This window comes from Rossellomorea orangium (assembly GCF_019334305.1).
GTDB lineage: Bacteria > Bacillota > Bacilli > Bacillales > Bacillaceae_B > Rossellomorea.
In genome coordinates, this window is record NZ_JAHWGH010000016.1 from 10,301 (window position 1) to 55,318 (window position 45,018).

The 45,018-nt window shown below is 42.9% G+C and carries 48 protein-coding genes; 41 read left to right on the top strand and 7 right to left on the bottom strand.

The features are described from left to right. The 3 genes from KYJ26_RS14365 to sda all read right to left on the bottom strand — a co-directional run. Positions 1-333: sigma factor (locus tag KYJ26_RS14365; protein ID WP_307513949.1), on the bottom strand; the 333-nt coding region annotated here is incomplete at its 3' end. A gap of 541 nt (positions 334-874) precedes the next feature. Further along, positions 875-1,414, bottom strand: coding sequence for a CDP-diacylglycerol--serine O-phosphatidyltransferase (pssA, locus tag KYJ26_RS14370; protein WP_219168092.1), 540 nt, complete (start codon positions 1,412-1,414; stop codon positions 875-877). Between the two features lie 299 nt (positions 1,415-1,713). Then, positions 1,714-1,854, bottom strand: coding sequence for a sporulation histidine kinase inhibitor Sda (sda, locus tag KYJ26_RS14375; protein WP_206850132.1), 141 nt, complete (start codon positions 1,852-1,854; stop codon positions 1,714-1,716). A gap of 447 nt (positions 1,855-2,301) precedes the next feature. Between sda and KYJ26_RS14380 the strand changes: the two genes are divergently transcribed. Genes KYJ26_RS14380 through KYJ26_RS14415 form a run of 8 tightly spaced genes read left to right on the top strand, consistent with a single transcriptional unit; the run spans position 2,302 to position 7,301 of the window. Beyond that, complete coding sequence (locus KYJ26_RS14380; protein WP_219168093.1) at positions 2,302-2,823, top strand: YqeG family HAD IIIA-type phosphatase; 522 nt, start codon at positions 2,302-2,304, stop codon at positions 2,821-2,823. Next, on the top strand, positions 2,820-3,920 hold the full coding sequence (gene yqeH, locus KYJ26_RS14385; RefSeq protein WP_219168094.1) for a ribosome biogenesis GTPase YqeH: 1,101 nt from the start codon (positions 2,820-2,822) through the stop codon (positions 3,918-3,920). The genes KYJ26_RS14380 and yqeH overlap by 4 nt, the downstream gene beginning before the upstream one ends. A gap of 10 nt (positions 3,921-3,930) precedes the next feature. Next, positions 3,931-4,776 carry a shikimate dehydrogenase gene (gene aroE / locus KYJ26_RS14390; protein ID WP_308807564.1) on the top strand — a complete coding sequence of 282 codons (846 nt, stop codon included), beginning with the start codon at positions 3,931-3,933 and terminating at the stop codon, positions 4,774-4,776. After that, positions 4,763-5,056 (top strand): ribosome assembly RNA-binding protein YhbY, encoded by a 294-nt coding sequence (yhbY, locus tag KYJ26_RS14395; RefSeq protein WP_219168095.1) that lies wholly within the window; start codon positions 4,763-4,765, stop codon positions 5,054-5,056. Before aroE ends, yhbY begins: the two co-directional genes overlap by 14 nt. Before the next feature lie 14 nt (positions 5,057-5,070). Beyond that, positions 5,071-5,637, top strand: a complete 567-nt coding sequence (locus KYJ26_RS14400; protein ID WP_219168096.1) for a nicotinate-nucleotide adenylyltransferase — start codon at positions 5,071-5,073, stop codon at positions 5,635-5,637. After that, positions 5,630-6,196, top strand: a complete 567-nt coding sequence (yqeK, locus tag KYJ26_RS14405; RefSeq protein ID WP_219168097.1) for a bis(5'-nucleosyl)-tetraphosphatase (symmetrical) YqeK — start codon at positions 5,630-5,632, stop codon at positions 6,194-6,196. The genes KYJ26_RS14400 and yqeK overlap by 8 nt, the downstream gene beginning before the upstream one ends. Positions 6,197-6,200: 4 nt before the next feature. Continuing rightward, complete coding sequence (gene rsfS / locus KYJ26_RS14410; protein WP_098353151.1) at positions 6,201-6,554, top strand: ribosome silencing factor; 354 nt, start codon at positions 6,201-6,203, stop codon at positions 6,552-6,554. Continuing rightward, positions 6,555-7,301 carry a class I SAM-dependent DNA methyltransferase gene (locus KYJ26_RS14415; RefSeq protein ID WP_219168098.1) on the top strand — a complete coding sequence of 249 codons (747 nt, stop codon included), beginning with the start codon at positions 6,555-6,557 and terminating at the stop codon, positions 7,299-7,301. It begins immediately after the preceding gene. Between the two features lie 106 nt (positions 7,302-7,407). Here the strand turns inward: KYJ26_RS14415 and comER are convergent, their stop codons facing one another. Beyond that, the gene (gene comER, locus KYJ26_RS14420; protein WP_219168099.1) at positions 7,408-8,229 is read right to left on the bottom strand and encodes a late competence protein ComER; all 822 of its coding nucleotides are present in this window, start codon (positions 8,227-8,229) and stop codon (positions 7,408-7,410) included. Positions 8,230-8,308: 79 nt separating this feature from the next. Here comER and KYJ26_RS14425 point away from each other — a divergent pair, with 79 nt between their 5' ends. The 3 genes from KYJ26_RS14425 (at position 8,309) to KYJ26_RS14435 (ending at position 11,827) form a co-directional block, all read left to right on the top strand. Then, positions 8,309-8,914, top strand: a complete 606-nt coding sequence (locus KYJ26_RS14425; protein WP_219168100.1) for a helix-hairpin-helix domain-containing protein — start codon at positions 8,309-8,311, stop codon at positions 8,912-8,914. Between the two features lie 80 nt (positions 8,915-8,994). Then, the gene (locus KYJ26_RS14430; RefSeq protein ID WP_219168101.1) at positions 8,995-9,558 is read left to right on the top strand and encodes a ComE operon protein 2; all 564 of its coding nucleotides are present in this window, start codon (positions 8,995-8,997) and stop codon (positions 9,556-9,558) included. Positions 9,559-9,574: 16 nt separating this feature from the next. After that, a complete protein-coding gene (locus KYJ26_RS14435; RefSeq protein WP_219168102.1) occupies positions 9,575-11,827 on the top strand; it encodes a DNA internalization-related competence protein ComEC/Rec2 in 2,253 nt (750 codons plus the stop codon). Between the two features lie 151 nt (positions 11,828-11,978). Here KYJ26_RS14435 and KYJ26_RS14440 read toward each other — a convergent pair whose 3' ends face one another. After that, on the bottom strand, positions 11,979-12,113 hold the full coding sequence (locus tag KYJ26_RS14440; protein WP_034757445.1) for a YqzM family protein: 135 nt from the start codon (positions 12,111-12,113) through the stop codon (positions 11,979-11,981). A 294-nt stretch (positions 12,114-12,407) separates the two neighbouring features. Here KYJ26_RS14440 and holA point away from each other — a divergent pair, with 294 nt between their 5' ends. Continuing rightward, positions 12,408-13,436 (top strand): DNA polymerase III subunit delta, encoded by a 1,029-nt coding sequence (gene holA, locus KYJ26_RS14445; RefSeq protein ID WP_219168103.1) that lies wholly within the window; start codon positions 12,408-12,410, stop codon positions 13,434-13,436. A gap of 41 nt (positions 13,437-13,477) precedes the next feature. Here holA and rpsT read toward each other — a convergent pair whose 3' ends face one another. Continuing rightward, complete coding sequence (rpsT, locus tag KYJ26_RS14450) at positions 13,478-13,729, bottom strand: 30S ribosomal protein S20 (protein WP_034757447.1); 252 nt, start codon at positions 13,727-13,729, stop codon at positions 13,478-13,480. A 202-nt stretch (positions 13,730-13,931) separates the two neighbouring features. On the opposite strand from rpsT, the gene gpr reads away from it, so the two are divergent. From gpr to deoC, 14 genes are all read left to right on the top strand, one after another. Then, complete coding sequence (gene gpr, locus KYJ26_RS14455; RefSeq protein WP_219168104.1) at positions 13,932-15,041, top strand: GPR endopeptidase; 1,110 nt, start codon at positions 13,932-13,934, stop codon at positions 15,039-15,041. A gap of 317 nt (positions 15,042-15,358) precedes the next feature. After that, complete coding sequence (spoIIP, locus tag KYJ26_RS14460) at positions 15,359-16,567, top strand: stage II sporulation protein P (RefSeq protein ID WP_219168105.1); 1,209 nt, start codon at positions 15,359-15,361, stop codon at positions 16,565-16,567. Between the two features lie 19 nt (positions 16,568-16,586). After that, complete coding sequence (locus KYJ26_RS14465) at positions 16,587-16,922, top strand: DUF3679 domain-containing protein (RefSeq protein WP_219168106.1); 336 nt, start codon at positions 16,587-16,589, stop codon at positions 16,920-16,922. A 185-nt stretch (positions 16,923-17,107) separates the two neighbouring features. After that, entirely contained in the window at positions 17,108-18,940 is a 1,833-nt protein-coding gene (gene lepA, locus KYJ26_RS14470; protein WP_257475058.1) for a translation elongation factor 4, read from the top strand. A 91-nt stretch (positions 18,941-19,031) separates the two neighbouring features. After that, a complete protein-coding gene (gene hemW, locus KYJ26_RS14475) occupies positions 19,032-20,162 on the top strand; it encodes a radical SAM family heme chaperone HemW (RefSeq protein ID WP_219168107.1) in 1,131 nt (376 codons plus the stop codon). Positions 20,163-20,495: 333 nt separating this feature from the next. Continuing rightward, positions 20,496-21,530, top strand: coding sequence for a heat-inducible transcriptional repressor HrcA (gene hrcA / locus KYJ26_RS14480; protein WP_219168131.1), 1,035 nt, complete (start codon positions 20,496-20,498; stop codon positions 21,528-21,530). Between the two features lie 118 nt (positions 21,531-21,648). After that, positions 21,649-22,212, top strand: a complete 564-nt coding sequence (gene grpE, locus KYJ26_RS14485) for a nucleotide exchange factor GrpE (RefSeq protein WP_219168108.1) — start codon at positions 21,649-21,651, stop codon at positions 22,210-22,212. Between the two features lie 39 nt (positions 22,213-22,251). After that, positions 22,252-24,081 carry a molecular chaperone DnaK gene (dnaK, locus tag KYJ26_RS14490; protein ID WP_219168109.1) on the top strand — a complete coding sequence of 610 codons (1,830 nt, stop codon included), beginning with the start codon at positions 22,252-22,254 and terminating at the stop codon, positions 24,079-24,081. 191 nt (positions 24,082-24,272) lie between these two features. Next, positions 24,273-25,400 (top strand): molecular chaperone DnaJ, encoded by a 1,128-nt coding sequence (gene dnaJ / locus KYJ26_RS14495; RefSeq protein ID WP_219168110.1) that lies wholly within the window; start codon positions 24,273-24,275, stop codon positions 25,398-25,400. 23 nt (positions 25,401-25,423) lie between these two features. Further along, positions 25,424-26,365 (top strand): 50S ribosomal protein L11 methyltransferase, encoded by a 942-nt coding sequence (gene prmA, locus KYJ26_RS14500; RefSeq protein WP_219168111.1) that lies wholly within the window; start codon positions 25,424-25,426, stop codon positions 26,363-26,365. Between the two features lie 31 nt (positions 26,366-26,396). After that, positions 26,397-27,143: a 16S rRNA (uracil(1498)-N(3))-methyltransferase gene (locus tag KYJ26_RS14505; protein WP_219168112.1), complete on the top strand. Its 747-nt coding sequence runs from the start codon at positions 26,397-26,399 to the stop codon at positions 27,141-27,143. Between the two features lie 5 nt (positions 27,144-27,148). Beyond that, positions 27,149-28,483, top strand: a complete 1,335-nt coding sequence (gene mtaB, locus KYJ26_RS14510) for a tRNA (N(6)-L-threonylcarbamoyladenosine(37)-C(2))-methylthiotransferase MtaB (protein ID WP_219168113.1) — start codon at positions 27,149-27,151, stop codon at positions 28,481-28,483. Between the two features lie 238 nt (positions 28,484-28,721). Then, positions 28,722-30,383, top strand: coding sequence for a glycoside hydrolase family 13 protein (locus tag KYJ26_RS14515; RefSeq protein WP_219168114.1), 1,662 nt, complete (start codon positions 28,722-28,724; stop codon positions 30,381-30,383). Between the two features lie 169 nt (positions 30,384-30,552). Beyond that, positions 30,553-31,224: a deoxyribose-phosphate aldolase gene (gene deoC, locus KYJ26_RS14520; protein ID WP_219168115.1), complete on the top strand. Its 672-nt coding sequence runs from the start codon at positions 30,553-30,555 to the stop codon at positions 31,222-31,224. A 34-nt stretch (positions 31,225-31,258) separates the two neighbouring features. Here the strand turns inward: deoC and KYJ26_RS14525 are convergent, their stop codons facing one another. Continuing rightward, a complete protein-coding gene (locus tag KYJ26_RS14525; RefSeq protein WP_219168116.1) occupies positions 31,259-32,191 on the bottom strand; it encodes a Na/Pi symporter in 933 nt (310 codons plus the stop codon). Between the two features lie 336 nt (positions 32,192-32,527). Between KYJ26_RS14525 and rpsU the strand changes: the two genes are divergently transcribed. From rpsU to recO, 15 genes are all read left to right on the top strand, one after another. Continuing rightward, the gene (gene rpsU, locus KYJ26_RS14530) at positions 32,528-32,701 is read left to right on the top strand and encodes a 30S ribosomal protein S21 (protein ID WP_032087602.1); all 174 of its coding nucleotides are present in this window, start codon (positions 32,528-32,530) and stop codon (positions 32,699-32,701) included. Between the two features lie 14 nt (positions 32,702-32,715). Then, on the top strand, positions 32,716-33,162 hold the full coding sequence (locus KYJ26_RS14535) for a GatB/YqeY domain-containing protein (RefSeq protein ID WP_219168117.1): 447 nt from the start codon (positions 32,716-32,718) through the stop codon (positions 33,160-33,162). Between the two features lie 150 nt (positions 33,163-33,312). Continuing rightward, entirely contained in the window at positions 33,313-34,623 is a 1,311-nt protein-coding gene (locus KYJ26_RS14540; RefSeq protein ID WP_219168118.1) for an NfeD family protein, read from the top strand. Positions 34,624-34,650: 27 nt separating this feature from the next. Beyond that, positions 34,651-35,646, top strand: coding sequence for a flotillin-like protein FloA (floA, locus tag KYJ26_RS14545; RefSeq protein WP_219168132.1), 996 nt, complete (start codon positions 34,651-34,653; stop codon positions 35,644-35,646). A gap of 30 nt (positions 35,647-35,676) precedes the next feature. Then, positions 35,677-36,138, top strand: a complete 462-nt coding sequence (locus tag KYJ26_RS14550; protein ID WP_219168119.1) for a hypothetical protein — start codon at positions 35,677-35,679, stop codon at positions 36,136-36,138. 57 nt (positions 36,139-36,195) lie between these two features. Continuing rightward, entirely contained in the window at positions 36,196-36,480 is a 285-nt protein-coding gene (yqfC, locus tag KYJ26_RS14555) for a sporulation protein YqfC (RefSeq protein WP_219168120.1), read from the top strand. 11 nt (positions 36,481-36,491) lie between these two features. Beyond that, positions 36,492-37,679: a sporulation protein YqfD gene (gene yqfD / locus KYJ26_RS14560; protein WP_219168121.1), complete on the top strand. Its 1,188-nt coding sequence runs from the start codon at positions 36,492-36,494 to the stop codon at positions 37,677-37,679. 3 nt (positions 37,680-37,682) lie between these two features. Then, on the top strand, positions 37,683-38,642 hold the full coding sequence (locus tag KYJ26_RS14565) for a PhoH family protein (RefSeq protein WP_219168122.1): 960 nt from the start codon (positions 37,683-37,685) through the stop codon (positions 38,640-38,642). Positions 38,643-38,823: 181 nt separating this feature from the next. Further along, the gene (locus KYJ26_RS14570) at positions 38,824-40,980 is read left to right on the top strand and encodes an HD family phosphohydrolase (RefSeq protein ID WP_219168123.1); all 2,157 of its coding nucleotides are present in this window, start codon (positions 38,824-38,826) and stop codon (positions 40,978-40,980) included. 3 nt (positions 40,981-40,983) lie between these two features. Continuing rightward, positions 40,984-41,457, top strand: coding sequence for an rRNA maturation RNase YbeY (gene ybeY, locus KYJ26_RS14575; protein WP_219168124.1), 474 nt, complete (start codon positions 40,984-40,986; stop codon positions 41,455-41,457). After that, entirely contained in the window at positions 41,432-41,824 is a 393-nt protein-coding gene (locus KYJ26_RS14580; protein ID WP_219168125.1) for a diacylglycerol kinase, read from the top strand. The genes ybeY and KYJ26_RS14580 overlap by 26 nt, the downstream gene beginning before the upstream one ends. A 242-nt stretch (positions 41,825-42,066) precedes the next feature. Continuing rightward, complete coding sequence (locus KYJ26_RS14585; protein WP_219168126.1) at positions 42,067-42,465, top strand: cytidine deaminase; 399 nt, start codon at positions 42,067-42,069, stop codon at positions 42,463-42,465. Next, positions 42,458-43,378, top strand: coding sequence for a GTPase Era (gene era, locus KYJ26_RS14590; protein ID WP_219168127.1), 921 nt, complete (start codon positions 42,458-42,460; stop codon positions 43,376-43,378). Before KYJ26_RS14585 ends, era begins: the two co-directional genes overlap by 8 nt. Before the next feature lie 106 nt (positions 43,379-43,484). Continuing rightward, on the top strand, positions 43,485-43,628 hold the full coding sequence (locus KYJ26_RS14595) for a YqzL family protein (protein ID WP_082386398.1): 144 nt from the start codon (positions 43,485-43,487) through the stop codon (positions 43,626-43,628). Positions 43,629-43,673: 45 nt separating this feature from the next. Beyond that, positions 43,674-44,426: a DNA repair protein RecO gene (recO, locus tag KYJ26_RS14600; protein ID WP_219168128.1), complete on the top strand. Its 753-nt coding sequence runs from the start codon at positions 43,674-43,676 to the stop codon at positions 44,424-44,426. Positions 44,427-45,018 lie beyond the last annotated feature (592 nt).

Here is a 45,018-nt window from a genome sequence, read left to right on the forward strand (position 1 = left end):
TTCTATACATCGTGCGGCATATGTGGCAAGTTTCGTTCCTTTTCCTTCTGAATAACTTTCGATCGCTTTAATCAATCCGATGGTCCCGATGGAAATCAGATCTTCTGGATCTTCGCCTGTATTTTCAAATTTCTTGACGATATGGGCAACTAATCTGAGATTATGTTCGATGAGCATGTTGCGGGCATGTTCATCACCTTCTGCCATCAGCCGTAAATATTTTCGTTCATCAGCAGCAGATAATGGTTGGGGGAATGCATTATTCTTTACGTAAGAAACGAGAAAAATTAACTCCTTAAAGAAATAACCCAGCGCTGTTAGGACTCCAGACATATTTCCACCTCCATTAGGACTTAAGCCTATAATCATTCATATGATAAGGAGGGGATGTCCTTGCATGTCCAGGGAAAGTAATCGGGAAAATGAGCATTTTTTCCAACGTTAATTCCGTAATAAAGATGTGAACTGCCTATACGCTCTTTCCCTATATACATATACTGATAGTAAAAGTGAGTGAGGAGGTATGGTCATGCCTTACGGATATCCGTGTTACGGTCCAGTCTATCCAGGTTGCTACGGCTACGGTGGAGGAGGCTTCTACTTCGCCCTCGTCGTCGTACTACTCATCCTACTTTTCCTATTCGGTGGCTGGTGGTACTACACCAATTGCTAACAGAAAAGCGGAGGCGGCTCGAACTGGCCCGACAAGCATAAGTTGGATTGACCGGAAAGGCGTTCTTTGCCTTTTTGGTCGATTTAACTTATGACCTCGAGGGCCAAGCCGCCGCAGCTGGACAAGAGAAAAGCGGAGGCGGCTCGCACTGCCCTACAAGCACAACAAAAAAGAACCCGGAGAATCGGGTTCTTTTCAATATTACATCTTCTTCAAGGTAAACGGACTGATCATTAATATCGACAGAACGATTACCATGCATACCATCAGTACGCTTGAAACAAAGGGAATGGCGAAATAGGAGATGGTCAGTAAACAGCCGGCAGCGGTAATCGGGAGGCCGGTAAAGTAGCCGTCATTATCAGAGATATTGAAGCGTGCCAGACGATAGGCGCCGCAGGCTAAATATAAAATGGTGAAAAACATGCCGGGTAAGTCAAATTGGCTGAGAGCGGACGTATACATAAGCAACGCCGGGGCCACTCCGAAGGAAATGATGTCACTCATGGAATCAAGTTGCTTTCCTAATTCTGACTCGATGTTTAATTTCCTCGCTACCATCCCATCAAACCGGTCCGTTAAGGCGGCGATGAAAATGAGGATCAAGCTTAAATGTAATTGGTTATGAAGAATGGAAATAATGGCAAAGCCACCCAAGGATAAATTGGTCAGGGTAATCAGGTTGGCTGTTTGTGCTTTAATCTTCTTGAACGTTTGATCGAGGACGCCGGAGAGAAACAATCAGCTCTCACTCCTTTTAATAAAGTTTGTTCACTGTTGAACATGAATCATGGCTGAAGATGCTTAAAGAAATGATTGTAATGGCACACAGTGAAAAAAGATTCTTATTAATATAGTATATAATAATATTTTATTATATACTTATGAAACTGCTAAAGTTAATCGTTTTTTGAAATTAAGCAGGATTTTTTGAGGAACTCTTAGTCTTTAGGTTGGACAGCAGATGAAATATCGGGGAATACATTTAATAAAAAAGAGGACGGATTGTAAACTAATCCGTCCCGTTTCATGTTACTATTCTACGAAGTAGCTTTTATTTTATTCGTAAGGGATCGACGGTGAATTTCCATTTCGATGAGGCGAATGAATTCTGTATTGAGCTTCAGCTCGATTGCTTTGAAATAAGAATCAATTAACAGTTCGTCCGATAACTTCCTCATTAATGCCACCTCCAATAATCATCAACTTTTTGTATTTCAAAACTTAATGTAAGTACGTTTTCAAGTAATAATTAAACTTTACCAAATATATTTTTTCAGAACAAGCGTTCCGTTATCCACAGTTCACGGTGGATAAGTTGTGACTATCTTGTATATAACTGGTAAATAAGCGATGTTTGTGTTCTGTATAATGTGAATAAGGTTATCCACAATTCTGAATGAAACTGGAAATTTGTCGAAAAATATTTATTTGTTTTAAGAATATGTTTGGATTTACAGTAATATATATGATTTATTTTGAATCTGTATGTAAAATTGGTTATCATTAATCTGTTATAGGTTAAAGGTATAAGAAAGAAATCATTTTGTTATTAGAGAATGTACAACTAAAGAAAATATTGAAAGCAGTTATCTATATAATTGTAAAAGAAATTTGAGGTGTAGCGAGTGATCAAACAGTTTTTACCAAATGAGCAGGTTCAGGATATTTTCAGTATCAGCCCGGATCATCTAAAGGAAAAGGGAATCAAGGCAATTATCACAGACCTGGATAATACGTTAGTGGAATGGGACAGACCCAACGCCACCCCGAAATTAATTCAGTGGTTCAAAGAGATGCAGGAACAGGGGATTCTTGTGACCATTGTATCCAACAATAACAAGAGCCGTGTCGGGGCATTCGCTGAACCTTTAGGTGTTCCATTTATTTTTCAGGCACGAAAGCCCATGGGACGTGCATTCAAGAAAGCAATAAAGGAAATGGGCGTAAAGAAGGAAGAGGCGGTTGTCATCGGGGACCAGCTATTAACGGACGTACTGGGTGGGAATCGCAGCGGCTTTCATACAATATTGGTTGTCCCTGTGGCCCAATCGGATGGTTTCTTTACGAAATTCAATCGTCAAGTAGAACGCAGGATCATGAAGTTTTTCAAGCGTAAAGGCATGCTTGAGTGGGAGGATAAACAGTGAGTGAAGTTGTTTGTATAGGTTGTGGCGTTGAAATCCAGACGGAAAATAAAGAAGGTATGGGGTATGCACCTCCTTCGGCTCTTCAAAAGGAAGAGATCATCTGTCAACGCTGTTTCAGATTAAAGCATTATAATGAAGTTCAGGATGTTCCATTGACCGATGATGACTTCCTGAAAATATTAAACGAACTTGGTGACTCTGAAGGCTTGATTGTAAAGGTTGTAGACATCTTTGACTTTAATGGAAGCTGGCTTCCGGGACTGCACCGCTTCGTGGGATCCAACCCGATCCTTCTGATTGGAAACAAGGTCGATCTTCTGCCGAAGTCCGTCAAGCACTCTAAGCTGATTCATTGGATGAAGCATGAAGCGAGTCAGCTTGGATTAAAACCAATCGATGTTCAACTGGTTAGCGCTGCCAAAGGTCAGGGGATAGCCGAAGCAATTGAAGCGATTGAAGAATATCGGAATGGTAAAGACGTATATGTAGTAGGATGTACGAACGTAGGAAAATCCACGTTCATTAACCGCATTATCAAACATGTGTCGGGGGAGCAGGATGTCATCACGACTTCCCACTTCCCTGGAACGACTCTTGATATGATTCAGATACCATTGGATGATGAGGAATCACTGATTGATACCCCTGGGATCATCAATCATCATCAGATGGCACACTTTGTAGATAAACAGGATTTGAAAATCATCACGCCGAAAAAAGAGATCAAGCCGAGGACGTTCCAGTTGAATCCTGAGCAAACGTTGTTCTTCGGCGGGTTGGCACGATTTGATTTCTTGGCAGGGGAACGTCAGCCCTTTACCTGCTATTTCTCTAATGAGCTGTCTATCCATCGTACGAAGGTTGAAAAAGCGGATGAACTTTATAAAAACCATGCAGGTGAGTTATTGCAGCCGCCAAGAAAAGATGACATGGATTCGTTCCCTCAGCTTGTGAGACATGAATTCAAGATCAAAGAAGCGAAAACGGATATCGTTTTCTCAGGGCTCGGATGGATCACCGTGAATGATGCAGGTGCGACCATTGCGGCACATGTTCCGAAAGGCGTAAGCGTCTTTTTGAGAAAATCTTTGATCTAGGAGGGATTCTGTGGCTCTTTATGGTGTAATTGGGGACCCGATTGCTCATTCCATGTCTCCTTTAATGCATAACAGTGCATTTAAAGAAAATGGAATCGATGCAGAATATGTGAAGTTTCACGTGAAGAAGGAACAGCTCCCCGAAGCGATCCTCGGGATTAAAGCGTTAGGCATTAAAGGTGTGAATGTAACAGTTCCCCATAAGGAACAGGTCATGCCTCTATTGGATGAAATTGATCCTTTGGCGGAGGCCATCGGTGCTGTCAATACGATCGTGAATGACAATGGAAAGCTGATCGGCTATAATACGGACGGCCTTGGTTTTGTTGAGGGTTTGAAGAAGTTAGCCGGGGATTCAATTAAAAACAAATCGATTCTGATCATTGGAGCAGGCGGTGCTGCCAAGGCCATTTATTATACCCTTGCCTCATCGGGAGTGGGTAGAATAGATGTAACCAACCGGACGCCCGATAGAGCGGAGAAGATGATGGAAACATGTCCCTTCGCATTGCAATCTGTGTTCCTGACTTTGGACGATGCTGAGAACGTACTGCAAGAATATGATGTCATCATCCAGACGACGTCTATAGGTATGTATCCTCATATCGATCAAAGTCCTTTGAAAATCGGCAGGTTAAAGCAGGGAAGCATCGTCAGCGATATTATTTATAATCCATTAGAAACAGCACTATTAAAGCAAGCTAAACAAAATGGGGCCCTCACTCAAAACGGACTCGATATGTTCGTGTTTCAGGGGGCGCTCTCATTTGAGAAATGGACAGGGATCTTCCCTGCCCATACCATAATGAAAAACATCGTTTTACAACAACTAGGAGGTCAACATGTTAACAGGTAAACAAAAAAGATTTTTACGTTCTGAAGCACATCACTTAAATCCGGTTTTTCAAGTAGGAAAAGGCGGAGTCAATGATAATATGATCAAGACAATAAGCGAAGCAATCGAAGTAAGGGAACTGATGAAAATCAGCATCCTTCAAAATTGTGATATGGATAAAACTGAGGTGGCAGAACAGCTATCGAAGGGTGTCGGCGCTGAACTTGTCCAGGTCATCGGAAACACCATCATTCTTTACAAAGAATCAAAAGAAAACAAGCAATTAATCCTCCCAAGATAAGGATTGATACAATCATGAAGAAGGTTGGACTTCTGGGAGGCACATTCAACCCTCCGCATATGGGTCACCTGGTCATTGCGGAACAGGTGCTTGAGAAGGCAGACTTGGATGAAATCCGTTTTCTTCCGAATCATGTGCCCCCACATAAACAGATGGATGATACTGTATCGGTGAATCAACGACTACAGATGCTGCAGGCAGCGATAAAGGGCCATCCCCGTTTTTCCATTGAACGGATCGAACTCGAACGACAAGGCGCATCCTACACATATGACACCATCAAGCTCTTGATGGAAAGAGAAGAGGACACCGAATTTTCATTTATCATTGGAGGGGATATGATTGAGTATCTTCCAAAATGGTATAAAATCGATGAACTACAGAAGATGGTGAAGTTTATTGGGGTGAATCGTCCTATGTATACCCATGAGACTTCCTTTGATGTGCAATTGATTGAAGTCCCGGCAATAGATCTTTCTTCTTCTTACATTCGTGACACAGTAAATAAGGGACATTCCGTTCGGTATTTAGTTCCAGATGATGTGTATCGAATTATAAAGGAGGAGAAGTTGTATGAATAAAGAAAAAGCCCTGGAAATTGTAAAGGGACATCTGACCGAGCATCGCTATATTCACACATGCGGTGTCATGGAAACAAGCATCGAACTTGCGCATAGGTATGGAGCGGACAAAAAGAAAGCTGAAACAGCTGCCATATTTCATGACTATGCAAAGTTTCGGGATAAACAAGAAATGAAGGCGATCATTGAAGAAGAGAATCTATCAGGGGAGCTGTTGCTTTATAATAGCGAGCTATGGCATGCGCCTGTCGGGGCACTGCTGGTAGAACGTGAGATAGGGATAAAAGACGGGGAAATCCTGGATGCCATCCGTTTCCATACATCAGGTAAAGAGGGGATGACGATCCTTGACAAGGTGATTTATTTAGCCGATTATATCGAGCCGAATCGCGGGTTTCCAGGTGTGGAAGAAGTGAGGGAGCTTGCTAAAGAATCATTGGATGCTGCACTTATAAAGGCTCTTCAGAATACGATGACGTTTCTAATGAAAAAAAATCAAGCGATCTATCCTGATACATTTCGCTTTTATAATGAATTAATTTTAAATCAGAGGAGATGAAGGAATGGAACAGAATTTAGTAGAATTAGCGTATAAAGCCGCTGATGACAAACGTGCTGAGGATATTGTTGTATTGGATATGAAAGGTGTTTCGTTGATTGCGGACTATTTCCTGATCTGCCACGGAAACTCGGACAAGCAGGTACAGGCAATCGCCCGTGAACTGAAAGACGCAGCAGAAGAAAAAGGCTATACGGTCAAACGATTAGAAGGATTTGATCAGGCAAGATGGATTTTAGTTGACTTGGGTGACGTTGTCGCTCACGTGTTCCATAAAGAAGAAAGAGGTTACTATAACCTTGAACGCCTGTGGGGAGACGCGTCATTCGTGGAAGTCGGACAAGGTGAGAACCTCTAAATGAGTTACGAACGTTTTGCTTATGTGTACGATTATCTCATGCAGGACGTCCCATATGAAGGCTGGTTGGAGTATGTCAATCAACAGGCAGTAGAATGTTCTATTCATGGGAAAAGAATACTAGATATCGCTTGTGGAACTGGGGAATTGTCCCTGAGGCTTGTGCGGGAAGGATACGATGTAACGGGTGTCGACTTATCCAGTGATATGTTGATGGTTGCCAAGGAAAAGGCAGAGGCCCAAAACCTTCAGATTCAACTGTTCCAACAGGATATGTCAAAGCTCGATTCCCTTGATGAATATGATATTATTACGATTTTTTGTGATTCATTGAATTACCTGGAAGACGAGAGTGACGTGGAACATACGTTTAAAAGCGTCTACGCTCACTTGAAACAAGGGGGATTATTCCTTTTTGATGTCCACTCCATATTCAAGATGTCACAAATATTCACGAATCAAACCTTCACCTTAAATGATGAACACGTCTCCTATATCTGGGATTGCTTCCCGGGAGTTGTTCCCAATAGTGTGGAACATGAACTAACCTTTTTTGTGAAGGATGATGAAACCGGACAGTATGAGAGAGTGGAAGAGCTCCACAAACAGCGTACCTATCCCATTCTGATGTTAAATGAGTGGCTTTTGGAAAGCGGGTTTGAAGTAGTGAAGATCACCGCAGACTTTTCCGGTGACTCTCCAAACGAACAGAGTGAGAGAATCTTCTTTGCATGCATAAAGAAATAATAAAAGCCGGATTGCCACAAGGCGGTCCGGCTTTTATTCGTGAAAAAAATAAAAATAAAGAAGGAAAAAAACAATTCGTGTCGAAATATAACTTTAAGGAGTTTTCCTAAACCCCGAATTGTGATTTTGTCCCTTCAATATCATCCACGAATTTCTCTTGTGTGGCTTCGAATAACTTCTCGAAAACATCTCCTAATTCTCTTTCCATTACAGAAATCCCTATACCCGTCACTCCTCCTTTTACACAAACTTTCTCTTGAAGAGTCGGTAACGTATAAATGTTTTTCTTTAATAAGTCTCCAAGGCCAACCAGCATTTCAGATGCAAGGACCGTCGCGGTTTCCTGATCTATTTCCGTTACTTCCACAGCTGCATTGATGAATTGTTGAGTAACATAACTGAAAAAAGCCGGCCCGCAACTTACGATGTCAGAAGCCACCCGTGTCACATTTTCATCAATTTCAACAGGTGTGGATATATTTCGGGCAAGGGTAGTTAAATCCCGCCTCCAATGATCTGAACATTGATCACCAAATGTTAAAAGGGACACTCCGCTCAAGGCGCGATTTGTGATGCTTGGGATGAATCGGGCGCAAGAACAGCTTAATAATGACTCTAATTGACCGACACTAACCGGGCTGGTGATGGAAACAACGCATTTTCCCTTCGTGAAGCTCTGCTTATTCTCCTGAATCACATCATACACATCATGTGGTTTTACACAGATGAAGATGAGATCAGATGCAGAAATCACATCTCCATTTGAATAGCCTACATTGACTTTATTGAATTTCTTCTTTATATCCTCAGCTTTCTTAATTGAACGATTCGTAATATGAAGATGCGAAGGAGAAATCGCATTGGATTCAATGAGAGCCTCAATGATGATTTTCCCCATGTTTCCTGTTCCGATGATACCTACTTTCATGTTCAGCCCTCCTTCTATCACAGTCTCTCCTAAAACTTATGAGTCCCTTGCAATGATTATTCCACCCGAGGTGATTTCCGTGCGATCCATAATTGAAAAGTACAGAACGATTCTGGTCATGGTTTTGATTTGTAGTGTTTTCCTGATTGCCTATATATTGAAAAATGCATTCCAGCCGTCCATTGAGGAATCTTCCTTTACAGCAGCACCGGTGAAAAAAGAAGAGGAGTCTGAACCGGCGAAACCTCCGGAGAACGTATATGTAGATGTAAAAGGACAAGTCGTGAACCCTGGACTTTATGAGGTGAGGCAGGGGGACAGGTTGAAGTTTGTCATTGACAGGGCAGGCGGTTTCACGGAAGATGCCGATCGGAAAATGATAAATTTAGCTGTCAAGGTATCGGACGAAATGATGATATACGTCCCGAAAGTCGGTGAAATGGAACGCCTGGATCTTCCTATTCCTTCTTCTGGTGCTGAATCAGGGCAGGATAAACTCAATATCAACACGGCTTCCCAACAGGACTTTGAGGGCCTTCCTGGAATCGGGCCATCCAAAGCGGCCTCGTTTGTACAGTATCGCGATGAGAATGGACCGTTTACTGCAATTGAAGAGATTACAAACATATCCGGCATCGGAGAAAAGACATTCGAAAAATTAAAAGAGCATATTTTTGTTCAATGAATTGACGAAACAGAGGGAATCTTTATACACTTAAACAAGCATGAAGAATACACCGCGCAATAACAGAAGGAGGAATGGGGATGGAAAGAATAGCTTGGCATCAATATTTCATGGCTCAAAGTCAACTGCTTGCCCTCCGCAGTACGTGCACAAGACTGGCAGTGGGTGCAACCATCGTAAGGGACAAGCGGATCATTGCAGGGGGCTATAATGGCTCCATTGCCGGTGGGGATCATTGTATTGATGAAGGATGTTATGTCATCGACAATCACTGCGTAAGGACCATTCATGCAGAAATGAATGCCCTTCTGCAATGTTCAAAATTCGGTGTCGGGACGGAAAATGCGGACATATATGTCACTCACTTTCCTTGCCTTCAATGCTGTAAGGCGCTGATACAAGCGGGAATCAAGACGGTTTATTATGCAAAAGATTACAAAAATCATCCATATGCAATAGAACTGTTTGCTAAGGCAGATGTTCATGTTGAGAAGGTACCTTTTCAAGAAAGCAGTATCGACGTGAAACATAAGGAAAAAGCATCTTTGATGACCCAATTGATTCAGGAGCTCAGACAAGAGGGAGTTTCAGAGGAGAAACTTCACCACTATGAACAGGAATACATAAAGCTTTTCAATGAGTAGAGGGTTATATCTCTACATGGCTTTGGCGGCTCTATCCGGGACTTTGCTGGCACTTCAGGTTTATTGGGGTGCTGGCATCCTTGTCCTTCTCCTCTTTTCTCTATACTTCAGAAAAAGCCCCTTCACCACCATCCTGCTTGTTTTTTTCTTTATCATTTTCTCTTTCTTCAATGCCCATTTACACCAAACTCTTCAGAAAACAATACTTTCCCAACAAGCTAGTGCTCATACCATTCAATTGACTATAAAAGACATCCCGTCCATAGATGGCAATTCATTCATTTCCCTGGCGACAATAAGCGGTGAAAAAATCCTGGCACGCTATTATTTCACTTCAGAAGAAGAAAAGCGAGCGTTTAAACAATTGAAACCAGGTGCTGTATGCGAAGTGGAGGGGGAACTTACTGAACCCCTTCCAAATAAAAATCCGAACTTATTCAACTATAAAAAATTTCTTTATCATCAAGGGGTTTATTGGTTCCTGGATATAAAGGAATTCGAGGGGTGTGAAAGTAAAAGTTCTTGGAAGGATATCTTGATTACGCTGAGATTCACTGGTTTAAAAAACATTGAAGAGAGCTTTCCACCTACCACTGTCGGAGTGACTCAGGCATTATTATTCGGGGAGACAGGGATGATTGAAGAGGACACGATGAAGTCATTCAGAGAGCTCGGTGTTGTTCATCTTCTCGCCATTTCAGGTCTTCATGTGGGTATGTTATTTGCGTTTCTTCATCATTTTTTATTAAGGGCGGGTGTAACCCGGGAAGCTGCATCATGGATGGGCATTTCATTTCTCCTTTGCTACATCGTACTGACAGGCGGCTCACCTTCTGTTGTCAGGGCATCTTCTATGTTGATCGTCCTTCTGTTGGTCAGAAAAACATCCCTGAATATCAGGGTATTCGATAGTTTGGCCGTAGTATTTCTAATTCTTGTCTTATACGAACCATTCTCGGTTTTTAACGTAGGTTTTCAACTGTCGTTCGTGGTCAGTTTTTCCTTGGTTATTTCTTCTCGGACGATATTAAAGGATGCATCCTCCCTCAGGCAAATGCTCATGGTAACAATCGTCGCCCAATTATCTTCACTTCCCATCGTGATCTATCATTTCTACGAATTCTCCTTAATCGGTTTTCTGACGAATCTCTTATATGTCCCCCTTTTTTCCACTATCGTCCTTCCGATGGCCATCATCATGTATTTTCTATCGTCAATTGTAACTGCCGGATGGGTAATGGTTCCTTATGAAACCCTGTTGGAAGGAATTCAATGGCTATCTTCTGCGGTATCTTCCTTTCCTCTCAGCACTTTGGTGATGGGAAGACCTCATTTTCTTGTTTTACTCTGTTATCTTATTCTGATCTATTACGCATTTGTCGGTTTTGAAAGGAGGAAATACTTTTCGGGTGTACTGTTGATTTTATTGGGATTCCTTCATCTCCTTTGGAACAATTTTCATCCTTATGGGGAAGTCGTTTTCATTGATGTGGGACAAGGAGATGCAACCTTGATCGACCTTCCTTATAACCGTGGTACCTACTTAATCGATACAGGAGGGGAAATTCAGTTCCCTAAAGAGAAATGGGAGGAAAAAAGCAGCTCTTTCTCTGTAGGAGAGGACATTGTGGTTCCATTTTTAAAAAGCAAAGGAATCACGCGTATCGATACGTTGATTTTAACTCATGGGGATCTCGATCATGTAGGCGGGGCAGAGGCTGTGTTAAACGAAGTGGAGGTAACGGAAATCTTGATCAGTCCCGGAAGCAGGGAAAAAGTCGAAATGGAAAAGATTGTTGAAAAGGCACAGAACAAAAGGGTTTCCGTTAGAGAGGCGATGTTTCCGAGCGGTTGGCGTGGTGATGAGGAAGGATTACATATCGTTTCTCCCCTGGATGAAGCATATGAAGGGAATAATGACTCCATTGTCATCTATGGAGAAATCGGATTGAGAAAGTGGTTGTTTACAGGCGACTTGGAGGAGGAAGGGGAAAGTGGGTTAATGAAGACATTCGATCTGCCCGTCGATGTGTTAAAAGTCGGTCACCATGGCAGTAACACAAGTAGTACAGAGCCATTTCTTGAAGAAACGAATCCAGACGTCGCAGTCATCTCTGCAGGAGAAACCAATCGATTCGGCCATCCTCATCCTGACGTAGTAGAGCGATTGACAACAAGGGGAATGACCATTTATAACACAGCAATGAACGGGGCAATCACCTATCGATTTTGGGATAAAAGAGGAACGTTTTCTGCCCAACTGCCATAGGATGTAGAACAAACAAATTAAGCGCTAATGAAAAAAAGGGGCAGACCTATTCCAAAGAATCAGGGCGTTCAAACCATCTTTATGATACCGAAAGTACCATATATGGAAGTTGAAGTAACCGGTTTCTTTAAGGTCTGCCTCCTATTTTTCATTAAGATCCAATTAATTTGATCGCTGTTGCAATAATGAACATTAATGCAAAGAATCCAAAAGAAACACCGAAGGCTACACCTGAATCTACTGCATCATTTCTTTTTGATTGTACATTCTTTTCAAATTGGTTCACAATTACCCCTCCTATTTCTATTCTAGTATAGAACAACGCTACTGAAAAATCTATACTTCCCTTTACTTTTTCCTTTACTGACAAGAGTTGTCACCCATAAGTTCATGGATGTGTGGTGACACTAATCAATACAAAGGAAATACCGTTGACGGATTAGGTTCCTAGGTCTTATCCGTCAACGTTAATATAGATATAGGGGGTGTCCTATATGAGGGATGTCCCCTTTACCCCTTGCCAAAACCAAAAAGCTTTTTTACCATAGAGTAGAGAAAAGACTTAATGGAGAGTGCTGATTTGGTTATCGATACATGGAAAAAAATAGAGAAGTCTCAATTTGCCGCTATATATTTAGTTTACGGAAATGAGTCATTTATTATTAATGAAACGAAACAAAGGATTGTCTCAAGCGCCATTTCAGAGGAAGAAATGGATTTTAACTTTTCCAGCTATGACCTGGAGGAGACGCCGATAGAAGTAGCGATTGAAGATGCTGAAACCTTTCCCTTTATGGGAGAAAAAAGAGTAGTCATTCTTCAGAATCCCGTTTTTTTAACGGCTGAAAAAACAAAAGAAAAGGTAGAGCATAATATCAAGCGCTTTGAACAATACATACAATCACCTGCACCATACACGATACTTGTAATCACCGCGAATTACGAGAAATTGGACGAGCGTAAAAAAGTCACCAAGTCCTTAAAAAAACTCGCGGAAGTAGTGGAAGCCAAAAAATTGAATGAGCATGAACTGAAATCCTGGGTAAGGGAAAGGGCAGCCGGAAATAATGTTCAGATCGATGAAGATGCCGTTGAATTATTGCTCACGCTTGCAGGAACAAACCTGATGATGCTCACTCAGGAATTGGATAAGCTCTCTTTATATGCAAGTGACACGAACAGGATCGATATAGAAGTAGTAGAGCGGTTAACCGCCAGATCGCTGGAACAAAATATTTTCACCCTGGTGGATAAAGTTGTTCACAGGAGAATCGATGAGGCATTAAGGATCTATTACGATCTCCTCAAGCAAAATGAAGAGCCTTTAAAAATCCTGGCGATCCTGGCTGGTCAATTCCGCTTGATCTACGGTGTCAAGGAGCTGTCTCGAAGAGGATATGGTCAACAAAAGATTGCATCCACCTTAAAGGTGCACCCGTTCAGGGTGAAACTGGCAGCTGGACAGGCAAAGCACTTCAATGATAAACAGCTGGCCATTATTATTGATCTACTTTCACAGGGGGACTATGAAATCAAAACAGGCAAGATCAAAAAAGAACTGATGATAGAAATGTTTCTATTTAAGCTTCATGATCAAAGTTTTACGTAAAAAAAACCACCCGGCCGTTTTGGCAGGGTGGTTTTTTTCAATTAGTTCGCTTTTTTCATTAGGCGAGACTTTTGACGATCTGCAGCGTTTTTGTGGATAAGACCTTTTTGAGCTGCTTTGTCTAATTGACGTACCGCTTCAGTTACTAGATCTTTCGCGTTATCAGCGCTGTTAGTCGCAGCTGCTTCTGCTTTCTTGATAGCAGTACGCATTGTAGATTTTACTGCAGCGTTTTGAGCGTTACGCTCGTTGCTAGTTTTTACGCGTTTGATAGCTGATTTGATATTTGGCATTCCTGTCACCTCCTATAAAAGGATCGAGATTCTATGTGACTCGATTTAAATTCCTAAACAATAAGAACAAATGATATTTTATCAAACGGTCAGTGATATTGCAATACTATGAAGTGAAATTAAACAAGTGAATGAACACCTCCCAAAAAGGTAAACATAAAAAAATACTGGATAATATCCCAAGCCTGGAGGTAGAGTCGAAATGAAAAAAGAAGAAATCGATCTAAGTAAATATTCCATCCGTACCGATCTTGCCGTGGAAGCAAAAGAAATGGTGGATGCAGATAAAGCGGAAAATACGTCATCCATACAGGGTGTCATGATTAAAGAAAGAGAAGAAGACGGAGTGAAAGTTTCCCTGGTCACGGTGACACCTGAAGGGGAAGAAAAAATCGGCAAGAAACCGGGAAATTATTTGACCATCGAGGCTCACGGTATACGTGAAGAAAATACAGAGCTCCAACAACGGGTTGAAAAGGTATTCGCCAATGAACTTAGCCAATTTTTGATTAATAATAAGATCAGCAAAAATGCAAGCTGCCTGATTGTCGGGTTGGGAAACTGGAATGTGACTCCTGATTCTCTGGGACCACGGGTATGTGAAGATGTCATTGTGACAAGGCATTTATTTGAACTTCAGCCTGAATCAGTGGAAGAGGGGTATCGGCCGGTCAGTGCCCTCGTCCCAGGTGTCATGGGACTGACGGGGATCGAAACGAGCGATATCATATTCGGAGTAGTCGAAAAATCAAAGCCGGACTTTATCATAGCCATTGACGCCTTGGCCTCCCGTTCCATTGAACGCGTCAATGCGACCATCCAGATCTCAGACACAGGTATCCATCCGGGATCGGGAGTGGGGAATAAACGAAAAGGCCTCGATCAGGAAACGCTTGGTGTCCCGGTCATAGCGATCGGTGTCCCTACCGTACTGGATGCTGTAACGATCGTCAGTGATACGGTGGATTTCCTATTAAAACATTTTGGAAAAGAAATGAGAGAAGGCGATCGTCCGTCAAGATCCCTTGCTCCTGCAGGATTAAGCTTCGGTGAGAGAAGGAAATTAACAGAGGAGGACCTGCCTGAGGAAGAGCACCGACAAACCTTTATGGGCATTGTTGGGACACTGCCGGATCAGGAGAAACGGAAGCTGATCCATGAGGTCCTTGCCCCAATCGGTCATAACCTGATGGTAACACCGAAAGAAGTGGATGTATTCATGGAGGACATGGCGAATCTGATCGCGAGCGGCCTTAATGCGGCGCTGCATGATGCAGTGGATCAGGAGAATACGGGGTATCAGACGAGATAAATGAGGATTGATGATCACGCCTTGAGGGGAGTCCAGACCTTGAGGCGTTTTTGGTTTTCAGATTTAGCGTGGTAAGACGTTTCACTGATAAATATGGAATATCGCGGATATCTTCCCTGAATGTCTTATTGACTGCCCCATCCCAAAGACAGTAGAATCCCGTGTTCTAACCGGCAATCCCCACCCACCGCAAAAAATAATAGGTCCCCCCGTTTAACTTTCTCCCAATCATCTCATAATGACTACTAAATATAGTTCTACTATCTCTATCAAATTCATAGATTGTACTAGAGTAAAGAAAAAGAAAGGGTGGGAAAATGAGATCATATAAAGCCTCTAACTATGTTATCGCGATAAATATGTCAACGATACTGAAAGGGATGCTGATCTTTGTGGTGGGATTACTTTCGATTTTTTCGGTTACAGGTATCCTCACATCCTTGAACCCTGAGTACAGAATTACGTCGAACTCTCTCAATCAAGCTGCTTCCAATGTGAAGGGTGAGGTTTTATATAAGATATTGGCAATGGAAAACCGGTCTTTCAATCAGGTTTTTCCAGAAGAGGAGCGGGCTTTACCCGGACTGTCTTCTATTTTGTTTCAGGTGGCAACCAACGTAAGCTTTGAAGACCCGCGAAGCTTCCTTGGTCGTGAGCTTCCCGGCTTCTCGATTTTCGATGGGGACATCATGGTGGCAGGAGAGGGGACGGATTTTACGAATATGCCGATTGAATCTGTGCCGCCTCCTGAGGCTCTGGAATCAGGAAATGAAGCCCCGCTCAAGAATGTAAGCGATTTGAAAGAAACCAATCAAAAAAGCGGTGACGTGGCACCGCCATTATCCACCGGAAAGAAAAAGACGGTCCTTCTTTATTTCACTCATACACGTGAATCCTATTTACCTTACTTGGAGGGAGTCACGAATCCCGATTCTGCCATGCATTCTAAAATCAATGTAACCAGGGTAGGGGATATGGTGAAGCAGGATTTGGAGGATCTCGGGATCGGTACGAGCATTGATAAAACGGATGTCATCCAGAATCTGAATAATAAAGGTCTCGATTATTGGGCGGCTTATCAGGAATCGAGACCGCTCGTGCAGGCAGCGATGACCAGTAATAAAGATTTACTGTATATGGTCGATATTCATCGGGATTCCCAGAGAAGAGATGTTACGACCGGAACGATCAATGGAAAATCATATGCGAAGCTTGCCTTTGTGGTAGGAGAAGAGCATCCCAACTATGAGAAAAACCTGCAAGTGGCCACAGAACTTCATAGACGACTGGAATCGAAGTTTAAGGGGATTTCACGCGGTGTCATTGCCAAAAAAGGAAGCGGGACGAACGGGAAATTCAACCAGGATCTTTCCGGGAACGCCATGCTCATAGAGTTTGGCGGGGTGGATAATACGTTTGAAGAGCTTGAGAGAACCGCGGAGGCGTTCGCTGAAGTATTCGCGGATTACTACTGGCAGGCAGAAAAGGTGGATCACGCACCGATTACTCCAGCTGTAAGTCAGTAATAAAAGGATGGATGAAACCATGACAAAATTTTTTTTGAAATGTTCACTTCTCATAGCTGCATTGTTCATCGGGGTGTTGATCGGGATGCAATACGCCAATGAAGGAATTGTAGAAATGAAGGGTCATGATCAACAAAAGTTCACCTCTCCCGTCGGAGTCAGTCAGAACGGGGAAGGGAATGTAGAGGCATCCTTCCTCGGGAATGAGGTGGATGCCAAAACCTTGAGTGAGAAGAAAGAGAAATTAGAAGAGATGAAAGCCTTCAACGTCTTTTCATCCATCGGTAAAGTGATAGCGGATACGATTGAAAGTATCACCAATAAGATTGTCGATGTGATCGCTTCATTGATATAAAGATAAAAGAGCAGGCCATTACGGTCTACTCTTTTTATTGTTATATGGATGACCGGATTCTTTGAAAAATGAAGGGAATCTTACAATTCATCCCACTCCTTTTAGTTTACATTGAATAATATATTGTCTACTGCTATAATTCAAAATAGTGTACATGTGTGGAAATAACAGGAGTTGAACGAATAATGAACCGTGAAGAGAAATTAGAGAGACAGTCGAGAATCAGGAACTTTTCCATTATTGCTCATATCGACCATGGAAAGTCTACCCTCGCTGATCGGATACTAGAAAAGACGAAAGCACTGACTGCGCGTGAAATGAAAGCGCAATTGCTAGATTCAATGGATCTTGAGAGAGAACGTGGAATCACCATTAAATTGAACTCTGTACAATTAAAGTATCAGGCCAAGGATGGGGAAGAATATATCTTCCATCTCATTGATACACCGGGGCACGTAGATTTTACATACGAAGTATCCCGTAGTTTAGCTGCTTGCGAAGGAGCTGTCCTTGTAGTGGATGCCGCTCAAGGGATCGAAGCCCAGACGCTTGCAAACGTTTATCTTGCCTTGGATAATAACTTGGAAATCCTTCCAGTTATCAATAAAATCGACCTTCCTGCAGCTGATCCTGAAAGGGTTCGTCAGGAAGTAGAAGATGTCATCGGTCTGGATGCATCGGAAGCTGTCCTTGCATCAGCCAAAGCCGGAATCGGAATCGAGGAAATCCTTGAGCAGGTAGTGGAAAAGGTCCCTGCTCCTACAGGAGATCCAGCTGCACCATTGAAAGCCCTGATCTTTGACTCATTGTATGATGCCTACAGAGGGGTCGTTGCCTACATCCGTGTGATGGAAGGAAGCGTCAAAGTAGGGGATAAAGTCCGTATGATGGCAACTGGCAAAGAGTTTGAAGTGACCGAGATCGGTGTCTTCACACCGAAAGCGACGGGTCAGAAAGAATTGACCGTCGGCGATGTTGGTTATTTGACGGCAGCAATCAAGAATGTAGGGGATACCCGTGTCGGTGATACCATCACCCTAGCGAACAATCCTGCCGAGGAAGCACTGCCTGGGTACCGTCGATTGAATCCGATGGTCTACTGTGGTTTATATCCGATTGATTCAAATCGTTATAACGATTTGAGGGAAGCACTCGAGAAGCTTGAATTGAATGATTCCGCGCTTCAATATGAGCCTGAAACATCACAGGCATTAGGATTTGGGTTCCGTTGTGGATTCCTTGGCCTTCTTCATATGGAGATCATTCAGGAGCGTATCGAACGTGAATTCAAAATCGACCTGATTACGACAGCGCCAAGCGTTATCTATCATGTGAATTTGACAGATGGCGAAGAAGTCAAGGTCGACAACCCGTCCATGATGCCGGATCCGCAAAAAGTCGATCATGTAGAAGAACCATATGTGAAAGCAACGATCATGGTTCCGAACGACTACGTCGGTGCCGTCATGGAGCTTTGCCAAGGTAAACGAGGTAATTTCATCGACATGCAGTATATGGATGATACCCGAGTGAACATCGTTTATGAAATCCCGCTTGCTGAAATCGTATATGACTTCTTCGATCAATTGAAGTCGAATACAAAAGGGTACGCTTCATTTGATTATGAGCTTATTGGATATAAGGAATCCAAGCTTGTGAAGATGGATATCCTTTTAAATGGTGAAAATGTCGATGCTTTAAGCTTTATCGTTCACCGTGACTTCGCTTATGAACGTGGTAAGCTGATCGTTGAGAAGTTAAAGGAGTTAATTCCGAGACAGCAGTTCGAAGTGCCCGTACAGGCAGCGATCGGACAGAAGATTGTTGCAAGATCAACGATCAAAGCGATCCGGAAGAACGTTCTGGCTAAATGTTATGGTGGAGATATTTCACGTAAACGTAAACTTCTTGATAAACAAAAAGAAGGTAAAAAACGTATGAAGTCCGTTGGTAACGTTGAAGTTCCGCAAGAAGCCTTCATGGCCGTCTTGAAAATGGACGATACAGATAAAAAATAATGCTCATGAACATAAAGGGGGAAAAGTGGCTTGTTATGCAAGCATTACTTACCCCCTTTTCTCTATGAATGCCTCAAAAGGAGGGAAACACATGGTCAAATCAGCTTATATCCACATCCCTTTCTGTGAACATATTTGTCACTATTGTGATTTTAATAAAGTCTTTCTAGAAGGTCAGCCCGTAAATGAATACTTGATCAGCTTAGGAAATGAAATGAAGCAAAGAGTCTTGTCCCGGGACAATCTCGATACGATTTTTGTCGGTGGAGGGACACCAACTTCCTTGAATGCAAACCAGTTGGAAATGTTATGTAAATCCATCACGACCCATTTGCCGTTTGAGCAGGGTGAATTCACCTTTGAAGCGAATCCTGGTGATTTAACCGAAGATAAACTCCGCGTTTTAAAAGATCACGGTGTGAATCGGTTGAGTTTTGGAGTGCAGTCCTTCAATGATGACCTTCTGAAAGGAATCGGGCGGACGCATAAGAGCAAGGATGTCTATACGTCAGTTGAGACCGCTCAAAAAGTGGGGTTCTCTAACATCAGCATCGACCTGATTTACAGTCTCCCAAGACAAACAGAAGAAGATTTCCGGGATACCTTAAAGAAAGCCCTGGATCTCGATCTTCCTCATTACTCTGCTTACTCACTCATCGTAGAGCCGAAGACGGTTTTCTATAATTTGATGAGAAAGGGTAAGTTGTCCCTTCCCTCTCAGGACCAGGAAGCAGCCATGTACGAAGTCCTGATTGAAACGATGGAGAAATATGGGATCAATCAATATGAAATCAGTAATTTTGCCAAACCGGGATACGAAAGCAAACACAATCTCGTTTATTGGGACAATAATGAATATTATGGTTTAGGTGCGGGTGCTCACGGATATATAAACGGAGTACGTTATTCAAACTACGGACCCCTAAAGAAATATATGGACCCGATATCACAAGGATCCCTGCCGACGATCCAGCAGCATGAAGTCACCAAGGCAGAAATGATGGAAGAGGAAATGTTCCTCGGCTTACGTAAAGTAGAAGGAGTAAGTAAAACCATATTCCAGCAGAAATTTGATTGCAGTATCGACTCTGTCTTTGGTTCATCCATCGATGAAATGGAGAAGCGAGGGCTGCTCTCGGTAACTGATGATCGGGTAGCCCTTACAAAGCAGGGGCGCTTTTTAGGCAACGAGGTATTCCAATCATTCCTTGGGGTAATCTAATTGGTCAAATCACTTAGTATAGGTGTGTATATTTAGTCTTGTAATATACAACTGTTACTCAGACAGTTGATTGGAGCGGAGTTGCTCGACTCCTGCGGGAAATGCGTGAAAGTTGAGACCCCGCAGGGCTTTAGCCCGAGGAAGCTCAACTCACGCCCCGCGGAAAGCGAGCACCTGTAGCGGAAATCACCAGCACTCACTATTTTAAACGGCCAGTCAAAAGGCTTAATGAAAACACCCGATCTAATATATTGACATCCCTTTTCTGATTTGATAATTTATTAATTAGATTTAGCACTCATCTTATTAGAGTGCTAACAGGGGTGATGAATGTTGTTAACAGATCGACAACTTCTAATTCTTCAAGTGATCATTGATGATTTTATTCTTTCAGCTCAGCCTGTCGGTTCCAGAAGTTTGTCCAAGAAGGATGAGATATCTTTCAGCTCAGCTACCATTCGGAATGAAATGGCTGATTTGGAGGAATTGGGTTTTATTGAAAAAACACACACATCTTCTGGACGTGTTCCGTCAGAGAAGGGTTATCGATACTATGTGGATCATTTACTTTCTCCGCAAAAACTTAAAAAGAATGATGTTCATGCATTACGCTCCATTTTTACAGAGCGGATGTACGAACTTGAGAAAGTGGTCCAGAAATCGGCGAAGATCCTTTCAGAGCTGACCAATTATACAACTATTGTGTTGGGACCAGATCTAAAGGAAAACAAGCTGAAGAAGATCCAGCTGATTCCTCTTAACAAGGATACGGCAATCGCCATTATCGTCACGGATAACGGACATGTTGAAAATAAACTGTTCCATATCCCGCCGACAATGGATGCATCTGAGCTTGAGAAGCTTGTGCATATTCTTAACGACCGTCTGACTGGCGTACCGATCAGTGAATTGAACGATAAGATTTTTAAAGAAGTCGCTCTTTTACTCAAAGAGCATATTCAGAATTATGATTTTATCCTTCATTCCCTAACGGACTCCTTCAATCCATCGGTCACGGATAAGCTGTTCTTTGGAGGAAAGACCAATATCCTGAATCAACCCGAGTTTAATGATGTGCAAAAGGTTCGCATGCTTCTTGAAATGATTGAACAGGAAGAAAGCATCTATAATCTGATCCGGCCATCTGCTACCGGGGTGAACATTAAGATCGGGAAAGAAAACGATCATCTCGCCATGGAGAATTGCAGTCTCATAACCGCTACTTATTCAATTGGTAAAGAACAATTAGGTTCCATAGCGATCATCGGGCCCACCCGGATGGAGTATTCCCGGGTCGTAAGTTTACTTAATTTCTTCTCGAACGATATGTCCAAGGTTCTGACGAAGCTGTATCAAAGTGGGGATTAGTGGACATATTGTATAAAGGAAAAAAGGGCTCCGGAAGCAGTCTTTTAAGGCGCTTCCGTGGCTTCAAATGAACGAGATCAAAGTGACATGTTCATATTTTTTTAAGGAGGTGAATGTTATGTCTGAAGAAACGAAACAAGAGCAGCAGGAAGCGAAAGAGGAGAACAGCGAAGTAGTGGAAGAAGTGTTCGCTGAAGAGCCTCAAGTCGAAGAAACAGCGGAAGAGCAAGTATCAGATGAGCTTTCACAATTAGAGGAAAAGCTGAATGAATCTGAAAATCGTTATCTTCGTCTAAGAGCCGATTTCGATAATTTCCGCCGTCGCGTAAATGTTGAAAATGAAGCGAAGGAAAAATATCGTGCTCAAGGATTGATTACGGAACTATTGCCGGCACTCGATAATTTCGAGCGTGCTTTAAATATAGAAGCTGATAATGAACAAACGAAACAATTGCTTCAAGGAATGGAAATGGTTCACAGAAGTCTTGTTGATGCCCTTAAGAAAGAGGGAGTGGAACCAATTGAAGCGGTTGGTCAGGAGTTTGACCCTCACTTGCACCAGGCAGTCATGCAGGTGGAAGATGAAAATTTCGACAGCAATGTCGTTGTCGAGGAATTCCAAAAGGGATATAAGCTGAAAGACAGAGTAATTCGTCCTTCCATGGTGAAGGTCAGTCAATAAAATAGACATTACATATACAAAATAGGGAGGTTTCTTACTATGAGTAAAATTATCGGTATTGACTTAGGTACAACAAACTCATGTGTATCAGTACTTGAAGGTGGAGAACCTAAAGTTATCGCGAATGCAGAAGGAAACCGCACGACTCCTTCGGTTGTTGCGTTCAAAAATGGTGAAAAGCAAGTTGGGGAAGTTGCAAAGCGTCAGGCAATCACAAACCCTAACACAATTATCTCAGTGAAACGTCACATGGGAACAGATCACAAAGTAGAAGCAGAAGGAAAAGAATATACACCACAAGAAATTTCAGCTATGATTCTTCAACACTTAAAATCATATGCAGAAGATTATCTTGGAGAAAAAGTGGAGAAAGCAGTCATCACAGTTCCTGCTTACTTCAACGATGCAGAACGTCAAGCTACAAAAGACGCTGGTAAAATCGCAGGTCTAGAAGTTGAACGTATCATCAATGAGCCAACTGCTGCTGCATTAGCCTACGGCCTTGATAAAATGGACCAAGATCAAACAATCCTTGTATATGACCTTGGTGGCGGTACATTCGACGTATCAATCCTTGAACTTGGTGACGGAGTATTCGAGGTACGCTCTACTGCCGGTGACAACCGTCTTGGTGGAGATGACTTTGACCAAGTCATCATCGATTACCTTGTTGCTGAATTCAAGAAAGAGAACGGAATCGATCTTTCTAAAGATAAAATGGCTCTTCAACGTCTAAAAGACGCAGCTGAGAAAGCGAAGAAAGATTTATCTGGAGTGACTTCAACTCAAATCTCACTTCCATTCATCACGGCTGGAGAAGCAGGACCTCTTCACTTAGAAGTGAATCTTTCAAGAGCGAAGTTCGATGAAATTTCTTCTGATCTTGTCGAGCGTACAATGGGACCAACTCGTCAAGCAATGAAAGATGCTGGTCTTTCTGCAAGCGAAATCGATAAAATCATTCTTGTTGGTGGATCAACTCGTATCCCTGCTGTACAAGAAGCAATCAGAAAAGAAACTGGTAAAGAACCTTCTAAAGGCGTTAACCCGGACGAAGTTGTTGCCATGGGTGCAGCGATCCAAGGTGGAGTTCTTACTGGAGATGTGAAAGATGTTGTTCTTCTTGACGTTACACCACTTTCACTTGGTATCGAAACAATGGGTGGCGTATCAACGAAGCTGATCGAGCGTAACACAACGATCCCAACATCTAAATCCCAAACATTCTCAACTGCTGCTGATAATCAAACAGCTGTTGATATTCACGTATTACAAGGTGAGCGTCCAATGGCTGCCGACAACAAAACGCTTGGTCGTTTCCAATTAGCGGACATTCCACCAGCACCACGTGGAGTACCACAAATCGAAGTGAAATTCGATATCGATAAAAACGGTATCGTGAATGTAAGTGCGAAAGACCTTGGAACAGGTAAAGAGCAAAACATCACGATCAAATCTTCAACAGGCCTTTCAGACGACGAAGTAGAACGCATGGTGAAAGAAGCCGAAGAAAATGCCGAAGCAGATAAAAAGCGTAAAGAGGAAGTCGAACTTCGCAACGAAGCAGACCAACTTGTATTCCAAACGGAAAAAACGCTAAAAGATCTTGAAGGCAAAGTTGAAGAAGAAGAAGTGAAAAATGCGGAAGATGCGAAAGCAGAACTGAAAGAAGCGATCGAGAAAGATGATCTTGATCTTATCCGCGAAAAGAAAGATGCATTGCAGGAAATCGTTCAAAGTTTAACGATGAAGCTTTATGAGCAGGCCCAAGCGGAAGCACAAGCGGCTCAAGGAGCTGAAGGGGAAGCTTCGAAAGATGACGATGTAGTCGATGCTGAGTACGAAGAAGTAAACGACGACAAGAAATAATGTAGATTGAACGAAAAAGTCAAAGTCAGGGCGGTTCTTGGCTTTGACTTTTTCTATGATTGAAGAAGCAGAAGATGTTCATTCATCTAACAGACACAAACTATTGTAAGGAATGTTGAGTTTTTATTGATAATAGTTGAAGCTCAATGTTAAAATAACCTTTATGCAAAGGATTCGGGAGTGGTGTTTTAATGAGTAAACGGGACTATTATGAGGTTCTTGGGGTCGGAAAAGATGCCTCGAAAGACGAAATGAAAAAAGCATACCGCAAGCTCTCCAAAAAATATCATCCGGATATTAATAAAGAAGCGGATGCGGATGAAAAGTTCAAAGAAATATCGGAAGCTTATGAAGTCTTAAGTGATGATCAGAAGCGTGCCCAATATGACCGTTTCGGACATACAGATCCTAACCAGGGCTTTGGTGGCGGTGCTGACTTTGGCGGAGGCGGCTTCGGAGGTTTTGAAGACATCTTTAATACATTCTTCGGAGGCGGCGGAGGTCGCAGAAGAGATCCGAATGCCCCTAGACAAGGTGCGGATCTTCAATATACGATGTCACTGACATTTGAAGAAGCGGTATTCGGTAAAGAAACAGAAATTGAGATTCCGAGAGAGGAAGAATGTGACACGTGTAAAGGTTCAGGAGCGAAACCTGGCACGAAGGTCAATACATGTTCTCACTGTAATGGATCGGGTCAATTGAATGTTGAGCAGAATACACCATTCGGCCGCATCGTGAACAGAAGGGTTTGTCACTACTGTAATGGTACAGGTAAGCAAATCAAGGAAAAATGTTCTACATGTGGTGGAGATGGTAAGGTCCAGAAGCGTAGAAAAATCTCTGTCAAAATTCCGGCAGGTATCGATGATGGACAGCAATTGCGTGTGACTGGTCAAGGTGAACCAGGTATAAATGGCGGCCCTGCCGGTGATTTATATGTTGTTTTCCATGTCCGCTCACATGATTTCTTCGAGCGTAACGGAGATGATATTTATTGCGAAATGCCTGTGACGTTTGCTCAAGCGGCACTGGGTGATGAGATAGAAGTACCGACACTGCATGGTAAAGTGAAGCTGAAGGTACCTGCGGGAACCCAGACGAGTACAAGATTCCGTCTAAAAGGAAAAGGTGTACCGAATGTGCGTGGATATGGTACTGGAGACCAGCATGTACAAGTGAAGGTGGTCACTCCATCCAAGCTGACGGATAAGCAGAAGCAATTATTAAGAGAATTTGCTGACATCAGCGGACAAATCCCTGATGAACAGCATGAAAGTTTCTTCGATAAAGTGAAAAAAGCCTTTAAAGGCGAATAACTCAGAACGGAGTTGGTAGATCAATGAAATGGTCAGAAATCAGTATTCTTACGACGAATGAAGCGATTGAGCCGATTTCAAACATTCTTCATGAATCAGGTGCAAGCGGTGTGGTCATAGAAGATCCTGCCGAGTTAATTAAGGAAAGAGAAGATATGTTTGGTGAGATCTACCAACTCAATCCTGACGATTATCCGACAGACGGAGTTTTGGTTAAGGCATATTTACCGGTCAATAGTTTCCTCGGAGAAACAGTAGATGAGATTAAGCAGGGAATTACGAATCTTGTGACCTATGATATCGATATCGGTGAGAACAAAGTGGAAATCTCAGAAGTGAATGAAGAAGAGTGGGCTACAGCCTGGAAGAAATACTATCATCCTGTTAAAATTTCCGATAAGTTCACCATCGTCCCTACTTGGGAAGACTATACTCCCGTTCATAGTGACGAACTCATCATTGAATTGGATCCGGGAATGGCGTTTGGAACAGGGACGCATCCCACTACAGTCATGTGTATCCAAGCTCTCGAGAGAATCGTAAAGGAACACGATTCGGTCATCGATGTCGGCACTGGTTCAGGTGTATTGTCCATTGCATCCGCTCTTTTAGCAGCAGACAAAGTAAGGGCATATGATCTGGATGAAGTGGCTGTCCGATCAGCGAGATTGAATGTGAAGCTAAACAAAGTACAGAGTACGGTGTCGGTGGATGCCAATAACCTGTTGAATGGTGTGACCGGACAGGCAGATGTGATCGTGGCGAACATCCTGGCTGAGATCATCCTTCGTTTTACAGAAGATGCCTATGAGCTTGTGAAACCGGGTGGATATTTTATCACATCGGGGATCATCCAGCCCAAAAAGCAGGAAGTGCGTGACTCATTGGAGGCTGCAGGTTTCAAGATAGAGGAAATCATGGTCATGGAAGACTGGGTTGCGATCATCGCATTGAAACCCCAGTAAAACAAAGTAAAAACGGTGGAGTTGAACCTGAATGCAACGATATTTTATTAACAGCCTATATCGAGAAAATGATCCGATTATCATAACGGGAGACGACTATCATCACATGGTGCGTGTGATGAGAATGAAGGAAGAGGATGAAGTATTCGTCGTCTTCAAGGATCAGGCATCAGCGATCACCCGTATTGAAACGATTTCCAGTGACGCAGTCGAGCTATCAATAGTACAATGGGAAACATCGACGAAAGAATTACCAATTAAAGTAACCATTGCGAGCGGACTGCCGAAAGGGGATAAATTGGAGTTGATTTTCCAAAAGGGTACAGAGCTTGGAGCCACTCGATTTATCCCTTTTAATGCGGATCGCTCCATTGTGAAATGGGACGATAAAAAAGCAAAGAAAAAAACGGAGCGGTGGGAGAAGATTGTGAAGGAAGCGGCTGAACAATCGCATAGACTGCTTGTCCCTGAAGTATCTGCGCCCGTTTCACTCAAACAATTGATTCAAGAACCGTTCGAATATAAACTTGTCGCTTATGAAGAAGATGCACGAGCGGGTGAAAAGGGGAACCTTTCTAAGGTGCTAACCTCTATTGAGCCTGGACAGAGTATCCTGGTCGTATTCGGCCCTGAAGGCGGATTATCGGAAAAAGAAATAGAGCTGTTGAGGAGCGAAGGGTTTCTTACTTGTGGGCTTGGCCCGAGGATTCTGAGGACGGAAACGGCTCCGTTATATGTACTCTCAGCCATCAGCTATCAATTAGAACTTATGAGGTGATTGTAATGCCATCAGTAGCGTTTCACACTCTAGGGTGTAAAGTGAACCACTACGAAACAGAAGCCATTTGGCAACTTTTTAAAGAAGAAGGATATGAACGTGTAGAGTATGACTCCATCGCAGATGTTTATGTCATTAACACATGTACGGTAACCAATACAGGGGACAAGAAGAGCAGGCAGGTCATTCGCCGTGCCATTCGGAAGAACCCTGACGGTGTCATCTGTGTAACGGGGTGCTATGCCCAAACGTCCCCTGCCGAAATCATGGCCATCCCCGGCGTCGATGTCGTAGTAGGTACTCAGGATCGCAGGAAAATGCTTACGTATATCGAAGAATACAAAAAAGAGCGCCAGCCAATCAATGGCGTTACGAATATCATGAAGAACCGTGTTTACGAAGAACTGGATGTCCCGGCATTCACGGATCGTACCCGGGCCTCTCTTAAAATACAGGAGGGCTGCAATAACTTCTGTACGTTCTGTATCATCCCATGGGCACGTGGGCTGATGAGATCCCGTGATCCTGAAGAAGTCATCAACCAGGCTCAGCAGCTTGTCGATGCAGGCTACAAAGAAATTGTCCTGACAGGGATCCATACCGGAGGATACGGTGAAGATATGAAGGATTACAATCTTGCTATGCTTTTAAAGGATTTAGAGCAAAAAGTGAAGGGGCTTAAGAGAATCCGTATTTCTTCCATTGAAGCCAGTCAACTGACGGATGAAGTCATTGATGTGATCGATCAATCCGATATCGTAGTAAGGCATCTGCATATTCCGCTTCAATCAGGCTCGAACACGGTCCTGAAGAGAATGCGCAGAAAGTACACGATGGAATTTTTTGCAGAGCGATTGGAAAAACTTAAAAAGGCATTACCTGGTCTTGCTGTTACGTCCGATGTCATTGTTGGTTTTCCGGGGGAATCGGAAGAAGAATTCATGGAAACGTATAATTTCATCAAAGAACATAAATTCTCTGAGCTGCACGTGTTCCCATACTCCAAACGTACAGGTACGCCTGCTGCCAGAATGGACGATCAGATTGATGAAGACATCAAGAATGAACGAGTTCACCGCTTGATTGAGCTTTCAAATCAATTAGCGAAAGAATATGCTTCCGAGTTCGAAAACGAAGTGCTCGAGGTTATCCCTGAAGAAATTTATAAGGATGATCTCTATGTAGGATATACGGATAACTATTTGAAAGTGGTATTTCCTGCAACGGAAGACATGGTAGGGAAATTGGTGAAAGTGAAACTCACCAAAGCAGGTTATCCTATAAACGAAGGACAATTTGTGCGAGTACTTGAAGAGGCAGATGAAAAAGCTGTAATCTAATAGATGAAGGCACCTGATAACTGTTGGGTGCCTTTTTTGTTTTTGTACAATAATACTTTGTATCCACTTTCTTTTTTTTCGTCAGAATCAAATTATCTATTGATTAGTGCAGTAGAAGGTTGTAAACTATTATTGTTAATCAAATACAGTGAATGGATCTTTTTTTTAAACTAATAGTGCAAACGATTGCATTAAATGTAAGCGTTTGTATCTTACTATACTTTGATGAGGTGTTACGATGAAAAAGGCATGGCGTAAAGAGGCAGTGGGATACCAAATCTACCCTAGGAGTTTCCAGGATTCTAACGGTGACGGCATCGGGGATTTGCAGGGAGTTATACAGCGGTTGGATTATATTAAAGAATTGGGAATCGACGTGATCTGGATTTGTCCGATGTACAAATCTCCAAATGATGATAATGGATACGATATTTCTGATTATCAAGATATCATGGAAGACTTCGGAACGATGGCTGATTTCGATCAATTACTGGACGAAGTACACAAAAGAGGGATGAAACTGATCATTGATCTGGTTCTCAATCATACTAGTGACGAGCATCCGTGGTTCATCGAGTCTAAGAGCTCTAAAGAAAATCCTAAACGTGACTGGTACATTTGGAGAGATGCCAAAAAAGGCAAGGAGCCGAATAACTGGGAAAGCATCTTTGGAGGATCGGCATGGGAATATGATGAGGAAACAGATCAATATTTCCTGCACGTCTTTTCAACGAAGCAGCCTGATTTGAACTGGGAAAACGAAGAAGTTCGTGAGGCACTATATGATACGGTTAATTGGTGGCTTGATAAAGGGATTGACGGCTTCAGGATCGACGCAATCAGCCATATCAAGAAACGTCCTGGACTACCTGACATGCCGAACCCAAAGCAAGAAAAATATGTTTCTTCCTTCGACATGCATATGAACCAAAAGGGAATTCATACATTCCTTCAAGAGTTCAAAGATCGAACGTATGCCAACTATGATGTTATGTCTGTCGGCGAAGCAAACGGCGTTAAAGCGGACGAGGCTGAACTATGGGTAGGGAAAGAAAACGGGAAAATGGATATGATTTTCCAATTTGAGCATCTGGGTTTATGGGATGCTGAAACAAATCCTGATCTAGACATTGTGGAATTAAAGAAGGTCCTGACCCGCTGGCAAAAAGGTCTTGAAGGAAACGGCTGGAATGCATTATTCATTGAGAATCATGATAAACCCCGTGTTGTTTCCACTTGGGGGAACGACCTTGAATTCTGGAAAGAAAGTGCCACTGCAATGGCAGCCATGTATTTCCTCATGCAGGGAACTCCTTTCATTTATCAGGGCCAGGAAATCGGCATGACCAATGTTCAATTCCCTTCCATTGAAGATTATGATGATGTGGCGGTTAAAAATCTATATCGTCTAAAGCGTGAAGAGGGAGTCCCTCATCAGGATATCATGGAAATCATTTGGGCATCCTCACGTGATAACAGCAGAACGCCGATGCAATGGTCAGGTGAACAAAACGCTGGATTCACGACGGGTACACCGTGGATGAAAGTGAATCCAAACTTTACGACAATCAACGTAGAGGCGCAGGAAAAGGATGAAAACTCCATTCTCAACTTTTACAAGAAAATGATTCAACTGAAGAAACAGGAAGATGTCTTCACGTATGGAATCTATGATTTACTCCTTGAAAAAGACAAGCAAATCTATGCCTATACCCGTACAGGGGAAGATACATCCATGATCGTCATCACCAATCTTTCAACCAAGGAAGCCGTATGTGACCTGGATGAACTAAAAATCTCTTCATCTGATCTTCTGTTGAACAATTATGACGTAGACAGTCATGAAGAGTTGAGCACATTCATTCTCAAACCATACGAAGCGAGAGTGTACAGAATATAATCACTTCTCGCTTGAGCCCCGGTCTAATCGACCGGGGTTGTTTTTAATTTTATCCAAAAAAATGAAAAGGTTTTCTTTATTTTGGGAGATACTACAAAGTACTCGTCTTTTTCTCATAGTTTTGGTATGATAAGAGAGGTACGGACAACTGTTAAAGGAGAGATATTAAATGACTATGAACATTGCAAGTATGATCGATCATACTTTACTTAAACCTGAATCAACTAAAGACCAAGTAGAGGTACTTTGCCAGGAAGCAAAAGAATTTAAATTTGCTTCTGTGTGTGTAAACCCTACCTGGGTACAATATTCAAGTGAATTATTAAGCGGTACGGAAGTAAAAGTATGTACCGTGATCGGGTTCCCACTTGGAGCTTCTACACCTGAAACAAAAGCATTCGAAACGAAAGATGCGATCGAAAAGGGTGCAACGGAAGTCGATATGGTCATCAATATCGGTGCATTGAAAAGCGGAGACCACGATTTGGTGAAGCGTGACATCGAAGCTGTTGTTGCAGCTTCTAAAGGAAAAGCACTTTCTAAAGTCATCATTGAAACATGTCTTCTTACTGAAGAAGAAAAAGTGAAAGCATGTCAACTTGCTGTAGATGCAGGAGCAGACTATGTGAAAACATCAACCGGATTCTCTACTGGAGGTGCGACTGTAGAAGATATCGCATTAATGAGAAAAACCGTTGGACCTGAAATTGGCGTTAAGGCTTCAGGTGGCGTACGCTCCCTGGAAGATGCGCAGGCAATGATCGAGGCTGGAGCTACTCGATTAGGAGCGAGCTCAGGCGTGAAAATTGTACAAGGTTTAACAAGCGATTCAGATTATTAATAGAGAAAAAGCTGAATGGGACATGGTTGCCCGTTCAGCTTTTTTTTGAGAGATGGATGTTCTCAATCAATCTGGCAAATCGATTGGCGAAAGGGAGGACTAAAAGGGAACAGATCAGATTAAAGATGACGCTCGCGTGGGCCAGCTGTAAATCCGCAGAGCCTGCAAGCGCCATTACAACCGTAGCGAGTAATGGAATGAATGGGATGAACATGGCAACACCAATTACATTCAGCCAGATATGAGCGTACGCTGTCAGCTTTGCCTGTGTCCCGCCGCCTATGCTCGCAATAAAGGCCGTGATGCATGTGCCGACGTTTGCCCCCAGCATGATGGCTATCCCTGCATGAAGGTCAATGGAACCTGCAGCAAGAAACCCCATCGTCACCCCGGTCACGACAGTACTGGATTGAATGATGGCGGTTAGCACACACCCAATCAGTAAGGCAAGAATGATATGTTCGTTCACCTGTAGCATGTAAGCCCGCAAGGATTCGTGCGTAGTCAAAGGGGTTGCAAGCCATTGGATGGCCCGGATGGATGTGAATATCAATCCGAATCCGACAAATATCATACCTGTACTTCTGATCTGAGGTGACCGGAATAAATACAGTATGCACCCGGAGATCATTGATGGGATAATGAGGTAGTTCATATCCAGTGTGAACATCTCAAGGGTGAAAGTGGTCCCGATATTCGAACCGAGCATAATGCCGATGGTCTGACGGAAAGGGATTAACCCGGAAGAAGCAAGTCCTACGGTAAGGACCATGACGGCAGAACTGCTGTGGATAAAAGCGGTGACGACCGTTCCCGTCATGACTCCCTTAACTGGTGTGTTCGTAAGATAATGAAGCCACTTCTTGATCTTTTCATTTGCAATATTAAATAAACCGGATCTCAACCAGGTCATTCCGAATAAGAAACATAAGATGAAAAAAATAAAGGCGACCCCATGTAAAAGCATTGAATTCCTCCTGTACACCAGTACGAATACTATAAATGTATGGAGAAATTCAGTGAGACATGCCTATTTATATGAGTGTTTTATGATAAATTGTTGACCTGACACATATCATATATTATAATGGCAAAGTACATGAGTTTCTTTGTAATCTTAAAGAAATTCATCCAAGAAAGACATACACTTTCTGTCCCCTTGTGACAATAAGGCAAGGGCAAAGCCATAACCTATTGGTGAAGTAAAGGGACGTCAGGTAATCCTGCGTCTTGAGAAATTGGTACAAACCATTTCTTGACTTGAACATGTAAGTGTAGTGTGTTCGGAGGGAGGGAAAGAGAGATGTCAAAAACAGTTGTTCGTAAAAACGAATCGCTTGAAGATGCTCTTCGTCGCTTCAAACGCTCAGTTTCTAAAACAGGAACTTTACAAGAGTTTAGAAAGCGCGAATTTTATGAAAAGCCAAGCGTAAAACGCAAAAAGAAATCAGAAGCTGCAAGAAAGCGTAAGTTCTAAGAGAGGGTGTAAGTATGAGTCTTCTCAATCGTTTAAATGATGATATGAAACAAGCGATGAAAAATAAAGAAAAAGAGAAGCTTTCCGTTATCCGCATGCTAAAGGCTTCACTTCAAAATGAAGCAATCAAACATGGGAAACAGGAACTCTCTGAAGACGAAGAGTTGACTGTCCTTTCTCGAGAAGTGAAGCAACGGAAAGACTCCCTCCAGGAATTTCAAAACGCTGGTCGCGAAGACCTCGTTGAAAAAATTCAAACAGAACTGACTTACGTCGAAATATATATGCCTAAACAGCTTTCAGAAGAAGAAGTCTCTGCTATTGTCCAACAGACGGTAACGGAGGTAGGTGCTACTTCTAAAGCGGACATGGGCAAAGTGATGGGGGCAATCATGCCTAAATTAAAAGGGAAAGCCGATGGAGCTCTCGTCAACAAACTTGTTCTTCAACATCTATCATAAGATTAAAGAAACCGGAAAGCTTCGATGCTTTCCGGTTTTTTTAAAACCGATTTCAGTAAAGATGAAAATTTTCAAAAATGATGAAACTTTTCTAATAGGTCATCCGTACATAGAGTATCAAGGAATATTACCTGAAACGAGGGGGTTAAGTTGAGGAGAGGTATACTTGCTTTATTAATCGTGATCCTTGGGTGCAGCTTTCTGCAGCCGCTTGTCGGTTCTGCTAAAGATGCGGATCGGGTATATGTGATTCCCATTCAAAAAGAGGTTGAAAGAGGGCTTCATGCATTTTTGGAAAGAGCGATCAAAGATGCGGAAGACCACGATGCTGAACTGATCATTTTTGATATTGATACACCTGGGGGATTGGTGGATGCCGCCGGTGATATCGGTCAACTCATGGATGGCATCGATACGAGGACGATTGCATTTGTGAACAATCATGCGCTTTCAGCGGGAGCATTCATTTCCCTTCATGCAGATGAAATCTATATGGTGCCCAACGGACAAATGGGGGCTGCAGCTGTCATAGATCAAGCGGGAAATGCCGCCGATAAGAAGGCTCAAAGCTATTGGCTGTCGGCCATGAAAAGTGCTGCCGAATCGAATGGGAGAGATCCTCAATATGCATTGGCCATGGCAGATGAGTCAATCGTCATTGAAGAACTCGGGATTGAAAAAGGCGAACTCTTAACGTTGGGTTCAAAGGAAGCAAAGGAAATCGGTTATTCTGAAGGGACTGTCAAAGACCTCGATGAATTGTATGAAACGATCGGAGTGGAAAAATCCTCTGTAAAGCAGGTGGAAGAAACGTTTGCGGAAAAACTCGCCCGTTTCATCACGAATCCTGTTGTCGTACCGATCCTTCTGTCCCTTGCAAGCATTGGGTTGATTGTAGAGCTGTATTCACCGGGATTTGGAATTGCCGGTTCTATCGGCCTGATATCCCTTGTATTATTCTTTTATGGACACTTGGTTGCAGGGCTTGCTGGATACGAAACCATTATCCTTTTTGTCATTGGTATTATTCTGATTGTGGCGGAGTTCTTCCTGCCTGGCGGAATATCCGGGGGACTCGGGATAGGTGCGATCCTTGGAAGTATTATGTTGGCTGGGGGCGATATGATGCAGATGGGGATATCGGTTCTGATCGCTTTATTGATTGCAGCTGCGACAGTGATTATCTTTGTAAAGGTGTTTGGTAAAAAAATGAAATTTTTTAACAAAATCATTTTAAACGATTCCACCAGCACGGAAAGCGGATATGTTTCAAATGCCAATCGATTGGACTTGATTGGGAAAGAGGGCGTAACGAAAACGCCTCTAAGACCATCCGGTACTGTGATAGTGGAAGAAGAAAGAATTGATGCTGTAACAGAAGGCGGCTTTATCAAAGCAGGTGAAAAGGTTAAGATTGTTAAGGTTGAAGGTTCAAGGATTGTAGTAAGAGACATTTCATAATACTTTAGGAGGTAAGAAATTATGGTTATAGGACCAAGTACGATTTTACTCCTCGTTGCAATTGTGGTGGGGATTATCGTTTTAGCTGTTTTATTTACATTTGTACCAGTCATGCTGTGGATTTCAGCTATTGCAGCAGGCGTTAGAATCAGCATTTTTACACTAGTGGGGATGAGATTGAGACGTGTTATCCCAAGTCGTGTAATCAATCCATTAATTAAAGCGCATAAGGCAGGGATTACGGTCACGATCAATCAGCTTGAGAGCCACTATCTTGCCGGGGGGAATGTAGACAGGGTCGTTAATGCGTTAATTGCTGCTCATCGTGCAAACATCGAATTGACGTTTGAACGCTGTGCTGCCATTGACCTTGCAGGTCGTGACGTATTGGAAGCGGTTCAAATGAGTGTTAACCCAAAAGTGATCGAAACACCATTCATTGCCGGTGTAGCTATGGATGGTATTGAAGTGAAAGCCAAAGCGCGTATTACGGTTCGTGCAAATATAGACCGCCTGGTCGGGGGTGCCGGTGAAGAGACGATCGTTGCCCGTGTAGGGGAAGGGATTGTATCTACGATCGGTTCATCCGACAATCACAAAAAGGTACTGGAAAACCCGGATTTGATTTCTCAAACGGTTCTTTCAAAAGGTCTGGATGCAGGTACTGCATTTGAAATTCTCTCGATTGATATCGCCGACGTTGATATCGGTAAGAATATCGGTGCTGAACTGCAAACAGAGCAAGCAGAGGCAGATAAGAACATCGCTCAGGCAAAAGCGGAAGAAAGAAGAGCAATGGCCGTTGCCAATGAGCAGGAAATGAAAGCAAGGGTAGAAGAAATGAGAGCGAAGGTTGTGGAAGCGGAAGCAGAAGTCCCACTCGCCATGGCTGAAGCCCTAAGATCAGGCAACATCGGTGTGATGGACTATATGAACCTGAAGAACATCGATGCTGATACAGAGATGAGAGACTCGATTGGAAAACTGACAGGGGATAAAAAAGATCCAAAAAACGATAAGTAATCTCCCTTTGTTTAGAAAGGAGTTTTCTCCATGGAACCATTGATCATTGCTATATTGATAGGACTCATCACATCCATATTCAATAAAGTGAAACAGCCACCCTCCAATAAGCCGAGGCAGAAACCGATTCAAACAGCCTCTCCGCCTTCTCCGCCCGCGCATGATAGTAGGGGGAGGGGAACAGAAAGAGAACGTGAAAGAACGAGACAGAATAAGCCCAGATCATCCAGGGAGCCGATGAAAGAGGTTGTATCCTCTATTCAAGCCCGTTTAGAAGATAAGAAGAGGGCGGCGGAATCAACCAGCCTCAAGGAACAGGAAGAGCGTTATTCAAGGAAGCTTGAAGCTCATCATACCCGGGCCGCGAAGATTCGCGATGGTAGCCGTTCCCTCAAACTTGATTTCAAAAATGAAGATGATATCGTAAAAGGATTTATTTACTCGGAGGTATTTGGTCCTCCAAGATCAAAAAAACGTCATCATCAAAAATAACAGTGATGAAACCCCTTTTCATTTCATAAATATGAGATGAAAGGGGGTTCTTTTTTTATGGCGAAAAGTTTTATACACCATATGCGTAAGTGGATGACACAGAAGATGGATTTACCCGAAGATGTCATGATGGACCTTCCTCGCGTCACAATGATTGGACAAATTCATATCTATATAGAAAACCACCGGGGGCTTTTGACCTTCACAGATCGAGAGGTGCGGCTTCTGTTAAAGCAGGGTCAGGTGCTGATAAAAGGGGAACAATTTGTCATCAAGATGATTCTTCCGGAAGAAATTCTCCTTCAGGGAAAAATTGTAGAAGTGATCTATTTAGAACAATAGGAGGGACGGATTTGAAGAATCAATGGTTTACCTTTCTGAGGGGAAAGGTATTTGTGAAAATGGAAGGCAGATTAGCCGAACGGGTCATCAATCAACTGCTTCGTGCCGATATCACGGTTTGGAATGTAAGGAGAGCGGGGACTGAGACCATCACCTTTTACTTATCCTTAGACGATGTACATAACTTCAGAAGAGCGGTTCGGGGATCAGGGTGTAAAGCGACATTTCTAAGGGGTCAGGGTGTCCCTTTTCTATTCAAGCGATCAGTAAAGAATTCCGGATTTATGATAGGTGGATTGGCATTCTTCGTCATCGTATTCCTTCTCTCCAATATGGTGTGGGACATACAGATAAAGGGTGCGTCTCCTCAAACCGAACACAGTATACGGAAGGAACTGAAGGAAATGGGTGTTTCCAAGGGGAAGATGCAGTTCTCGATACCCGATGTGGAGAACATTCAACGGGAATTATCTTTCAGAATGAATAATATTACGTGGGTAGGGGTGGAATTACAAGGGACAACCTTCCACTTTCAAGTAGTGGAGAAGAACGCACCAGAGCCTTCTGAATCCACTGGCCTGCAGCACATCGTCGCAGCAAAGAAAGCTATCATTACAAACATGTTTGTAGAAGAAGGAGATCCACAGGTGAACGTGAATGACTACGTCAGTAAAGGTCAGCTCCTTGTTTCCGGTTTGATCGGGAATGAAAAGGATCCCAAAGGTGTGTCGGCCAAAGCGAAGATTCTGGGGGAAACATGGTATAAGACGTCAGTGGAACTACCGTTAAAGTCACGATTTATCGTGTTCAGTGGCAATGAGAAGAGAAAACATTATCTGGGGATAGGTTCACTTGATATCCCGATATGGGGATTCGGGAAAACGGAATTCAAGGACATTATAGTGGAAGAAAATAAAAAAACCCTCCGATTTCTTAAGTGGGAGCTCCCTGTTTATTATATGGATAGAAGCATGAAAGAAAAAGAGGATGTGGAAAGAACCTATACGAAGTCAGAAGCCATCATTGCGGCCAAGAAGCTTGCCAAGAGTAACCTTGAATCCAGCCTCCCGGAAGATGCAGAAATCAGAGACGAAAAAATTTTGCAAGAAAAGGTTGAGAATGGTAAAGTTAGGGTAACCATTCACTTCAAAGTAATCGAAAATATTGCAGTAGGACAACCAATTATTCAAGGAGACTAACGAATGTCAGATGAAATCTTAATGAAATTACAACTTGAAAACCCTAATGAAGCCATCGCTTTGTTTGGCGTTTCAGATTCTCACCTTAAATTAATAGAACAGGAATTACACGTTTCGATTGTAACAAGAGGCGAAGAATTGCTGGTTTCGGGTAAAGAAGAAGATGTAAGTCTCGCTCTTGATATTTCTGATCGACTGGTGGCCGTGATCCGCAAAGGGATCAATATCGGCCAGCGTGACGTCCACTATGCCATCGAGATGGGCAGACAAGGGACGCTTGAATACTTTACAGAGTTGTACAATGAAGAAATCACTAAGAACGCAAAAGGTAAATCCATACGGGTCAAAACCCTTGGGCAGCGGCAATACATTCAATCCATCAAGAAACATGATATGGTGTTCGGGATCGGTCCTGCAGGCACAGGAAAGACGTATTTAGCTGTGGTCATGGCCGTTCATGCCCTTAAAAATGGGCAGGTCAAGAAGATTATCCTGACAAGGCCGGCTGTAGAAGCTGGGGAAAGCCTCGGATTCCTCCCTGGTGACTTGAAGGAAAAGGTAGATCCATATCTCCGTCCCCTTTATGATGCCTTGCATGATGTCTTGGGAGCAGAGCATACCGTACGCTTGATCGAAAGAGGGACCATTGAGATCGCTCCCCTTGCCTATATGAGGGGCCGTACACTGGATGATGCGTTCGTGATCCTGGATGAGGCACAGAATACAACAAAGGCACAAATGAAAATGTTCTTGACCAGACTGGGCTTTGATTCAAAGATGATCATCACGGGAGACCGTTCCCAGGTTGATCTGCCGAGGGGAAGCGAGTCGGGGTTAATATCTTCTGAAAGAATATTAAAGGATGTCAAGGGAGTATCGTTCATTTATCTCGATCAAGCTGATGTTGTTCGACATCCGTTGGTCGCGAAAATTATCGATGCCTATGAAGCAAATGAAAAATAAGCTAAACAGAGATTGATCCGATAGGTCCATGCCCTCCCGAAATGCAGCGGCATGTATCTGGATCAATCTTTTTTTAATGGGTTAAACATAGATAAATAAGTCAAAAACTGTTATCATTTTACATAATTGCTACATGTTTTTGAATAAACCGAAATTGTCTATACATAACAGGGGGTTCTTTATGCAAACTCACCCATTTCTACTTAAGATAAGGAGCTTTCTAAGCTACCGGTTGTTTACCAATCTTCTATTTGTGTTATTGGGTATCATTGTGTTCGGTGTACTATATGGAAATGTGAAACCCAAAACGCTGGATATTAATTTGTATGAAGATGCACCTACAACGATCAGGGCTCCTAAGAAATTTGTCGATGAAGAGGCCACTGCCAAGAAGAAGGAAGAAGCGAAGGCGGAAGTGGCGGATGTATATACCCCTAAAGAAGGGGCGATCGACAACTCCATATCGCTGCTTCACTCTCTTATGGAAAGCGTTACTGAAGTGAAAAAAGAGTCTGAACAGAAGGTGGTGGAAGACGATTTAAAGCCACCGCCGAATCTGAATATTAATGATCAGCTGAAACTGCTAAAAGCAAAATTGCCCAAAGATAAAAATAATAATGTAACCAACAGTTTGAGTGATGATGTGTTGAAGTCACTGCTGGAGGCGTCAGAAGACGACCTCTCCCGTGTAGAGACCATCGTGTCCACACAAATGAAGATCATTATGGAAAACGGCGTAAAAGAGGAAGCGCTAAATGAAGCGAAATTAAATTTAGAACAACGGATCACCAATTATTCATTCAAAGGCGAGCTGTCAACCGCTGCCGTTAAACTTGGAAAAGTCGCTTTAGAGCCGACGCTTTACTATGATGCTGAAAAGACGGATGAGTTAAAGAAGCTCGCCGAGGCAAACGTCGAAAAGGTGGAAATCATCGAAGGCGGGGTCATCGTTGAAGACGGGGACCTCATCACTCCTAAAAAATACAGTATCCTGAAGTCTTTGGGAATGGTGGAAAATACATTTTCCTTTAGGCCATACGTCGGGCTGGCCCTCTTTGTGCTCGTAGTGATCAGTTCACTGTATTATTTCTTTTATACCCTCGAAGTGTCAGAGGAGCGAAAGCAGAATTACTTGATCCTGACGAGTATCGTATTCGTCATTTCCCTCTTGATCATGAAGATTGTGGGACTGATCGAGCAGCTTGAGATCAATGATATTGCTTTCATCTTCCCTGCAGCGTTTACAGGTATGATATTGAGGATCCTCTTAAATGAGCGGATTGCCATGATGATGGTGTTCATCCTCTCAGCGTGTTCGAGCATCGTCTTTCATCAACAGTTCTCTGGATCCATTGACATCGAAATAGCGATTTATACTTTATTCAGCGGCGTCTCGGGGATTCTTTTCCTAATGAACCGCAATCAGCGTTCGAATATTTTGAGGGCGGGAATTTACGTAGCCCTGGTCAATATCCTCATCCTGGGCTTCCTAATTCTATTAAGCGGTACGTCTTACTCGAATAGCGAATATGTCTATTACCTTGTGTTTGCCCTTGTATCGGGAATCAGCTCTTCCATCCTGACAATCGGTTTCCTCCCGTTCTTTGAAGCAGGTTTCGGTATCCTGTCCTCCATGAGGCTGGTAGAGTTGTCAAGTCCAACACAGCCACTCTTAAAGAAACTGCTGACCGACGCTCCGGGTACCTATCATCATAGTGTGATGGTGGCAAACCTTGCGGAAGCAGCTTGTGAATCCATTGGGGCAAATGGATTGTTGGCGAGGGTCGGGTGTTACTATCACGATGTCGGCAAGTCTAAACGACCGCATTTCTTTATCGAGAATCAGCTGAATATGGGTAATCCCCATGATCGGGTCTCGCCTGAAACAAGTAGGGATGTTATTATTAGTCATGCTTCGGATGGAGCTGAGATGCTCCGGAAACATAAACTGCCGAAGGAAATCGTCGACATCGCCGAGCAGCATCATGGTACGACCCTCCTGAAATTTTTCTATTATAAGGCGAAAGAACAAGGGAAAGATGTTAAGGAAGATGATTATCGTTATCCAGGACCTAAACCACAGACAAGGGAAGCGGCTGTCATCAGCATTGCCGACAGTGTGGAAGCGGCTGTCAGGTCGAAGAAATCACCCACTCAGACTGAAATTCAGCAGCTCGTCCACTCAATCGTACAAGACCGTCTGCAGGACGGGCAGTTCAACGAGTGTGATATATCATTAAAACAGTTGGAAACAGTTAAGAGGTCATTGTGTGAGACATTAAATGGAATATTTCATCCAAGAATCGAATATCCGGAACTACAAGCAAAAGGAGAATAAAGCATGCCATTATTGATCGACTTTATAGATGAAACTGAATCACTGACAGACGAACAAACACAGCTGGTTCAAAATATCTTGAATTTTGCAGCTGAAAAAGAAGGGATCGAGGACGAAAGCGAAGTCTCCGTAACCTTCGTGACCAATGAACGGATCCAGGAAATCAACAGGGAATACAGGGATAAGGACCAACCGACAGATGTGATTTCATTCGCCCTGGAAGAATTGGGTGAAGATGAGATCGAAATCATCGGGGGAGAGATCCCGCGTGTACTTGGAGATATCATCATTTCCATTGACCGGACGAAAGAACAGGCGGAAGAATACAATCATTCAGTATCACGTGAGCTTGGTTTCCTTGCCCTTCACGGATTCCTCCATTTATTGGGCTATGACCATATGGAGGAAGAGGAAGAAAAGCAGATGTTTGAGAAACAAAAGGACATTCTGGATGAATATGGACTCAAAAGAGACTAAGTTCGGCTTATTCAGGTTCTTAAAATCCTTTGGGTATGCTGCGGAAGGGATGAAATCCGTTTGGGCGACGGAACAGAATTTCAGGATTCATGCATGTGTTGGAGTGATCGTTTTCTTCCTTGCTTATATTCTTTCGGTATCGGCAATGGAATGGGCCGTACTGATCATACTGGTCTTTACGGTGCTTGCCTTTGAAACGATGAATACTGCGATTGAAAAGGCAGTAGATCTTTCCGTTGATGAGTTTCATCCACTTGCCAAGGCTGCGAAAGACCTGGCATCAGCTGCCGTCCTTCTCTTCGCGATATGTACGGCGATTGTGGGGACCATTATCTTTCTTCCAAAGCTTTTGAATTTGATCATCTAATTTACAGGTATTATGAGCGAAAAATAAGGGCTGCAGGAAAGAATTTTTACGAATTCTGCCCTGCAGCCCTTAATTCATTTGAAAACGTTCTTATACTTGTATAGAATAAGTGGAGCAAAGTGCAATATCGATAAATAGTTTGAATTATCTAACTATTTTATTACAAAATGATAACAGCCCATTTTCTTTTATGAAAATTGTAGTAAAATGAATGTGTAAGGGTTAAAAGGAGAGTTAAATTAATGAATGCAGAACAAATGATACAAGAAGCTAAACTAGCGAGAGAAAAAGCATACGTACCTTATAGTAAATTCAAGGTGGGAGCTGCTCTTCTGTCAAAAAGTGGTAAGGTCTATCACGGTTGTAATATTGAAAACGCAGCCTACAGCATGTGTAACTGTGCTGAAAGAACAGCTTTATTCAAGGCTTATTCAGAAGGCGATACAGACTATTCTATGATTGCGGTTGTGGCAGACACGGCAAGACCTGTTCCTCCTTGTGGAGCATGTCGACAAGTCATTTCGGAGCTATGTCCTAAAGAAATGAAAGTCGTCCTGACGAATCTCAAAGGCGATGTAGAAGAATTAACCGTAGCAGAACTATTACCAGGAGCATTTTCACCGGAGGATTTAAATGAGTAATATAGGCAGTAATAAAGAATACAAATCAGGCTTTATTTCCATTATCGGACGACCTAACGTCGGGAAATCCACTTTCTTGAACAGGGTCATCGGTCAGAAGATCGCCATCATGAGTGATAAGCCTCAAACAACACGAAACAAAGTTCAGGGAGTTTACACGACAGATGATGCCCAGATGATATTCATCGATACTCCTGGAATTCACAAACCGAAACATAAACTGGGAGACTTCATGATGAAGATTGCTCAGAACACTTTAAAAGAAGTGGACGTCATCTTGTTCATGGTGAATGTCGAAGAAGGATTGGGAAAGGGAGATCATTTCATCATAGAGAAGCTGAAAGGTGTGAAAACACCAGTCTTCCTCATTCTTAATAAGATAGACCAAATCCATCCCGATGAATTACTTCCTATGATTCAACAATACAATGACCTGTTTCCGTTTGCGGCGACTGTACCGATTTCCGCATTGGAAGGAAATAACGTAGATCATCTTCTGCAGTTATTGAAGGACCTATTACCTGAAGGACCTCAATTCTATCCTGCCGATCAAATTACGGATCATCCTGAACGATTTATTGTATCAGAACTTATCCGTGAGAAAGTCCTGCACTTGACCAGGGAAGAGATTCCCCACAGTATTGCAGTAGTGATCGATAAGATGGAGAGAAAGCAAGAGAAGGATCTTATTGACGTCATCGCCACGATCATTGTGGAAAGAGACTCACAAAAAGGAATTGTCATCGGCAAGCAGGGATCCATGCTCAAGGAAGTAGGAAAGCGTTCCCGTGTAGACATTGAGAACCTTTTGGGATCAAAGGTTTACCTGGAACTTTGGGTGAAGGTGCAAAAAGATTGGCGAAACCGATCCTCGAACCTTCGTGACTTTGGCTTCAGCGACGACGAATATTGATAATTAACAATATTTAGGCCACATGTTTTAGAGATAAAATGCTCATTCTAATCACAAGAAAGCTTATGAAGTCTTGCTAGTTTAAATCCAGAAAGGTGGGTTTTTTATGTTAGACTTAACATGGAAATTTTTTTCGCAAACGGGTAGTATAGACACCTATCTCCTTTTTAAGGAGCTTGAAAAGGAGACGTTTGAAGATCCTTACAGCTTTGAAGAAGAAACAGCGGAAGTAGATTTCCCTTTAACGTGATAAGTTTGTCATCACCCGGGTGGATTGATATCGGGAGGTGGCTGTATGCTGCAGAAATGTGAAGGGATTGTCATTCGAACGAATCATTACGGTGAGTCGAACAAAATTGTTACCATATACACAAGGGAATTCGGAAAGATTGGATTGATGGCTAGAGGGGCAAAGAAACCTAATAGCCGTCTATCCGCCATTTCACAATTGTTTACATATGGTTATTTCCTTTTTATCAAAGGAAGTGGACTGGGTACCCTGCAACAGGGAGAGATGGCCGAATCGCTGAGACATGTGAAGGAGGATCTGTTCAAGACGGCATATGCTACATACATCGTCGACCTCCTTGATAAAGCGACCGAGGACAAGAAGCCTAATCCCTTTCTGTTTGAATTGCTTTATAAGACTCTTCACTACCTAAACGAAGACTACGACCCGGAAATCCTTATGCATATATTTGAAATGAAGATGCTCCCGGTATTAGGGTTGTATCCTCATCTGAACGGGTGCTCCGTTTGCGGGGAGAGCGATGGGGAATTTGCGTTTTCGTTTAAGGAAAATGGATTCATCTGTCATCGATGTCTAAGTGAAGATCCTCATCATTTACCGTTATCGCAAGGTACTGTGAAACTTCTCAGGGTTTTTTATTATTTTGATATCAATCGGTTGGGGAATATTTCGGTGAAAGATGAAACAAAACGTCAATTAAAACGGGTAATCAGGACTTATTACGATGAAAATTCAGGTTTAACATTAAAGTCCAGAAGGTTTTTAGACCAAATGGATAACCTTAAGGACTTATTCTAGGATTTATAAATGCTGCTTGTGATATAGAAAGGCCCATTCACTTTTGTGGATGGGCCTGATTTTTTATGGCTACTGTTAGCTACGAGGCTAAGAGGCTAGAATTCAGTTCATATCTAAAAAATCCCCAAAGGCAAAAAACGCCTTCAGGGATTTTCCAGATATGCTTGTCGGGGCTGAACGAGCCGCCTCCGCTTTAGGTGTCTGCTAGCTCCGGAGGCTAGAGGCTCGAGGTCATAAGTCAACCCTGCCAAAAAGGCAAAGAACGCCTTTCCTGCAGGGCCGTCTTATGCTTGTCGCCTCTGAACGAGCCGCCTGCGCTTTAGGTGTCTGCTAGCTCCGGCGGCTAGCCCCTCGAGGTCATATCTAAAAAATCCCCAAAGGCAAAAAACGCCTTCAGGGATTTTCCAGATATGCTTGTCGGGGCTGAGCAAGCCGCCTGCGCTTTAGGTGTCTGCTAGCTCCGGCGGCTAGAGGCTCGAGGTCATAAGTCAACCCTGCCAAAAAGGCAAAGAACGCCTTTCCTGCAGGGCCGTCTTATGCTTGTCGCCTCTGAACGAGCCGCCTGCGCTTTAGGTGGCTGCTAGCTCCGGCG

What these genes read in the sequence shown, in the direction of transcription:
- sda (WP_206850132.1), bottom strand. Translation starts at nt 1,854, where the DNA reads ATGAGGAAGTTATCGGACGAACTGTTAATTGATTCTTATTTCAAAGCA.
- yhbY (WP_219168095.1), top strand. Translation starts at nt 4,763, where the DNA reads ATGTTAACAGGTAAACAAAAAAGATTTTTACGTTCTGAAGCACATCAC.
- KYJ26_RS14400 (WP_219168096.1), top strand. Translation starts at nt 5,071, where the DNA reads ATGAAGAAGGTTGGACTTCTGGGAGGCACATTCAACCCTCCGCATATG.
- yqeK (WP_219168097.1), top strand. Translation starts at nt 5,630, where the DNA reads ATGAATAAAGAAAAAGCCCTGGAAATTGTAAAGGGACATCTGACCGAG.
- rsfS (WP_098353151.1), top strand. Translation starts at nt 6,201, where the DNA reads ATGGAACAGAATTTAGTAGAATTAGCGTATAAAGCCGCTGATGACAAA.
- KYJ26_RS14415 (WP_219168098.1), top strand. Translation starts at nt 6,555, where the DNA reads ATGAGTTACGAACGTTTTGCTTATGTGTACGATTATCTCATGCAGGAC.
- comER (WP_219168099.1), bottom strand. Translation starts at nt 8,229, where the DNA reads ATGAAAGTAGGTATCATCGGAACAGGAAACATGGGGAAAATCATCATT.
- KYJ26_RS14430 (WP_219168101.1), top strand. Translation starts at nt 8,995, where the DNA reads ATGGAAAGAATAGCTTGGCATCAATATTTCATGGCTCAAAGTCAACTG.
- KYJ26_RS14435 (WP_219168102.1), top strand. Translation starts at nt 9,575, where the DNA reads ATGGCTTTGGCGGCTCTATCCGGGACTTTGCTGGCACTTCAGGTTTAT.
- rpsT (WP_034757447.1), bottom strand. Translation starts at nt 13,729, where the DNA reads ATGCCAAATATCAAATCAGCTATCAAACGCGTAAAAACTAGCAACGAG.
- gpr (WP_219168104.1), top strand. Translation starts at nt 13,932, where the DNA reads ATGAAAAAAGAAGAAATCGATCTAAGTAAATATTCCATCCGTACCGAT.
- spoIIP (WP_219168105.1), top strand. Translation starts at nt 15,359, where the DNA reads ATGAGATCATATAAAGCCTCTAACTATGTTATCGCGATAAATATGTCA.
- KYJ26_RS14465 (WP_219168106.1), top strand. Translation starts at nt 16,587, where the DNA reads ATGACAAAATTTTTTTTGAAATGTTCACTTCTCATAGCTGCATTGTTC.
- lepA (WP_257475058.1), top strand. Translation starts at nt 17,108, where the DNA reads ATGAACCGTGAAGAGAAATTAGAGAGACAGTCGAGAATCAGGAACTTT.
- hemW (WP_219168107.1), top strand. Translation starts at nt 19,032, where the DNA reads ATGGTCAAATCAGCTTATATCCACATCCCTTTCTGTGAACATATTTGT.
- grpE (WP_219168108.1), top strand. Translation starts at nt 21,649, where the DNA reads ATGTCTGAAGAAACGAAACAAGAGCAGCAGGAAGCGAAAGAGGAGAAC.
- dnaK (WP_219168109.1), top strand. Translation starts at nt 22,252, where the DNA reads ATGAGTAAAATTATCGGTATTGACTTAGGTACAACAAACTCATGTGTA.
- dnaJ (WP_219168110.1), top strand. Translation starts at nt 24,273, where the DNA reads ATGAGTAAACGGGACTATTATGAGGTTCTTGGGGTCGGAAAAGATGCC.
- prmA (WP_219168111.1), top strand. Translation starts at nt 25,424, where the DNA reads ATGAAATGGTCAGAAATCAGTATTCTTACGACGAATGAAGCGATTGAG.
- KYJ26_RS14505 (WP_219168112.1), top strand. Translation starts at nt 26,397, where the DNA reads ATGCAACGATATTTTATTAACAGCCTATATCGAGAAAATGATCCGATT.
- mtaB (WP_219168113.1), top strand. Translation starts at nt 27,149, where the DNA reads ATGCCATCAGTAGCGTTTCACACTCTAGGGTGTAAAGTGAACCACTAC.
- KYJ26_RS14515 (WP_219168114.1), top strand. Translation starts at nt 28,722, where the DNA reads ATGAAAAAGGCATGGCGTAAAGAGGCAGTGGGATACCAAATCTACCCT.
- deoC (WP_219168115.1), top strand. Translation starts at nt 30,553, where the DNA reads ATGACTATGAACATTGCAAGTATGATCGATCATACTTTACTTAAACCT.
- KYJ26_RS14525 (WP_219168116.1), bottom strand. Translation starts at nt 32,191, where the DNA reads ATGCTTTTACATGGGGTCGCCTTTATTTTTTTCATCTTATGTTTCTTA.
- rpsU (WP_032087602.1), top strand. Translation starts at nt 32,528, where the DNA reads ATGTCAAAAACAGTTGTTCGTAAAAACGAATCGCTTGAAGATGCTCTT.
- KYJ26_RS14535 (WP_219168117.1), top strand. Translation starts at nt 32,716, where the DNA reads ATGAGTCTTCTCAATCGTTTAAATGATGATATGAAACAAGCGATGAAA.
- KYJ26_RS14550 (WP_219168119.1), top strand. Translation starts at nt 35,677, where the DNA reads ATGGAACCATTGATCATTGCTATATTGATAGGACTCATCACATCCATA.
- yqfC (WP_219168120.1), top strand. Translation starts at nt 36,196, where the DNA reads ATGGCGAAAAGTTTTATACACCATATGCGTAAGTGGATGACACAGAAG.
- KYJ26_RS14565 (WP_219168122.1), top strand. Translation starts at nt 37,683, where the DNA reads ATGTCAGATGAAATCTTAATGAAATTACAACTTGAAAACCCTAATGAA.
- KYJ26_RS14570 (WP_219168123.1), top strand. Translation starts at nt 38,824, where the DNA reads ATGCAAACTCACCCATTTCTACTTAAGATAAGGAGCTTTCTAAGCTAC.
- ybeY (WP_219168124.1), top strand. Translation starts at nt 40,984, where the DNA reads ATGCCATTATTGATCGACTTTATAGATGAAACTGAATCACTGACAGAC.
- KYJ26_RS14580 (WP_219168125.1), top strand. Translation starts at nt 41,432, where the DNA reads ATGAATATGGACTCAAAAGAGACTAAGTTCGGCTTATTCAGGTTCTTA.
- KYJ26_RS14585 (WP_219168126.1), top strand. Translation starts at nt 42,067, where the DNA reads ATGAATGCAGAACAAATGATACAAGAAGCTAAACTAGCGAGAGAAAAA.
- era (WP_219168127.1), top strand. Translation starts at nt 42,458, where the DNA reads ATGAGTAATATAGGCAGTAATAAAGAATACAAATCAGGCTTTATTTCC.
- KYJ26_RS14595 (WP_082386398.1), top strand. Translation starts at nt 43,485, where the DNA reads ATGTTAGACTTAACATGGAAATTTTTTTCGCAAACGGGTAGTATAGAC.
- recO (WP_219168128.1), top strand. Translation starts at nt 43,674, where the DNA reads ATGCTGCAGAAATGTGAAGGGATTGTCATTCGAACGAATCATTACGGT.